We start from the raw sequence: 57671 nt of genomic DNA, 5'->3' as shown, positions 1-57671 counted from the left end.
CGGGCATTGTTTTAGAGAAGGAATATTAAATTTATGTAAACATACCGCTAAAAATGAATTCAATCATTTCCAAATTGAAAGTGGGAGTTTTGAGACCTTGATAAAATTAGCGGATGAAGGTTTAGGAACAACACTACTTCCCTATTTGCATACATTAGATCTAAAAGATTCAGATAAAATAAAACTCCGCCAATTTAAAGAACCAAAGCCGGCACGCGAAGTGAGTTTAATATATCCAAAAAGCGAATTAAAAATTCAAATAATTGATGCATTAAGAAGCACCATTGCAGGAGTAATAAAAGGGGCAATTGTTTTTCAAAATGTTGAAATTATTAGTCCAATTCAAAAGAAATAGACAATAGTAACCCCTTTTATTCGCAAACTATAGCAACGCATTTTATCAATTCTGGCTTCATATTCGTATAAAACTTAAGCCAGTTTCTTAAATGTTCCATTTCATAAGGCAATAAATTTTTTAACGCCTTTTTTAATTCTTTAGTAAACAAATCAGGGTTTAGGCTGACTTTTTCAAGAGAATCTTTAGTATAAAAGTAGATTAATCTAGACATGGTAAATTGTTTAAAGAGTGACTGATTTCATTTGATAAAAAAATCTATACTTCCTTTAATACAAAAGACAGGCCAAAGTGCACTAAGTTTGGATAAAATCATAGCTACTTCAAAACATTTACTTATTTCAAAAACTAAAAAAAGGAATCCATTAAAATGGATTCCTTTTTTTTATTCATTTACTATAAACAAACATTTTTGTAATTCTGGTTTTTCAAAAGTGAAAAAATCTAGCCATTTCTTTAAATGCTCTATTTCATAAGGCAATAAGTTTCTAACCGCTTTTTTAAGCTCTTTGATGAATAGCTCTGTATTGAAACTTACTCTTTCAAGTACCTCTTTTGTGTAATCGTAAATCATTCTAGACATAACAAATAAGATTTATAAAGTTATCAAATAAACATACTGTAAATATAAAGAATACGAAATTGAATTAAACCAAAAATAACGACAAAATACATTAAACATCGTCTAAATACATAATTGTCATTTATTTTTATTAAAAAACTTACAATGTAAAAAAAATAACAAACAAATTAAATAAAATAATAAAAACTAAAACCATAAAAAAAGGAGCCTATTAGGCTCCTTTTTACTATTTATTGGTTTACGATTAGTAAACATTGTTTTAGTTCCGGTTTTTCTATTATAAAATTAAATAACCATTCTCGCAATTGCTCCATTTCGTATGGTAACAATGTTTTAATTGCTTTTTCTAATTCTTTGCAAAAAAGCATTGGATCAAAACTTACTCTTTCTAATATTGATTTTGTGTAATCAAACATGATTTTCGACATAATTAATTAAGAATTTTAGGTTAGATTATTATTTAACTTATTGTAAAAGTACATTTTTTATAAATATAACTTTTAATATTAACGTATATTTTTGAATATTATTTCATGTTTAAAATTTATGTTAATTTATTAAAATATTCTTATTCTGACTTTCTAGCACGAAACATTTCTCTTTTTCCAGGGGGTCCTTCCAGTTTTTCAACAGTGAAACCTACTTCAATCATACTCCTTTTTACAACTCCTCGAGCCGCATAAGTAACTAAAACACCATTATTTTTAAGAGCATCATACATTTTTTTAAAAACAGCTGTACTCCATAATTCGGGCTGCACCCTATATCCAAAAGCATCAAAATAAATTAAATCATATTTGTCTTGATCCTCTATATCCGTAAAAAATTGTTGCCTTTTAACTAACGAAAAATGGGTATCTAAAACCGTTTTTTCTTCCCATTTACTCTGATGCATTTTTTCAAAAACAGACTTATCTAAACTGGCATTAAGCTCCTCTACATAATTCATAGAAAGTAACTCCTCAGAAGATATTGGATACCCTTCTACTCCAACATAGTCAATTGTTTGATTCATTTTTTTACTTTCCAAAAAAGTAATGAAAGCATTAAGACCTGTTCCAAAACCAATTTCTAAAATTGATACATTATTATTTTGAAACAACGAAAGACCATTTTTTATAAAAACATGTTGCGCTTCTTGAATTGCTCCATGCTTTGAATGATAACATTCATCCCATTCTTTTATGTGTATGGTAGTAGAACCATCTAAAGTTTTTATAATTTCTCTATTCAAAATATTGTTTTTGATATTATTAAATAATTTATGTGATTTACTTTTGCCAAAATTAATCAAAAACTAAGAAAGTTAGTTTATAAACGCTACTGTTTGTTACATAATTAATAGAAATAGGAGCTTTTTATTTCGGTTTTTTTATAAATAAATAAATCACAATTAAAAGCGACAATTAATGTTATTTTAGCAAGTAATTAATTGATTTTTATTTAATTTTGCATCAAATAAAGTTGAAACTACGATTAATTGATTCTTTTAACTCAATTAATAATTTGCATTCAAAAATATAATAAAATAAAAACATAATTATGAGTACCACTCAAACTAACAAAATTGAAATAATTAAAGCACAAACTTCAAAAATAAACGAAGTAGATTTTGAAAATTTAAGCTTTGGATCTGTATTCACGGATCATTTACTAGAATGTGATTTTAAAAATGGAGAATGGCAAAAACCTGTAATTAAGCCTTATGCTCCTTTTTTACTAGATCCTTCTGCAAGAGTCTTCCATTATGGTCAGGCTATTTTTGAAGGTATGAAAGCGTACAAAGATGATAATGATGCCATTTGGCTTTTTAGACCTGATGAAAATTACAACCGTTTCAATCACTCTGCTTCAAGAATGGCAATGCCAGAAGTTCCAGAAGAAGTTTTCATGGATGGTCTTAACGAATTATTGAAATTAGATAAAGCTTGGATAAAATCCGGAAAAGGAAATACATTATACATCAGACCATTTATGATTGCCACAGGGGAAGGGGTAATTGCAAACCCATCTGATGATTATAAGTTTATGATTATTTTATCTCCTGCTAAATCATATTATTCAGGAGAAGTAAAAGTACTTATTGCTGAACATTTCAGTAGAGCTGCTAATGGTGGTATTGGTGCTGCTAAAGCTGCTGGTAATTATGCTGCCCAATTTTACCCAACAAGTTTAGCTAATAAAGAGGGTTTCCAACAGGTAATCTGGACAGATGATGCAACACATACTAAACTGGAAGAAGCAGGAACAATGAATGTGTTTTTTAGAATAAATGACACTTTACTTACTGCTCCTATAAGCGAAAGAATTCTTGATGGTATCACTAGAAAAAGTCTTATCGATTTAGCACAAAAAGAAGGTATTACAGTTGATGTACGTCCTGTTCTTGTTTCGGAACTTGTTGAAGCTTCAAAAAATGGTACTTTAAAAGAAATATTTGGCGCTGGAACTGCAGCAGTTGTAAACCCAATCATCGGGTTTTCATATCGTGATGAATATTATGAATTGCCTAAAATAGAAAATTCATATGCTTCTCAACTCAAGGATAAATTAACTAACATTCAGCACAAATTAGCTGAAGACACATTTGGTTGGACCGTTAAAGTATAAAACCAAAACCATAGCACTAAAAAAGCGCTTTTCATTAATTGAAAAGCGCTTTTTTTCTATTTTAAATTCTAATAAGTAGAATTGAACTTCTAAACTGGAATAACTTTACTATTACTTACCCAGAATTTTTGAAAAATCTGGTTTAAAATAATTTGGTCCCTTCATCACTTTTCCGTCCTCACGATAAATAGGGTTTCCATCTTCTCCTAATTTACTCATATTAGAACGTTGAATTTCATCAAAAACGGCTTCAATCTTGTGTTGTAATCCATGCTCAATAATAGTTCCGCAAAGGATATACATCATATCTCCCAAAGCATCAGCAATTTCTACTAAATCATTATTTTGAACTGCTTCTAAGTATTCTTCATTCTCTTCTTTCATTAAATGATAGCGAAGTGTATTTTTCACTTCACCCAAATCGGCAATTGGTAATTCACTATGTCCAATTTTAAATGCTGTATGAAATTCCTTAACTGAATCAATTTGTTTCTGCATGATTTTTATTTTACAAATGAAAAGGCAAATTAGTAACAATTCTTAAACAATTAACTATTTTTGTCCAAAATAATTTAAACTATGTTTAGTCAAGGACAATTAGTATTTGCAGGCCTATTTTTTGTTGCTTTTGTTATTGCAATGATCTATGCTTATAGAAAAGATTTAAAGTTGCATAAAGTATATTACAAAGGAAATTATAAAATCTTAATTGGTTTTCTAATTTTTATTGGAATTTTATTTGCTATAAAAGTATTTTTCAAACGATAATATCTTTTTTAAGAAATATAAAAAATGCTTGCTAATTTGCAGGCATTTTTTGTTTTCAAATTGAAAACAAAATTTCCAAGTATTTTTATAGCAATATAAATACTTGTAAGATTTAAGTAACAAATTACAATTATTCGTAATTTTGCCTCCTATTTAAATAAATAAAATAGGACATAGTATAATATATTCATAATTAGTATAGCATATTAATAAAATATCTAACTTTACATCAGAAAACAATCAATTTATTATGAGGATTTTAAAATATATATTTCTTTTACTATTACTAAGTTTTGTAGCATTGTCGATTTTTATTGCCACCCAAAAAGGTGATTTTTCTGTTGAAAGGAGTAAAATTATTAATGCTCCAAAAGCGGCTGTGTTTACTTATGTAAATGATTATAGAAACTGGGCTGATTTTGGTTCATGGATTGCCGAAGATCCAGAAATGAAACTACAGTATCCTCAAAATACAATTGGTAATGGTGCTTCGTATACATGGGAAGGAAAAGATGGAAATGGGTCCATGCAAACGCTTTATTCAAAAGAAAATGACAGTATTTCTCAAAAAATGGACTTTAGCGGAACCAAATCTTCTATTTATTGGAATTTTAAAGATACTATAGGTGGAACTAAAGTAACTTGGAAAAGTGAAGGAAAAATGAGTTTCCTTTTCAAAATATACACCGCCTTAAACGGAGGAATTGATAAAGTTATAGGCACCATGTATGAAAAAAGTCTAGTAAACTTAGACAAAGCACTTGACTATGAAATAAATACTTTTTCGATAAAAGTCGATGGATTAACAAAAAAACCAGAACTATTTTATTTGAGTCAAAGTTTCACAAGTGAAATCGCTAAAGTGAATAAAAATTTTAAAATTGTAATCCCTAAAATAATTGCTTTTTGTGAGCAAAATGATATCCCCGTGAATGGCAAGCCTTTTATAATTTACCATACTTATGATTTAGTAAGCCAGTTGACAAAAATATCAATTTGTGTTCCTATTAAAAAAGAAATATTTATAAGTCAAGGAAGCGATATTGTATCCGGAAAACTGGACCCTTTTGATGCAGTAAAAACGACATTAACTGGTGATATATCGCATGTTAAAAAAGGATATGATAAAGCAGTTGAATTTCTAAATAAAAACCAACTTACCCCAAATCCAGCAATTTCGCATATCGAAATTTATACTATCAATAAAACGGAGATTAAAAATCCTTCAAAATGGATTACAGAAATTTACATTCCATTTATCCCTAAAGAAGAACCTAAAAAAACGTATTACCAAGCACCAGTAAATTCTACTCCAGATGAAACTATACCAGCTGTATCTAATAATAATACAGTAGAACCGGTAAAAATCAATAAACCTGCAGTTAAAAATACAGAACCAAAAAAGGTACCTGTTCTAAAAACTAAAGAAGAAGAAAAATCTGAATTTTAATTTTTTTAAAGAAATGGATTAAACCTTTTGGCTAAATCCTATTCTAATACTATAAATAGTTATTTTGCCCGAAGAACAGGAATTTATACAACAGTTATTAAACCCAAAAATGCAAAATGAAGCATTTCAAAAACTCTTGTTAACATACCAAAAACCACTTTATAACCATATCAGAAATATCGTTTTAAACCATGATGATACGGATGATGTTTTGCAAAATACATTTATAAAAGTTTTCAAAAATTTAAAAAACTTTAAAGGAGATAGCAAACTATTTTCATGGATCTACCGAATTGCAACTAATGAGGCTCTCACTTTTCTAAATCAAAAGGCTAAAAAAAACGGAATCACATCCGAAGCGTTACAAAATAAAGTCATTGACAATTTACAAGCAGATGTCTATTTTGATGGCGATGAAATTCAGATAAAATTACAAAAAGCGATAGCTACCCTTCCCGAAAAGCAACAATTAGTATTTAAAATGAAATATTTTGAAGAACTAAAATACGAAGAAATATCAGAAATAATAGGCACCTCAGTGGGAGCATTAAAAGCATCATATCATCATGCAGTTAAGAAAATTGAATCCTTTGTAAAAAGCAATTAAACCTTTTGAATTAAATTAAGTCTAACGTATATCATGAAAGAATTTAAATTAGAAAATAGTACTAAGATTGAAACGGGTTTTAAAACTCCAGACCATTACTTTGAAAAATTTTCAGCTGAATTATTACTGAAATTACCACATAATGAACCAAAAGTAATTCCTTTTTTCAAAAGACGAAATACTATTTTTATGTTGGTTGCGGCTTTATTTGTAATTGCTTTAATGATTCCGATACTAAATACAACACAAGTAAATACGATGACAGAGCTAGATGAAACAACGTTAGAAAATTACTTAAGCTACCAAACAAATGTTAATCAATATGATCTAATAAATATATTGGATGCAAAAGATATTGATAAAATAGATGCTCCAGTCACATTAGAAGAAAAAACCATCGAAGACATCCTTGTTGATAATGCTAACTTAGAACATTTTATAATTGAGTAGCTTGAAGTGCTACAATAAAATGCAAATTATAATATAAAATTAAAAAAAATGAACTTTAAAAAAATCCTCCCAATACTCCTACTCTTTACTTCATTTCACTTTTATGCTCAAAGTGCAGATATGAAAGAAAAGAAAGAGCAAATAAAAGCCTTAAAAGTAGCTTTTCTAACTACTGAACTAGATTTAACGACCAAAGAAGCTCAAAAATTCTGGCCTGTTTACAACACCTATGATGACGCCCAATTTGAAATAAGACATCAAAAAATGAAATCCTATATGCATCAAATTAATGATGCAGCTTTAGATAAGATCAGCGAAAAAGAAGCCTTAAATTTATTAAACAAAATGGAGGGCACTGATGAAGAATTATATCTATTACGCAAAAAATTTGTTAGAGATTTAAAAGAGATTCTTCCAGCAGTTAAGATTCTAAAACTTCGAAAATCAGAAGAGAATTTTAATAGAAAACTGCTACACCAATATAGAGATAGAGGTAATAGAAATTAATAATTTACTACTTTATTTAAAACCCTAAACATTACTGTTTAGGGTTTTTTTTTATAAATTTAATTCGGATCATCTTATCTTTTCCAGCTGCAATTGCCGTGTGGTTATCGATAAATCGAATAGTAAATAACGATGGATCAGATGCTAGTTGTTTCCATGAATTTCCACTATCATAGGAGTAATAAATTCCTGATGCACCAACGCTCACCAATGATTTCCCTTTGCTATGTGGTACATACTGAATGCAAGAAGCATAACCAAAACCTTGGTTTTCAGCTACTAAATTCCATGTTTTACCTCCGTCAGATGTTCTTGATTTATTTCCATAATTTTGATTCAGAGACTCATAATCCCCTCCTGAAATAAAACCATTCTTACTATCGTAAAAATCTGCTGTAAAAATTCCAGCCATTGCCTTCCCTTGTACAATAGGTGTTTCATAAATTTTCCAACTTAACCCTTTGTCATTAGAGAATAAAACTCTTGCCTTTTTACCACCAGTCACTATCCAAGTAGCATTTCCCTTAATAACAATATTAGTATTACTAGCAGCAAAAGCAGCCTCTCCTTCCGCCACATTAGGGAGTTGATTACAGTTTAACTTACTCCAAGTATTACCACCATCTCTAGTTATAATTATGGAAAGACAGTCATCAATAGGATCTCCTATAGCAATTCCTTCTTGGTTATTCCAAAACTGCATACTATCGTAAAATACTTTTTCGTGGTTCTCCTGATAAACTAATGTTGTTTTTAATTCCGTTTTTGATACTTTATAAAGCAAAGCGGGATTAGAAACCGTCAATAAAAATATGTTTTTTTGAGTTTGGGCTCCACTCCTAAATTCTAACATTAAAGAATCGTTGGTAATCTTCTTTTCAAACTTTGCTTTTTTCTTCAAATCATAGAAACCAAATCTGGAATTATTAGCGGAATACCAAATTTTATTTGCATCAATAATTACGGATCGAATACTGATATTGTCTTGAAATAAAGTATCAATCTTTATGGAAGTATAAATAGTCTTATCCTTACTTTCTATATCATAACCTACTGTTTTACAAGAATTTAATAATAAAAACATTGTAAAAATAAAAAACACATTTCTCATTATAATCGAATTATATAAAAGCTAAAATACAATTAATTATAGGAATAGCAATTGCTCTAAAATTTTATTGGCACAGTAATTGGATAATTAAAAAATATAATACTTAAATAAACTTGTTATGAAAACTAAAATACTAATAGTAACCCTATTAACTTCCCTATTTGCAATGCAAATGCAAGCTCAAAATAGAGCGCGAGTTAATGCCATGAATAATGAAATTAGCGATAATTTAGATTTGAGAGCTGTTGCCGATATTTTTGGTGACTCAAGAGATCTTCAAGATTTTGAGAGACAGTTAAATGATCCTGAGCTTCAAATTTCAAATTTAGATTTAAATAATGATAACGAAGTTGATTACTTGCGTGTCATTGAAACCGTAGAAGGTAGAACTCACGTTGTAATCATTCAATCAGTACTTGATCGTGATGTTTATCAAGATGTAGCTACAATTGAAGTAGAAAAAGACAGATACAACAATGTGCATTTACAAGTTGTAGGAAATGAATACATGTATGGTCCAAATTACATTTACGAACCAGTATATTATAGCACTCCAACAATATATGCTTCTTTTTGGTCCTACAACTACCGTCCTTATGTATCAAATTGGTATTGGAATTTTTATCCTTCATATTATTATGCATGGAATCCATATCCAGTATACAGATATAGAAACAATATTCAAATTTCATTAAACTTCAATAATAACTATAACTACGTAAACTATAGAAGAAGTAATCAAGCTGCTGTATTATATAGCTCAAGACGTTCAAACGGATATGAAAGACAACATCCTGACTATGCTTTTAATAGAAGAAATTCAAATGTGACGAATCGTTATGAACTAGATCAAAGAAGAGGAACTAGAAATACCAGTTCTAGAAATAGTACTACTTCATCTAGAGAAAACTCCGGTAGAAGAACAAATACAGATAGAGACTATTCTCAAAACAGAGGAAACACTTCAAGAGATGCTAGTCCACAAAGAAGAACAGAAACTCAAAGAGATAATTCATCAAGAGGAAATAGCACTAGAGAAACTACTCCACAAAGAGATTATTCACAAAACAGAGGAAACACTTCAAGGGAAGCTACTCCACAAAGAACAGCGCCACAAAGAGATAATTCATCAAGAGGAAATAGTTCTAGTGAAGCAACTCCACAAAGAACCGCACCCCAAAGAGACAACTCTTCAAGAGAATCTGCTCCGCAAAGAACAGTGCCACAAAGGGACAATTCTTCAAGAGAATCTGCTCCGCAAAGAACAGCACCGCAAAGAGACAATTCTTCGAGAGGTAATAGTTCAAGAGAAGCCACACCCCAAAGGGATTTTTCTCAAAACAGAGGAAATTCTTCAAGACAATCAGCTCCACAAAGAACAGAATCACAAAGAGACAATTCTTCAAGAGGAAACAATAGAAGGTCTTAAAAAGAACACTTCTTCAAAATTATAAACACGGTGCTTTAACACCGTGTTTTTTTATGTCTTTTTCGAAAAAAAAAGCCCTAATTTATTTAAAAAGAGTAAATTTGTCGTGTTTTTTAAAAATAATACATGAGCACTTCGCATAAAAATTTACATTCAAAATTAACTTTAGGAGGTTTATTAATTACATTAGGTATTATATATGGCGATATTGGGACCTCCCCGTTATATGTAATGAAAGCCATTCTTGGAGATCATATTATTAATGCAGATGTAGTTTTAGGAGGCATATCATGTGTTTTTTGGACCCTGACATTACAAACGACGATAAAATATGTAATTATTACATTAAGCGCAGACAATCATGGTGAGGGAGGAATTTTTGCTTTATATGCTTTAGTCAAAAAAACCAAAATACAATGGCTCATAGTCCCCGCTATTATCGGTGGAAGCGCACTACTGGCTGATGGAATAATTACCCCGCCCATTTCTGTTTCTTCTGCTGTAGAAGGTATTAGAACGTACTATCCAGAAATAAACACCATACCAATTGTAATCGGAATTTTATTTGTCCTTTTCACTATTCAGCAATTCGGTACCAAATTAGTAGGAAAGTTTTTTGCCCCTATGATGCTTATTTGGTTCAGCATGCTTGGAATTCTTGGATTAATCCAAATTACGAAACACCCTGAAGTATTCAAAGCTTTTAATCCCTACTATGCATATCATTTACTATCCATTCATCCAGACGGATTTTTTGTTTTGGGGTTTGTATTCCTATGTACCACAGGAGCTGAAGCACTTTATTCAGATATGGGCCACTGTGGACGAAAAAATATCCGAATAAGTTGGATTTTTGTGAAAACAACTTTAGTACTTAACTATTTTGGACAAGCAGCTTATCTCATTCACCATGAAGGACAAACATTACAAAGTCTAGGAGGATCTAATGGAAATCCATTTTATCTTATCATGGCCGATTGGTTTCAACCTATTGGAATTGTAATTGCAACATTAGCAGCTGTTATTGCTTCTCAGGCCCTTATTAGCGGTTCATTTACTTTAATAAATGAAGCGATGAGATTGAATTTTTGGCCAAAAGTAAAAATAAAGTATCCTACTGAATTAAAAGGTCAACTGTATATCCCTTCTATAAACTGGTTGTTGTTTTTTGGTTGTGTTGGAATAGTTTTGCATTTTGAAGAGTCCAGCAATATGGAGCATGCTTATGGATTAGCGATAATTTTATGTATGATTATGACTACTATTTTACTTAATTTCTATTTAATTATGAAAAGAGTAAAATTATATTTTATAGTACCATTGATAACCATCTATCTATTAATTGAATTAAGCTTTTTAGCAGCAAACATAACAAAGTTTTCTGAAGGTGGCTATGTAACTTTAATCATTGCTATGGTACTGATTTCAATTATGACCATTTGGTACTTGGCTAAAAAAATTAATAAAAACTACACTAAAATTGTAAAAATAGATGATTACAAAAAAGTGTTGAAGGAATTAAGCGCTGATTTATCCATTCCAAAATATGCAACACACTTAGTGTATATGACTAATGCAAATCGTGTGGATGAGATTGAAGAAAAAGTGATGTATTCTATTTTGCAAAAAAGACCAAAAAGAGCTGATATCTATTGGTTTGTCCATGTAAACATCTTGACAGAGCCTTATAAAACAGAATACAAAGTAAGCGAAATTATTAAAGATGATTTATACCGTGTAGATTTTAATTTAGGATTTAGAGAACCTACTAAAATCAGCCTTATGTTCAAGGAAGTAATTAAGGATATGGTTAAAAAAGGAGAAGTAGATATCACTAGTAGATATGAATCTTTAAATAAGAATAACATTATCGGGGATTTCAAATTTGTATTATCTGAAAAATTCCTTTCAAATGACAGTGATTTATTATGGCATGAAAAATTGATTATGAATTCTTATTTCTTAATTAAAAAACTAAGTCTATCTGAAGAAAGTGCTTTTGGACTAGACAGTAGCTCCGTTAAAATAGAAAAATTCCCAATGGTGCTTCATGCTCCAGAAAACATCGGGTTAACTCGAGTTAAATAAGATCAATTTATATTGAATTTTAAAAAACACTGTCTTTAAACAGTGTTTTTTTTGCTGTTTAAAATATAAAATCAACATTCATTATTTAAAATTTAACTTTCGATCAATTAATACTACCTTTGCACCTCAATTAATAAAAATGAGATTACACAGAAATTTAGTTTACACTACTATAGATTCCTTAAATGCAATATTTAACGAAGGAGAATATGCGGATAAAGTAGTTGCCAGAGCCTTAAAAAAAGACAAACGTTGGGGAAGCTCAGATAGAAAATTTGTTGCTGAAACGATCTACGAAGTAGTTCGATGGAAACGATTATATGCAGAAATTGCAGAAGTAAAAGAGCCATTTGACAGAGATAATATTTGGAGAATGTTTTCAGTATGGGCAGTATTAAGAGGATACCCAATTCCTGATTGGCGTCAACTGGAAGGAACTCCTGAGAGAAAAATAAAAGGTCGTTTTGATGAATTATCAAAAGTAAGAGCCCTTAAAGAATCTATTCCTGACTGGATGGATGAAATGGGAGTAAAAGAATTAGGTGAAAAAGTGTGGTCAAAAGAAATCACAGCTCAAAATCAACCTGCTAAAGTTATTCTAAGAGTAAACACTCTAAAAACTACTAAAACAGAATTAAGAGCGATCTTAATGGATTTAGACATTGATACCGATGTCCTTAAAGACCAACCAGATGCTTTAGTATTAAAAGAAAGAGCTAATGTTTTCATGACTGATGCATTTAAACAAGGCTTTTTTGAAGTTCAAGATGCCAATTCACAACTTGTTGCTGCTTTTCTTGATGTTAAGCCAGGAATGCGTGTTGTAGATACTTGTGCGGGTGCAGGAGGAAAAACATTGCATATTGCTGCTTTGATGGAAAACAAAGGACAATTGATTGCTATGGATTTATATGAAAGTAAATTAAAGCAATTAAAAATTAGAGCAAAACGCGATGGTGCTTTCAATATTGAATACCGTATCATTGATACTACTAAAGTGATCAAGAAATTACACCAAAGAGCAGATCGAGTATTGATCGATGCCCCTTGTAGTGGATTAGGAGTTCTTAAAAGAAATCCTGATGCGAAATGGAAATTACAACCTGAATTTATTGACAATATCCGCAAGGTACAAGCAGAAGTTTTAGAAAGTTATTCTAAAATTGTAAAACCAGGTGGAAAACTGGTATATGCAACATGCTCTGTTTTACCCTCAGAAAATCAAGAGCAAGTAGCTAAATTTTTAACAACGGATATAGGAAAAGAATTTAACTTTATAAAAGACCAAAAAATTCTAGCACATGAATCTGGTTTTGATGGTTTTTACATGGCACTTTTAGAAAGAAAAGAAGAAGTAACACCAAAAGAAGTTAAAGTAAAAGAAATAAAAGAAGCAAAAGCCTAATATTATTTCCTTCTAAATAACAAAAAATGCCTTCATAATGAAGGCATTTTTTATTGTAAAAAGAAGCAAAAACAAAAAAGTCCTCGAAAATTTCGAGGACTTTTTTTATATCTTTTTTATTCTATTCTCTTTAATCTGAATTTAATCATTCATCGAAATTAAAAACTCTTCATTGTTTTTCGTTTGTCTAAAACGATCGTTTATAAAACTCATTGCTTCAACAGGATTCATATCAGAAAGGTATTTTCTCATGATCCACATTCTTTGCAACGTTTTCTCATCTAACAACATATCATCACGTCTTGTACTTGAAGAAGTTAAATCAATGGCTGGGAAGATACGTTTATTAGCAATTTTTCTATCCAACTGCAATTCCATATTACCAGTACCTTTAAATTCTTCGAAGATAACTTCATCCATTTTTGAACCAGTTTCAGTCAAAGCAGTTGCAATGATACTTAATGAACCTCCATTTTCTACATTACGGGCGGCTCCAAAGAAACGTTTTGGTTTCTGTAAAGCATTAGCATCTACTCCTCCACTCAATACTTTACCTGAAGCAGGTTGTACTGTGTTATATGCTCTTGCTAAACGGGTAATGGAATCTAATAGAATCACGACATCATGTCCACATTCTACTAATCGTTTTGCTTTTTCAAGTACAATATTAGCAATTTTAACGTGTTCTTGTGGCTCTCTATCAAATGTAGAAGCAATTACTTCACCACGTACACTACGTTGCATATCCGTAACCTCTTCTGGACGTTCGTCTATTAGTAAAACAATTAAATATACTTCGGGATGATTGGCAGCAATTGCATTTGCAATTTCTTTCAACAACATGGTTTTACCCGTTTTTGGCTGTGCGACAATCATACCACGTTGTCCTTTTCCTATAGGAGAAAATAAATCGATAATACGAGTAGAAATGGTGCTTTGTCTTTCGGCTAAATTGAATTTTTCTGACGGAAAAACAGGCGTTAAATGTTCGAATGAAACTCGATCACGAACCACTTGTGGATCATGCCCATTAATTTTTAACACACGAACTAAAGGAAAAAACTTTTCTCCTTCTTTTGGAGGACGTACCACCCCTTTAACCGTATCTCCAGTTTTTAGACCAAACAATCTAATTTGTGAAGTTGATAAATAAATATCATCCGGTGAAGCTAGGTAATTATAATCGGAAGAACGTAAGAAACCATAGCCATCAGGCATCATTTCTAATACTCCCTCACTTTCAATTATTCCGTCAAATTCAAAATCTGAATCTCTAAAATTATTTTTTTTATTTTTAAAATTAGGGTTTTGATTTTGTTTATTTAATTGATTTGGATTTATTTTTTTAGCAGGAGGAGCAACTTCAGTAGCATCTGTTTTTGAAACATTTTCTTCAGCTACTTCTTTATTTTCGTCTTTAACAACTACTTCTTTTGTTTCTTCTTTATCCTTTTTTAAAGCTATTTTCTTTTCGTAAGCTGATTTATTAAACTTAATAACCTTACCTACTTTCTTTTCTGGAATTACATTATCTTTTTCATCTTCGGTTTGCGAATTAACTGCATCAACTTGTGCAATTACCTCCGCAGGCATTTCTACTTTAATCTGAAGATCAGCTTCAACAGGAGCTACTTCTTTAAAAATAGTTTTATTTGTAGTTTTTTGAATAGCTACCTTCTTAACTGGCAGAATACGGGCTCTTTTAGGTTTATTATCCTCAACTGGAGCATCCGAATTTTTATCTAATGTTGAATCAACAGTATTGTTTTGATGTTCTAAAATTGACCCAATCAAGGTCTCTTTTTTAACACCATTAAACTTTATGGTTTTAGCTGACTTAGCGATTTCTTGAAGCTCAGAAAGCTTCATTTCTTTTAATGCAGAAATATCAAACATGAATGTTCTATGAGTTTAATTAATTTGGTAATACTATAAAAGATAGGTAGTAAATATTTTATTTTGAATTGACCGCAGTATGAAGTGCTTACGGTATTGTTATGCAATAATACGAATAAAATTTAATGATACAATAGTATTTTAAAAAAAGAAAATATATTTTTGTAAAACAAATTGAAACAATGATACAGAGAATTCAGACGATTTATTTAATTCTAGCTTTTGTAGTTACTGGGATTTTACCTTTTTTATTTCCTTTATGGACAATGAATGACGGAAAGGAATATTTCTTTATGCAAAACCAGATTTATGTAATTTTATTGGGATTAAGTACAACACTTACTGTATTAAGTATTGTTTCGTATAAAAAAAGACAGAATCAATTTGTCGTTGGCAGATTGAATATGATATTAAATTTAATTTTATTAGGATTATTTGTATATCGTTCATTAAATGTATCTGGAGAAACAGTTCTTGTTTCTGAGAAAGGTATTGGGATGTTTCTACCTATTATTGCTATCGTATTATTAGTCTTGGCTAATAAGGCCATCAAAAAGGATGAAGATCTTGTAAAATCTGTGGACAGATTGAGGTAAACCTATAAACTTAGTTTATTAGTGCGAAGGAAACCCGAATGTAACAGTTCGGGTTTTTTTGTGCTTCAAAAAGAAGCATTTAATAAATAAAATCTTATAAATGATAAGTAGTTTTTTTTTCCTAAATTTGAATACAGTTTAACTATAATATGACAAAAAAAATAAGGATACACCTTGCTGACGACCATCAAGTTCTCATTGATGGGATGAGAACTTTATTAAATACAATCTCAAATTTTGAGGTTGTAGGTTTTTCTTTGGATGGAAGCACACTATATGACGACGTCACTAACAACAATACAACTATTCTAATCTTAGACATCAGTATGCCTAAAAAAGACGGAATAGAGGTTGTCAAGGAATTTGCTGAAAAAGGGTTTCCTTGTAAAGTAATTATTCTATCTAGTTATGATGATTTAAAAATTATACAAGAAGTGATGAAGCTTGGTGTTAGTGGGTATCTAACAAAGCAATGTGCTGGCGAAAATATAGTCGAAGCCATTCAGGCAGTTTCAAACGGTGAGGATTATTTTTGTACTACCGTTAGAGAAAAAATATTCAATTCAGCTACCAAAAATATCTCAAAACTTAATAAATACAAACCTACTATCGACTTGCTATTAACTGGTAGAGAAATTGAAATTATAACCTTAATTGCATTAGAATATAGTGGAAAAGAGATAAGCGAACAATTATTTATTAGTTCAAATACGGTTGAAACACATCGTAAAAATATAATGAAAAAACTAAAAGCAAAAAACACCATTAGCCTAGTTAAATTTGCCATTAAAAACAAATTAATTAAATCGTGAAATTTAATTAGAACAGCTTCTCTATCTTTATTTAAACACTATGCTATATTAATCGACACAACTTATTTATGTTTCAAAACAGATTTATTTTATTGTTTTTACTATTGCAAACTTCTTTCAGTACAATTGTATTTTCTCAAGAGACATTTCCTTCCAAAAATGAAATTACAAAAATGACCAAAGAAGCAACTTCTTTGATGAAAAATGAAAAATATGAAAAATCATTAATCAAATCAAGGATTGCTTTAAAATATGCAATTGCCATCAAAGATGACAATCTAATTGCTACTTGCTACAATACTATTGCAGCAAATTTTGATGAACTAGCTGAATTTGAAAAAGCCTTTTTTTATTATCAAAAAGGAATTTTATATGCTAATAGAACCAATAACAATCAGCTCAAGAATTGGTTGAATAATAATCTTGGTAACATTTATTGTTTTGATAAAAAAGAGTATCAAAAAGGAATTTCTTATTATAAGAAATCTCTTGAGTATAGTACCAGAATAAAAGATTCAGCTGAAATTGTTTTTACAAAACTAAACATAACATGGGCTTATTTTGATATTGGGAATTTTTCCGAAGGCCTACCCTATTTAAATTTCATTAATAAATACCATCCTAAATATGGTGATAAATCTTTATCAGGAGTTCTAAACATGCTTAATGGTATGTATTACAATTCTATAAATGATCCTCAAAAAGCAGATTATTTTTTTAAAAAAGCAATCCAATTTGAAACATTAGAAAATGAAAAATCAGATTTATCTTTCGCTTATCAAGAATATTCCAGGTTTTTATTGAAAAATGGGGATTATAAAAAAGCTTATGAAAATTTAGATCTTTATAATACAATTACGGTTGAAATCAACAATCAAGAAAAGTTAAAAAAAGTAAATGTAGCTGGAATAAATCTCCAAATAGATGAATACAAAAGAGAAATTGACAATATTGAAACTAAATATAAGACTAAGCAACAAATCCTATTAGAGAAACAATCTAAAAATAAACGAATTAGTATTATAATCATTTCAATACTACTTTTAATTCTTATTCTTTTTTACTTTTTCTTCCAAAATAATAGATTAAAAGAAAAAAATAAGCTGAAAGACATCCAAAGTAAAATTCAGCAAAACATTATCAATGCCTCCATTAGCGGTCAAGAAATAGAGCGAAAAAAAATAGCTGCATTTTTACATGACAATATTAGTGCCCTGCTTTCTTCAGCAGGATTACACTTGAGTGTTTTTAGTAGCATAAATAAAATTGAGTCGGAAGAAATTATTAAAACAAAAAAAATATTGAATGAGGCTCATGATAAAGTACGTGACCTTTCGCATCAACTGCTGCCCTCTTTATTGGCTCGTTTTGGATTGTTTTATGCACTTAATGATTTATGTGAAAAGAATTCAAATTCAAGTATTAGTTTTGAATACGCTAGTACAATGGAGACTACAACACGTTACAATGGAGATTTTGAAATGAAAATGTATTTTATAATTATGGAGTTATTGAATAATATTATAAAACATAGTAAAGCTAAAAATGCTTTTGTAAGCATTGATGAAAGAGATAATTCATTGTTCATTCATGTAAGAGATAATGGAAAAGGTTTTAACACTGCTGGTGAGTATAAAGAAATTGAAGGGTTTGGGCTTAACCAAATTAAAGCTAGAGTAAATAATATTGATGGAGAAGTAACAATCCATTCAAAAATAAAATCGGGAACATCAATCTATATCAATGTTCCTATTACTTACAAGGTATAGTTACACCCTTTTTTCTATTTCTATAATTTCTAAGTCTTTTATTTTATCTCCATCAATTACAAATCGCAGCATAGTTCGCACTTGATGAAAACCGCTTTTTCCACATGCTCCTGGATTCATATGTAAAAGATTATTCTTCTTGTCGAAGATTACTTTTAAAATATGAGAATGCCCGCAAATAAATAATTTTGGAGGGTTTGCTACTATTTCCGCTTTAATATTGGGATTGTATTTACCTGGATAACCACCAATATGCGTAATCCACACGTCAACTCCTTCACATATAAAACGATTATGAAGTTGAAATTCTAAACGAGCTTTGTCATCATCAATATTACCGTAAACAGCTCGCAATGGTTTGAGTTTTTTTAAAGTATCTGTTACCATCAAATCACCAATATCTCCTGCATGCCAAACTTCATCGGCTTGAGCAACATATTTTAAGATTGTATCGTCTATATGGCTGTGTGTATCAGATAGGAGGAGTATTTTTTTCATTCAGAATGAACTATTTCGATAAATTAGTAGCTACAAAGGTAGTTTGTTTCTTTAAAAAGAAGAAAATAAATCCTTACAATCAGAACTTACACATTTAACCTTTTCTCAACATAAAAACTTTGTATCTTTGCTTCTTTGAAACTTTGCGACCACATTAAATTGAGATATTTTATAAAATTAGCGTATAACGGAACTCTTTATCATGGCTGGCAATACCAACCAAATGCCTCCTCTGTTCAGGAAACGTTAAACAAAGCATTTTCGGTATTACTTAATTCAGACATCAATCTAATGGGCGCCGGTCGAACAGATACAGGCGTTCATGCTAAAGTGATGTATGCCCATTTTGATTTTGAGACTTCGTTTGATATCGCTAAATTGATTCACAAACTCAACTCTTACTTGCCCAAAGACATTGTTGTTTATGATATTATTTCAGTTCACCAAGAAGCGCATGTTCGATTTGATGCGACAAAAAGAACCTATGAATATCATATCAACACGTTTAAAGACGCCTTTTTGCAAGAACAAAGTTGGTACTTTCATCAAAAATTAGATCTTAATTTAATGAATGAAGCCGCAAAATTGCTATTCAACCATACTGATTTTCAATGTTTCTCTAAGGTCAATACAGATGTAAATACGTTTGATTGTACGATTTACAAAGCAGATTGGAAAGTGGAAAACAACAAACTAATTTTTACAATATCGGCCAATAGGTTTTTAAGAAATATGGTGCGTTCTATTGTAGGAACGCTTGTTAATATCGGGTTACATAAAATAACGCTGGATGATTTTAATACTATCATTGAAAGCAAGAACAGAGACAAAGCTGGGTTTTCGGTACCGGCCCACGGATTGTATTTAACCGAAATAGATTACGATTACATAACTAAATAGCCCTGATTGAAGTGGAAATCATTTTTATTTTTTTCTTTAAAAAATAAAAATATTGAAGCGAAAAGCAGGAATTAGCTCCAAATAACTGAACTAAATTCAGGTAAAAAAAATGAAAGCAAAAGCATTCGACACTCGATTATTTAAAAGAATATTACAATATACTAAACCGTATCAATGGCGCTTTAATGGTGTTATTGCCTTTGCGGTTTCTTTATCTATTTTTGCGGCTTTGCGTCCTTATTTATTGAAGCAAACAGTGGATGATTACATTCAAACTGAAGATGCTAAGGGGCTTTTGTTTTACATCACTTTGATGGGAATCGTTCTTTTATGTGAGGTTTTTTCACAGTTTTATTTTGTTTTTTGGGCCAACTGGCTAGGGCAAGACATTGTGAAAGACATTCGTACTAAACTCTTTAAACACATCTTGAGTTTTAGAATGAAATATTTTGATTTGGTGCCCGTAGGACAACTAGTTACACGTTCCGTTTCGGATATCGAATCTATTGCACGTATTTTTAGTCAGGGACTATTTATGATTATCAGTGACTTGATGAAAATGTTTGTGGTCCTTATTTTCATGTTCTATATGAACTGGAAATTAACATGGATTGTAATTGTTGCCATGCCGATTTTGGTTTTTATAACCCGAATCTTTCAACGTAAAATGCAGGTCGCTTTCGAAGAAGTGCGCGCTCAAATTGCCAATATGAACTCATTTGTTCAGGAACGGGTAACAGGAATGAAAATTGTTCAATTGTTTAATCGAGAAGAAATTGAAGCAGAAAAATTCAAAGAAATCAATGATAAACATAAAAAAGCTTGGATAAAAACCATTTTATACAACTCCATCTTCTTCCCTATTGCTGACATCATTTCATCTCTAACATTAGGATTTATAGTACTTTACGGTGGTATTAAAATATTGAATGGGGATCATTTCACGACTTTTGGAGATTTGTTTTCCTACACCATGTTTATAGGAATGTTATTTAATCCATTGCGTCAGATTGCTGATAAATTCAACGAGATGCAATTGGGAATGATTGCTGCGAATCGTGTTTTTGAAATTATTGATACCCAAGATCAAATTCAGGATACTGGACTAATTGAAGCTCCAGTATTTTTAGGAAACATTGAATTCAAAGCGGTGCACTTTAGTTACATCGCCGATGAAGAAGTCATAAAAGGAATCGATTTAGAAGTAAAAGCAGGGGAAACTATAGCGATTGTAGGATCGACCGGCGCGGGAAAATCGACAATCATTAATTTATTGAATCGCTTTTATGAAATTAATTGTGGAACCATTTTTATTGATGATACTAATATTGAGAATTATACACTTGGTTCTTTAAGAAAACAAATTGCAGTCGTTTTACAAGATGTTTTTCTTTTTGCTGATACTATTTATAATAATATTACCTTAAATAACCCTGACATCACTAGAGAAGATGTTTTGGCTGCAGCCCAAGAAATTGGCGTTCATGAATTCATTATGAGTTTACCTGATAATTATGATTTTGATGTGAAAGAACGCGGGGTAATGCTATCTTCTGGTCAACGTCAATTGATAGCTTTTTTGAGAGCTTATGTAAGTAATCCAAGTATACTTATTCTAGACGAAGCCACATCATCTATTGATACGTATTCCGAAGAATTGATTCAACGTGCTACAGAAACAATTACCTTAGGTAGAACTTCGATTGTAATTGCGCACAGACTGGCTACTATTGTCAATGCCGATAAAATTGTGGTGATGGACAAAGGCTTAATTGTAGAACAAGGAACCCATCAAGAATTAATCAATCGTGAAAGTGGGTATTATAAGAATTTATATGATTCTCAATTTTCTGTAGCTAACTAGTAAAAACTAAATTGTAATTAGACAATCTTAATACTTACCTACAAATTTTATTTACTAACTACTTAAATAATTTAAGAGGATCTTTTGATGCCAATTAAGTATTCACTTATTATTTTCATGATTCCTAACAAATCTTTAAATAATTGAATCTTTAAATTTTTCCAAAACAGAATAAATCCTTAAATTCGCCAAATCAATTAATTTAGAAAACTTATAAAAATGAAATACGATATCATAGTTTTAGGAAGTGGTCCGGGTGGATATGTTACTGCCATTAGAGCATCTCAATTAGGGTTTAAAGTTGCCGTAATTGAAAAAGAAAGCTTAGGTGGTGTATGTTTGAATTGGGGATGTATCCCAACGAAAGCATTACTAAAATCAGCTCAGGTTTTTGATTATCTAAAACATGCTTCCGATTATGGATTGACTGTTTCTTCATTCGATAAGGATTTTCCTGCTGTTATTCAACGTAGCCGTGGGGTTGCACAAGGAATGAGCAAAGGGGTTACTTTCTTAATGAAAAAAAATAAAATTGACGTTATTAATGGTTTTGGAAAAATAAAACCAGGTAAAAAAGTCGATGTGACCGATAAAGATGGTAAAACAACTGAATATAGTGCAGACCATATTATTGTTGCAACGGGTGCACGTTCACGTGAGTTACCTAACTTACCTCAAGATGGAGAAAAAGTAATTGGTTACCGCCAAGCAATGAGTTTACCAAGCCAACCTAAAAAAATGATTATCGTTGGTTCAGGTGCAATTGGAGTAGAATTTGCTCATTTCTATAACTCAATGGGAACGGAAGTGACTATTGTAGAATTTATGCCAAACGTAGTTCCTGTAGAAGACGAAGATATTTCTAAACAAATGGAAAAATCTTTGAAAAAATCTGGAATTACAGTTATGACAAACTCATCTGTAGAGCGCATTGACACTACTGGAGCTGGAGTGAAAGCATTTGTAAAAACAGCAAAAGGAGAAGTAGTTCTTGAAGCTGATATTTTACTTTCGGCTGTTGGAATCAAAACAAATATTGAAAACATTGGTCTAGAAGAAGTAGGAATTGCTACTGATAGAGACAAAATAATAGTGGATGCTTACAACCAAACGAATATCCCAGGATATTACGCTATCGGTGATGTAACTCCAGGACAAGCTTTGGCACATGTTGCTTCTGCAGAAGGAATCAACTGTGTTGAAAAAATAGCTGGATTACATGTAGATCCAATCGACTACGGAAACGTTCCAGGTTGTACGTATGCTACTCCAGAAATCGCTTCTGTTGGTTTGACAGAAAAACAAGCTAAAGAAAAAGGATACGAATTGAAAATTGGTAAATTTCCATTTTCAGCTTCTGGAAAAGCACAGGCTTCTGGAAATTCTGATGGATTTGTAAAAGTAATCTTTGATGCTAAATACGGTGAATGGTTAGGTTGTCACATGATTGGTGCTGGTGTTACGGATATGATTGCTGAAGCAGTTGTAGCGCGTAAACTAGAAACTACAGGGCACGAAATCCTAAAATCGATCCATCCTCACCCAACAATGAGTGAAGCAGTTATGGAAGCAGTTGCTGATGCTTACGGTGAAGTAATTCACTTGTAAATTGTAAGTTGAGACTATATTAAAATACGATTATAAGAAATACACAATCCGATTTGCGAAAGCAAGTCGGATTTTTTATGTTTTATACTCAGATAAAAATAGTAAGAACTAGCCCTTTTTCATAAAATTCGTTTTAAAATTGTTAAAATCCAAAATACCAAACATAGTTGACAAACCGAAAAATCGTGTCGTAGAATGCCAATTTCCGACCTTAGAAAAGCGATTTTTTTACTGCAAAAGTGCAAAATTTAGCAAATGTTAATTTTTTACGATTTTTATTTTAACAGGAAAAATTAACAGTAATTTAGTAGTCTAAATAATCAAATATGACAACTTTAATGGCCTCTTTTTGGTGGATACTCCCGGTAGTTTTTTCCATCATTTTTTACAAATTCGTTTTGCGTGTTTTCTTTGGGATGGTTATTGTTCCCGAGAATAAAATTGGTTTAGTGACCAAAAAATTTGTACTCTTCGGCGCTGATAAGTCGTTACCCGATGGTAGAATTATAGCTACTAAAGGCGAAGCCGGGTATCAAGCACGAACACTGGCTCCAGGATTATATTGGATGATGTGGATATGGCAATACTCTGTTGATATGACTGGATTTACAATCATTCCAGAAGGTCAAATTGGTTTGATTCTAAGTAGAGATGGACAAGAAATCCCAACAGGTCGAATTCTTGCCCGCAAGGTAACATCAGATAATTTTCAGGATGCAACTGCATTCTTAAACAATGGTGGTCAAAAAGGGCGTCAAACGGCCTTTATCACCACTGGATCCTATCGTATTAATACCTTTCTATTCGAAATTGTGATTGTAGAACAAATCAAGATTTATGAAAACATGATTGGTATTGTAACGGCGCTTGACGGAGAGCCTATACCTCAAGGACAAATTGCGGGTAAAAACATTGACGGACACAATAACTTTCAGGATTTTGACGCCTTTCTTGATAATGGCGGAAATCGGGGTTTACAACCTCAAGTGATGCTTGCAGGATCTTATTATATCAATACATGGGGAATTCAAATTGAACAAAACCCAATGACTGATGTACCTATTGGTTATGTAGGAGTAGTGATCTCCTATATTGGAGAAGACGGAAAAGATGTAACAGGCGATACTTTTAAACACGGAAATATTGTTTCAAAAGGACAGCGTGGCGTTTGGATGGAACCCCTAGGACCAGGGAAATATGCTTTAAACAAATACACGACAAAGCTAGAACCTGTTCCTACAACAAACTTAGTTTTGAACTGGGCCAATGCTAGAAGCGAATCCCATGATTTAGACAAAAACCTATCAACAATCACGGTACGATCTAAAGATGGTTTCCCGTTCAATCTAGATGTTGCACAAATTATTCACGTTCCAGCCAATGAAGCACCTAAGGTAATTGCACGTTTTGGTAGTATGACTAACTTGGTTTCACAAGTATTAGAACCTACCATTGGTAACTATTTTAGAAACTCGGCTCAAGACAGTGACGTAATTTCATTTTTAAGCACTCGAAAAGAGCGTCAAGAATCGGCTAAGACGCATATCAAAACCGTTTTGGACGAGTACAATGTAAATGCGGTAGATACATTGATTGGTGACATCGTACCACCTGATTCATTGATGAAAACATTAACTGACAGGAAAATTGCCGAAGAAGAGCAAAAAACCTATCAAACACAAAGAATGGCGCAAGAACAACGTCAAGGTGTAGAGAAAGAAACCGCTATTGCTGATATGCAAAAAGAAATTGTAAAAGCATCACAAAGTGTCGAGATTGCGCAACGTACTGCTGATGCAACGGTAAAAAAAGCCGAAGGAGATGCTACGAGTTTGAAACTTAACGTAAATGCAGAAGCCGAAGCTACAAAAATGCGTGCCAATGCAGAAGCCGAAGCAACAAAAGCGAGAGCGGGTGCACAAGCTGAAGCAACCAAATTAAATGCAAGTGCCGAAGCCGAGAAGATCTCGAAAACAGGTCTTGCCGAAGCCGAAAAAATTATGGCTATTGGTAAATCGACTGCTGAGGCCTACCAACTTCAAGTCTCTGCTATGGGTGGTGATAACTTTACTAAGTATAAAATCACCGAAGAGATTGGAAAAGGAAATATAAAAGTAATTCCTGATGTTTTAATCACAGGAACTAATGGTTCCGAAGGAGGAATTAGTGGATTATTAGGACTGAAACTCATGGAAATGATGGACAGTTCCACTGATAACACCAAGAAAAATAAATAACTCTAACACCAGAATCCGATTTGCGTAAGCAAGTCGGATTTTTTTTTATGGCGTACCCCTACTTCCACTCCGTTACAGTAGCGTCAGGCTATTCGCTACAATCTCCCAAAAAGGGAGGATTTCCGCTGCTATCCTTTACGCAGCCTAGTTTATAAAAGAGCGGTAAATTAAAACTAGGACAACCCCGATACAAGCCATAAATATTATTTTTACGCACTAAAAACCAACAAATTACGCTCGATTATTCCAAATAAAACAGTACTTTAGTTCACTAACAACCTCTTTTTTAGAAATCGTTTTTATTTCGGTATTCTCAATTTCAATTAAGTGACCCAACATCAAACCAAAGCTGTACTATGAAAATAAAATTAGTATTACTTAGTATTCTAATAACGAGTCAAACCTTCGCTCAATCCTACAAAAAAATACATCAGGAAGCCATTGTGGTCGATACTCATAATGACATCCTCATGAAAGCTGCCGATATAGGAATTGTTTTTGACCAAGATCTAAAAGGAAAAACACACAGCGACCTAGACCGATGGAAAAAAGGAGGGCTAGATGTTCAATTTTTTTCTGTGTTTTGTGAGGGCGATTTAAAAAATCCCTTTGCTTATGCCAATAGAGAAATGGACAGTCTAGATGCTGTAATAGCCCGTAATCCAAACAAAATTGTAAAAGTGAGTAATTATGCAAAACTCCTAAAAACCGTACATCAAAATAAAATTGCGGCACTATTTGGTGTCGAGGGGGGACATATGATAGAAAACGACCTCAATAAATTAGACAGTCTTTACAATCGTGGGGCACGCTACCTTACCTTAACACATAACGTAGCTCCCACATGGGCTACAAGCGCTATGGAGGAAGTTACCAATCCTAACTTGACTCACAAAGGACTCACTGATTTTGGAATACAAGTAGTGCAACACATGAACCAAATAGGAATGATTGTAGATGTAAGCCACTCCGGCGACCAAACTTTTTGGGATGTAATGAAAACCACAACTAAACCTATCATTGCTTCTCATAGTTCCGTATATAGTCTTGTCCCACACCGTCGCAATTTAAAAGACGACCAAATAAAAGCCATCGCAAAAAATGGTGGTGTCATCCAAATAAATTTTAATCCCGGATTTATTGATCCCACTTTTGATGCTAAAGAACTTGCTTTCCTTCAAAAACATTCCGTTGAAAATGACTCCCTCATGAAAACAGGAATGATAGATTTTTATGCACAAGATTACCTTTATAACAAATATCATGAGGAAGCTCAGGCAATGCGACCACCACTATCTAATGTAATTCAACATATCGAGTACATCATTAATTTAGTGGGTGTTGATTATGTAGGATTGGGCTCCGACTTTGATGGAATTAATTTAACACCACAACAGCTGGACGATGTAACAACTTATCCATTAATTACAAAAGCACTGGTTGAAAAAGGATATAGTAAAAAAGATATAATTAAAATTCTTGGTGGTAATATATTAAGGGTATTAAAAGCAAACGAATCCAAATAATGACTTGAACGAAAACACCATAAATATTAATTAAAACGATCAAAATATAAAATGAAATCAATGCTCAAAAAACACATTTTACTGTTTCTTTTTTACCCATTAATTACCATAGGCCAAGTAATTCCCTCAACAGATACTACTATTTATAAAAGTCGGAAAGGAATTTTTGAAATAAAATACAATAATAATCATTGGCTAAAAAGTGATTTAACTTCAAAATGGGATGCAGAATTTCACGACACTTATAACTTACTTAACGCCTATTTTATTGAATATGATTATTTTGTACCTGAAAAAAACATCAAAAAAACACTAAAATCACAATATGCAGAATTTGGCAAAATAAAGAACCTTAAAATATATGATAAGATGATTCATGATATGAAAGTTAAATATTTTACATGTACTTTAGATTTTAATAATTACACCTACATTTTTCAAGGTTTTTTATATAATGGAAAAGCAGGAACAATGCAAATCCAGTTTGGAGCACAACAAGAAGCCATTAAACAATATCAAGTTTATATTGATGAGTTTTGCAGTGGAATAACTCAAATAAAAGGCATGAAAATAAATAATAATAATAATAATAATAACCTGTAACCCAATTCTTTCAAATATCACTAAAAGTGGGTATTGTGATTGTAGTTAAAAAGTCAGAATTTTACATATAATTTAATTGACTCATAAGGTTTATAATTCAACTACGCTTTTAGTAGTTGCCCTTTACGAAAATAACAAAACAGACAATAATGAAAAGTGAATGGATTGCCAATTATGAAAATGAAGAAATAAAAATCACTAATAACTGGTTTACAGGTGAAAAACTTTTCATTAATAATGAACTACAGGATGAACAATTAAATTTTATTACTCCTAGTACAATGACCGGAATTTTAACTACTAAAAAAGGAGAAAAATTTTCTGTGAAAACAAATCTTTCTGGCTTTTTTAAAGTTCGTTGCCGCTTATTTGTAGACAACAAGAAAATAGCATTAAAACAAATTAAATAGTTTTAGATATAAAAAAGTAGTGGAACAATCCAAAAACCATTTTTAACCAAAAATCCCTTTTGACTTTTTCAAAAGGGATTTTTATTATTTATCTAGATTTTCAAATCCTCAAAGCTAAGCAACTTTAAACCTCCGAAACTTTGAAACTCTGTAACTTTGAAACTCTACTCCTCTTCCTCTGTTAAATGTGATTTAGAATACCCTCTCCATTTTTCAATACAATCTTGAAAATCTTGTGGTAATTCAGTATCAAAACGCATCAATTCTTTAGTGGTAGGATGCACAAAACCAAGTGTTTTAGCATGCAATGCTTGCCTTGGCAATGCTTTAAAGCAATTGTCTATAAACTGCTTATATTTTGTAAACGTAGTTCCTTTTAAAATCAAATGACCACCATAACGTTCGTCATTAAATAAAGGATGTCCTATATGTTTTAAATGGGCACGAATCTGGTGTGTACGCCCCGTTTCTAATTGGCATGAAATCAAAGTCACATAACCAAAACGTTCCAAAACTTTATAATGAGTAATCGCTGGTTTCCCAATCTCTGGATCTGCAAAAACAGCCATTTGCATGCGGTCTTTCAAGTGACGAGCTAAGTTTCCTTCAATTGTTCCACTTTCTTCAGCTACATTCCCCCAAACTAACGCTATATACTCTCTTTCAGAAGTTTTAGCCTCAAATTGTTTGGCTAAATGGGTCATCGCCGCTTCCGTTTTGGCAATTACAAGTAAGCCTGAAGTATCTTTATCAATACGATGTACTAATCCTGGTCGCTCACTGCTATTCATTGGCAAATTATCAAAATGATAGGCCAAGGCATGCACTAATGTTCCTGTATAGTTTCCATGTCCAGGGTGAACCACCATTCCTGGTTTTTTATTGATTAACAACAAAGCATCATCCTCATAAACAATGTTTAACGGAATATTCTCCGCGATAATATGGTTTTCGTAGGGTGGATGCGTCAACATCACACGAACTACATCAAAAGCTTTTACTTTATAATTTGACTTCACAGTCGCATCATTCACAAAAATATTCCCTTCAGTAGCTGCTATTTGTAATTTATTTCGGGTTGCATTTTGAATCAATCCCATTAAATATTTATCAATTCGTATAGGCGTAATTCCTTTTGGAACTTCAAATTTAAAATGTTCGTATAATTCTTCTTCTAAGTCAATCGACTCTACATTATTGTTCATTAGGCATTTCTTGTGTTGGATTAGCAATGCTATCCGTTCTTATATCTTCTTCATAACTCGCTTTTCCATCTCCTAAAACTAGATCAATTTTAGACGATTTCAATACTTTATCTCCCGCTTTGATATTTCTACCTTTATAACGCATTTCTAATACCATGTCTTTTCCAAGATTTGGTATATAAGTAATTGTCCCTTCTTCAAGACCTAACGCTTTTAGCGTAGGTACTGCTTCACGGTATGTTTTTTCAATTAAATCAGGCACTTTCACTGATGAAAATCCCGATGAATTAATTTTAATATACACCTTTCTACCCTCTTTCACTTTGGCTCCAGGCAAGGGATCTTGTTGTACCACACTGTATTTAGGATAATCATTTCTATAATCCACACTATCAAGTAAAACGTAATCTAAGTCTAAATCATCTAGTTTTTCCTCCACTTGCTCTTCTGTTAGTTTACTTAAATTAGGAACAGCAATCTCATTTCCATGATTAGTAGTAAAAGTCAACCAATGCATAAAAAGATATCCCAAAACGGCAATTATCAAAACCGCGATAAATACTTGTAGAAAAAACACACGGCTGGTAAGGTATTTACGTAAACTCATAAATTTTTTTTTATATGGGCAAAGATATAGCTATTTCGTTTCAAAAAAAATGATAATTTTGTTTAAGCAAAAAATACCCTTGTATATTTGGAGCTATTTCCCGCTATACGCTTGTATCTTTTCTTTTTTAAAGAAAAAAAGAAAAGGATACCGCTACTATCGGGGCTAGAAAATAAAACGATTCGAACTACAAAACACAATTTGTGTTCCAACATTAAACAATATAAAATGAAAAATATTGCCATTATCATGGGCGGCTATTCCAGCGAATACAAAATTTCACTAATAAGCGGAAACGTAGTATACCAATTTTTGGACAAAACAAAATACAATGGATTTCGAATTCACATTTTTAAAGAAAAATGGGTCTATGTTGATGATAATGACACCGAATTCCCAATTGATAAAAATGATTTTTCTATAACTCTTAACGGAAATAAAATCACATTTGACTGTGTCTTCAACGCCATTCATGGTACTCCAGGTGAAGACGGACTCATGCAAGCTTATTTTGAATTGCTAGATATACCACATACTTCATGCGATTATTACCAAGCCGCTTTAACCTTCAATAAAAGAGATCTTTTATCGGTGTTAAAACCATACGGAATAAAAAGTGCTATATCATATTACTTAAACAAAGGAGAACATATTGACACTGCAGCAATTGTAAGTAAAGTAGGTTTACCTTGTTTTGTAAAACCAAACAAAGCAGGTTCTAGCTTTGGCATTTCTAAAGTAAAAACGGAAGCCGAATTGCCAATTGCCATCGAAGTCGCTTACAAAGAAGACAACGAAATCATCATCGAAAGTTTCCTAGACGGAACCGAAGTTTCTGTAGGGGTAATCAATTACCAAGGAAAAACAACCGTTTTACCCATCACAGAAATCGTATCCGAAAATGACTTCTTCGACTATGAAGCCAAATATTTAGGAAAATCACAAGAAATCACTCCTGCTAGAATCTCTGATGAAATGACTCAAAAAGTAGGAAACATTGCTAAACGTGCTTATGAAATACTACGTATGAAAGGATTTTCTCGCTCTGAGTTCATTATCGTAAACAATGAGCCTTATATGCTAGAAATGAATACCATTCCTGGTTTAACTACTGAAAGTTTGATTCCTCAACAAGCCAAAGCTGCAGGAATTTCACTAACTGAGTTATTTACTAATGCAATCGAGTTATCTTTATAAAGTTATTACAGATTTAAACTTGAAACCTCAAACTTGAAACTCTAACATAAATGAGAAAAGCTATATTTCCAGGATCTTTTGATCCCATTACACTAGGACATGAAGATATTATTAAAAGGGCAATTCCTTTATTTGATGAAATTGTCATAGCAATTGGTGTTAATGCCGAAAAAAAATACATGTTTACCCTAGAAGAAAGGAAACGCTTTATTGAAGAAACGTTTAAGGATGAACCAAAAGTTAGCGTTATTAATTATGAAGGACTTACAATTGACTTATGTAAAAAAGTAAATGCGGACTTCATTTTACGTGGATTGCGAAATCCAGCCGATTTTGAGTTTGAAAAAGCAATTGCACACACTAACAGACATTTATCCAAAATAGAAACGGTTTTCTTGCTGACTGCTGCAAGAACTTCTTACATTAGTTCTAGTATTGTAAGAGATGTCATCCGCAATGGAGGAGAGTACGAAATGCTAGTGCCGGAGGCAGTTAGAGTAAGTTCTAAATGATTTTATATTTTAATTAATCTAAAAAAATATTATTTAATTTAATATTCTTTTAATTATTTAAAAGGTTCACTTTACATGATACTTAAAAAAGTATCTGCAATAAAAGTTTAGTATTATACCATAGTAAAACTTTTATTGCACATACTTGATCAAATTTAAAAACTCCAAATTATTTCATTAATACGTAATTTTTCCAATTGCATTATGGGTTGACGTACCTAAGCCTGTAGACTCATTAATGATATAAACACCATTGGCAATAGAGAAAGACCCTGTTGCTCCAAGGAATCTACCATTCCCTCCTGTTACAATAAATCCTCCAACATACGTTGCAGCTGTTGCTGAACTAAAAGTCAAAACAATTTTTGTTTCCGTATATAATTCATCTCCATTTGCGGCATAAAGGATATCACTCGATCCATAATTAAAAGTGCCATCACCATTATCTTGGAAAAGAGTGGTGGACGTAGCTCCATGTACCTCTCCTAAATGTGTCATTGTACCTACGAAATTAGATCCAGTTCCAGTAGAATTGTCTATACCCACTAGTGAAATGGACACATCCTTTTCAACTGGTTTCGCGTTAACACTTTTTGCACTTGCACTTAAAGATGCGGCAATTTGTTCTGATCCATCAATAGAAGTCGAATCACAGGATACGAATAAAATAAAAATAAAACCTGCAAATAGTAATGATTTAGTTTTCATAGCTTTATAATTTAATTGTTACTTACTTAAATTTAAATAATTTAATTCAGCAAGCAATTTAATCCCTACTTAAAACACTAATTAATAGCTATTTAAAACTATTTATAAGATTTTATCTAAAAAATATGTTTGTTGTAAAAAACATTATTTAACCCTATTTTTGCATAAAATAAAATAAAAGCCAACAATGAGTATCGAAAGAGAATTAAGCAAACGCAGTGGATCACAATGCGAATTATGTGCCGCAACAGAAAACCTAAAGGTATACGAGGTTTTACCCACTAAAAAAGGGGGAATAGACGAAGCTATAATGGCGTGTAGTACCTGTATCGACCAGATTGAAAACCCAGGTCATGAAGACCTTAATCACTGGAGATGCCTGAATGATAGCATGTGGAGCGAGCATACCGCTGTACAGGTAGTTTCATGGAGAATGTTGAGCCGTTTGCGTGCTGCAGGATGGCCACAAGAATTAATCGACCAAATGTATTTTGACGAGGACACCCTTGCTTGGGCTCAAGCAACGGGGGAAGGTGAAGATGATGAAAATAAAATAATACACCGCGATAGCAACGGCGTAATCCTAGAACATGGAGACTCGGTTGTCTTGATAAAAGACCTTAAAGTGAAAGGTTCGAGTATGGTCGCTAAGCAAGGAACTGCGGTTCGAAACATTCGTTTAGACCACGAAAACGCTGAATACATTGAAGGAAAAGTAGATGGTCAAACTATTGTGATTATTACACAATATGTAAAGAAAACATAATTTACCAAAATTGGTTTATATTAAAAACATCTTGACTATTCAAGACGTTTTTTTTGTTTTATACTCAAATCAATTATTATATCTCTATTCAAAAGTTAAAAAATAAAATATTTATCAATTAGAAGAAAATACCACAACAATAATCCCTTAAAATAAATTTATTTGAAATAATATTTATAGTTTTAACTTTTTAACTACAAATAATTCAAATTCTAAATTTATGAGTGCACATCTAAAAAAAACACTTTCTCCTCTTTTGCTTTGGGGACTTGGAGTAGGTTATGTGATTTCAGGAATGTATTTTGGGTGGAATTTAGGATTAGAAAAAGGAGGCACGCTTGGCATGGCCATTGCCACTTTTATCATCATTATCATGTATGTTTGTTTTAGTTTTTCGTATTGTGAATTATCCTGTGCGATTCCTAAAGCAGGTGGCGGTTTTGATTATGCGAACAGAGCCTTTGGTAAAGACATTGGTTTTATTACAGGACTGGCACAAATTATAGAATTTGTATTTGCTCCGCCAGCCATCGCAATCGCAATAGGCGCGTACTTGAATCTCTCCTTTCCTCAAATCCCTATTTTACCAGCGGCAATTGGAGCTTATTTATTATTTACAGCCCTCAATATTTTTGGGGTAAAAATAGCCGCAACATTCGAATTGTTTATTACCATCTTAGCTGTTGCCGAGTTGCTATTGTTTTTTGGGGTAACTATTCCGCATTTTTCTTCAGAAAAACTAACGCTTAATGCAAGTACAAATGGTTGGGAAGGAATTTTTGCGGCCATCCCATTTGCAATTTGGTTTTTCCTTGGTATCGAAGGCGTCGCCAATGTTGCCGAAGAAACCATAAATCCACAAAAAGACATTACAAAAGGTTTTGGAAGCGCCATACTTACACTCGTTATATTGTGTATCATGGTTTTCGTAGCAACCATTGGTGTAGGTGGTTGGGAAAAAGTGGTGTATAAAGCAGACGGTAGTTTATCCGATTCTCCTTTGCCAATGGCAATGGGAATGGCAGTTTCTACTGATAGCATGATGTATCATTTATTGATAGGCGTGGGCCTTTTTGGTTTAATTGCCTCTTTCCACGGACTCATTCTTGCGGGAGGAAGAGCAACAATGGAATTTGGAAAAATAGATTTTGCACCAAAATTCCTAGGCAAAGTACATCCTAAATTTTTAACTCCCGCCAATGCACTTATTGTAAATACAGGTTTAGGAATTGCCACCTTATTTACCAATAAAACAGGCGAAATAATAACTATAGCGGTTTTTGGAGCGCTTACATTATATATTCTTTCCATGATGTCGCTACTGCAATTAAGAAAATCAGAACCCAATTTAGAACGCCCATTTGTTGTACCTTTATATCCAGCTCTCCCTATTACAGCACTATTAATTGGATTGTTTTCGTTGATAGCCATGAGTTATTACAATCCCATTTTGGCGTTATGGTATTTTGGAGCGATCGTTTTGGGCTTTGCATTGTTCAAAATTTTCTATAAAGGAGAAAAATAATTTGCACTGATTCCAACATCAATAAGTACAAGCACGAATAAAAAATGTATAAACATACTGTCAACAATACTGTTTTTGTTTTCGATTCTTTAGCTGAATTAATGGCCAAAGCAACTCCGCTGCGCTCTGGTGATCAACTGGCTGGAATCGCAGCACAATCCTACCAAGAACGAGTGGCAGCCCAAATGGCATTGGCTGAGTTACCCATAAGTGAGTTCTTGAACAAGCCATTAATTCCGTACGAAATTGATGAAGTGACCCGCTTGATTATTGACACGCACGATCAAGAAGCTTTTAAAAACATATCACATCTTACAGTAGGTGATTTTCGCAATTATTTACTCGATAATAAAATACAAAAACAAGAATTAACTGCTTTACAAAAAGCCATAACTCCTGAAATAGCTGCTGCCGTTTCAAAGATTATGAGCCTCCAAGATTTGATATTGGTGAGTTCAAAATGTGAGGTAATTACAAAATTCAGAAGTACAGTAGGACTCAAAGGACATCTATCTACTCGCCTTCAACCCAATCACCCAACAGATGATGTCAAAGGAATCTTAGCCTCAGTTATTGATGGCTTATTTTATGGAAATGGCGATGCACTTATAGGAATTAATCCTGCATTTGATAATATCACCACACAAATTAATTTGTTAAAAATGCTCGACGATATGCGAATGCAATATCAAATTCCGACGCAAATGTGTATTTTAAGTCATATTACCAATACCATAATGGCAATAGAACAAGGTGCTCCCGTAGATTTAGTTTTTCAATCTATAGGTGGAACCGAAAAAACAAATGCCAGTTTCGGAATCAATTTAGGGTTATTAAAAGAAGGATATGAAGCCGCACAATCATTATCCCGTGGAACTATTGGTAAAAATGTAATGTATTTTGAAACAGGACAAGGCAGTTCCCTTTCTTCGAATTCCAATTATGGTATTGACCAACAAACACTCGAAGCGCGCTCTTATGCTGTGGCGCGTGCCTTTGATCCTTTTTTAGTAAATTCAGTGGTAGGTTTTATTGGACCCGAATATTTATATGATGGTAAACAAATTATTAGAGCAGGTCTAGAAGATCATTTTTGTGCTAAAATAATGGGATTACCTATGGGTTGCGATATTTGCTATACCAATCATGCCGAAGCAGATCAAGACGATATGGATGTTCTACTAACACTATTGGGAACCGCAGGTTGCAATTTTATTATGGGAATCCCAGGCTCAGATGATATCATGCTCAATTATCAAAGTACGTCGTTTCATGATGCTTTGTATATACGAAAATTACTGGGCTTAAAACCTGCACCCGAATTTGAAGAATGGCTCATCAAAATGGGAATTATGAACAGCAAAAAAGAACTCTTAAAAGCTCAAAATCAAAATAAATTATTAGAATTAATCAAAAGGTAATCCTAATTTAAAAATATGGAATTAGACAACTGGCACCAATTAAGAGAATTCACCAATGCAAGAATTGCACTTGGTAGAGCTGGAAATGCGCTACCTACCAATGAAGTGTTACAGTTAAGAATGGCACATGCCCTTGCAAAAGATGCGATAAGTACTGAACTAGATGTGCTAAATATAAAAGCTGACGCAAAAAACATAGGATTAACAACGATTTTTGCACAAAGTCAAATAGCAAATACCAGCGAATACCTTAGAAATCCAAATAAAGGACGATTACTCCATGATCAAAGCAGTACGCAACTAGACGATTATCCCAAAAAGAAAGCTGATTTATGCATCATTATCGCAGATGGCCTTTCGGCAGAAGCCGTTAATCTTCATGCGATGAAGCTAATTGAATTGTTAATTCCGAAATTAAAAATAAAAAACCTTGCCCCCATAGTTATTGTAAAATATGGCCGAGTGGCTATTTCGGATGAAATAGGTGAATTATTAGATGCTAAAATTGCTTTGATATTAATTGGCGAAAGACCTGGTTTAAGTTCGCCTACAAGTATGGGTGCTTATATCACTTGGAATCCCAAAAAAGGAAATACTGATGAAAAAAGAAATTGTGTATCCAACATTCAGCCTGATGGACTATCTTATGAGTTTGCGGCTCAAAAATTAGCCTATTTATTAGAACAAATGATTAGCAGACAAATTTCAGGAGTCGCCTTGAAAGATGATTTTACTGATTATTACCTAGAGGAATAATTACAAAAAAAGAAAACTACAACTTTAAACGCCTTTAAACGCTTCAAGTTGTAGTTTTAAAATATAGTTGGATTTAAAAAAAATCTATTCCTCTTCTTTCTTAATTACTTTTCTAGCGACTTCAATTTTGAACTTTTTACCTTTCATTTTTTCATCCTTAATGTTGTGCAATAAATCTTTTACTTTATTAAATTTCACTGCTGCAAAAGAAATGAAATCTTTTACTTCAATTAGTCCTAAATCTCCTTTTTCCAGTTTTCCTTTTTGAGAAAAGAAACCAACAATATCAATTTTGTTTAGTTTGTTCTTCTTTCCTCCACTGATATAAATAGTTTGAAATTGTGGCGGTTTAGGCAAAGTAGTAGCATTATCAATTGGAAAAACGTTCATTCCATAATCGATATAATCCATTTTTTTCTCACTTTCATGCGCCACAACATACGCAGTTCCTGAAGCTGTCATACGAGCTGTACGACCGTTTCTATGCGTAAATTCATCTTCCTTAGATGGCAGGTGATAATGAATAACATGATTCATTTCAGGAATATCTAATCCACGTGCTGCTAGATCCGTTGTGATTAAATAACTAACACTTCCATTACGAAATTGAATTAAGGCACGCTCCCGTTCGTCCTGATCCATTCCTCCGTGATAATACGTAGCGTAAATTCCTTTTTCGTTTAAAGTATCACTAATGCGCTCTGCTGCATCACGATGATTACAAAAAACAATAGCCGACTCTGATTTCAAAGAACAAATCAGGTTGAATAAACTTCCTATTTTGTCTTTCTCTTTAGAAACTACCAATTTCATTGAAAGATTGGTCTCTACTTCATGTTCCGGAATAAAATCAAGAATTGTAGGATTAACTACTCTAGTGTATTTAGGAATTTCAATATCCGAAGTCGCCGAAACCAAAACTCTTTTATTTAGTTTGGTCAATTTCCCAATGATAAATGACATTTGCTCATGGAATCCCAACTGCAATGATTTATCAAATTCATCTAGAATCAACGTTTGGATTTTATCTACTCGAAAAGTTCCTCTATCAATATGATCCGCAATACGTCCTGGCGTTCCTATTAAAACTGCAGGTGGATTACTTAAGTTCTTGATTTCAGTATCGATTGAATGTCCGCCGTAACAAACATTCACTTTATAATCAGTTCCCATTTTTTTCCAAACTTGTTCAATTTGCAATCCTAATTCACGTGATGGAACTAAAATTAAACATTGAACCGATAGAATCTCAGGTTGTAACATTTCTAAAATAGGCAATAAAAAAGCTAATGTTTTTCCAGAACCTGTTGGTGATAATAGTAAGACATTATTATCGTTTAAAATAGCGTCTTGAGCTACTTCCTGCATTTCATTTAGGCTCTCGATGCCTAAATTCAATAGTATATTGTTAGAATGGTGTTTCTTGTTCATTTTTATAATTTGCGCAAAGGTAGTTAAAATTGATTGAACAAGAATAACGAACTGACTTAGCTCTTTTTTTGCATAAAGGATAGAAGCTGGCTACCGAAGTAGCGCGAATAGCCTGACAGCATTAAAAAAAGAGGCCAATCACCGTAATGCTGATTGGCCTCTTTTTTTTAATGGTGATATGCCCAAATCACAATGAATTAGGGTGAATACTTTTTTCTTGTTCAAACAATAATTTAATGTTCTCATAAGAATTTTTTAATGCGTCAGGTATCTCATCTGGGCTAAACCAAGCCACTTTTTCGATTCCTTCCTCCAATTGGCCCTGCGGAATACCTTCAAAATCGGACTGCATTTCGAACCAATGAGTGATTTTTAGCTTATAAACACCATTGCGTTTAAAGACGTGATAGGTCTTTTGAAGTTTGTGTGTAACCCTCAATAAATTCACACCAGTCTCTTCTTCGACTTCACGCATGGCAGTTTGTTCCATATCCTCTCCTTTTTCAGTTCCGCCTTTGGGTAAATCCCATTTTCCGTTCCTAAAAATGAAGAGCACCTCCCCTTTTTTATTGTAAACTAATCCTCCACCTGCTTTATTTACAGGGATTTTTGTTTTCAAAGTCTTCATAATCTCCTTTTCATCAGGATGATATAGATAGGCTTTTTGAATTTTATTTTGAAAAATTTTGACTATAAGTTGTTTTATATCAATGCTTTCAAGAAGAAATAATTGAAAATCTGTCTCTTTTGAGATTTTATTTGTCAAAAAAAGTGGTTTGTCGTTAACAAAAACTTTATACATTTGTATTATGATTTTTAATAAAGATACTGCCGAAAAAACAGCCGAATTGCTTTTACAAATAAATGCAATTAAATTGAATCCAGGAAATCCTTTTACATGGGCTTCTGGATGGAAATCACCTATTTATTGTGATAACAGGCTAATACTCTCATTTCCAACTATAAGAAATTATGTTAGAGATGAATTTTCTAAACATATTGAAAAACAATTTGGCAAGCCAGATGTTATTGCCGGTGTGGCCACTGGAGCGATAGGAATTGGTATGCTGGTTGCTGAAAGCATGGGACTCCCGTTCGTATATGTGCGTCCAGAAGCCAAGAAACATGGTCGCCAGAACCAAGTGGAAGGTTTTTTACAAAAAGGGCAAAATGTAGTTGTGGTCGAGGATTTGATCAGTACAGGTAACAGCAGTTTGAATGCTGTTGAAGCTTTGCGTGCTGCTGGTGCGAATATTAAAGGGATGGCTGCCATTTTTACCTATGGTTTTGATGTTGCTGAACAAAACTTTAAAGACGCCAAACTGGATTTATACACCTTGAGTAATTACCAAAACTTACTTAATTTAGCTGTTGCAAAAAGTTATATCACTGAAAAAGAAGAAAAAACATTGAGAGAATGGAGCACTATTCCATCTACTTGGGATGTGGAAAAAAAATAAAAAATAAAAAAAATGAACTTAGAAAGTCCAAAAGTTACTGTAGGGAAATCGGCACAAGAATTATTTGATTTATTGACTGATGTGAAAAGTTTCGAAAAGTTAATGCCTGAAAACATTGCTAAATTTGAAGTTATTGGAGAAGATGCTTTTATTTTTGGATTAAAAGGGATGCCTGAAATCAAACTTAAAATGAAAGAAAAAGTAGCACCAAACAAAGTAGTTTTAGGTGCTGCAAGTGACAAACTTCCTTTTACACTTACAGCTAATATTGATACTGTTTCTGACAGTTCAAGTGCTGTAAAATTGGATTTCGAAGGTGATTTTAACCCGATGATGGCTATGATGATAAAAGGACCTATTGGTAAATTTATTGAAACTCTTGCTTCGAATATGGGCAAGTTATAAATTCAGATTTTATATAAAAAAGACACCCTTTTAGTGAAAACAAAAAGGGTGTCTTTTTACATCAATTACACACTATCATAAAAATGGAACCATTTACCATAACAAACACCACAGAACATGATATTCCATTTATCTGCTGGATGTTTGACGAAGCCATACTGTACCAACAAAAAAATAAATTTCCTGTTTGGAATGGTTATGATGTTGATGTGATCAAAAATGATATCAAAGAAAAAATTCAATATAAAATTATAATTCACAACGAAATTGCCTGCATCTTTTCGACATGTAGTAATGACCCAATTATTTGGGAAGAAAAAGATAAGGATTCAGCCATCTACTTGCATCGTATTGTGGTGAACCCGAAACACAAGGGAAAACAACAATTTGCAAAAATATTTGAATGGGCAAAAAAATATTGTTTACAAAAAAATATAGATTATTTACGTATGGATACTTGGGCAGACAATCCTATTATCATCAAGTATTACTGCAGTTTTGGCTTTAATTTTTTAAATAATTTCACCACGCCAAACACCAATAATCTACCCGTTCAACATAGAAATATAAAATTAGCCTTGCTAGAATTCCCTATAGCTCAATAAAGCATTTGTATCTCCTTAAGGCTATACTCGGCAATACTATCATCCTCTAAAAGAACTTGAAGATTACCAGAGGTAGAAACCCCTTGGATAATACCCATAAAATTTTTACCTAAACCGTCTTTGAAAGGCATTGGAACACCTTTTTTGAAAAGTAAATTGACATATTCCTCCCACATAGAATCAGAATCATTTTTTAGCTTGTCGGTATTTTGCTTTATTTTGTCAATTATAGAATAAAGAACTTTTTCTTTATCAAATGAAGCCTCGCAAATTTTAGCAATTGAAGACGCTTTAGGCAAGTTATCAAAATTTGTTTGATTAATATTGAGCCCTAAACCTACAATTGAACTCAAATTCCCGTCACTTTTAATGCTATTTTCAATTAAAAGACCGCCAATTTTGAAATTATATGACATAATGTCGTTTGGCCATTTAATGCTTAAATTAGGAATATTAAATGTTTCCAAACTTTGAATAATTGCTAATGCTATCGCTATATTAAGGTTATAAATCTGATTAACATCAGATAAAGAATCTTTAATAAAAACACTCATTATTAGATTCTTACCCGCTTCAGAGGACCAGACTGACCCCATTTGCCCTTTACCTTTAGTTTGATTTTCTGCCGTTACAACTGTAAAGTTTTCCAGTTTTTGTTTACTTGACAACCCTTTTAGAAACTCATTAGTTGAATCTATGGCATCGAGTTTGATTAGTTTCATTAGTTATTATTTGTGGGAGAGAATTTAATATTATGTTAAGGTTCAAAAATAATCACAAAAAATGGTAACTTTACAAACTTATATAAAAATTTTTCATGGCAAAAAAGACAATAAACAATGATGATTTATTAGCAAACATCATTAAAGGAATCGAAGAAGTAAAAGGAAATGATATAGATATTCTCGACTTAAGAGAAATTGATACCGCAGTTTGTGATTATTTTGTTGTTTGCAACGGAAATTCAAACACACAAGTTAACGCTATCGTTAACTCTATTCAAAAAACAGTTTCAAAAGAATTAAAAGATAAACCTTGGCATGTTGAAGGTTCAGACAATGCTGAATGGGTTCTTATGGATTATGTTAACATTGTAGTTCATGTTTTTCAAAAACAAATTAGAGAATATTACAATATTGAAAGTTTGTGGGGAGATGCAAAAATTACTACAATAGCAAACAAATACTAAAGAAAGACACTTAAAATGGCAAAAGATAATAATCCAAACCCTAATAAATTTAAAGTAAGTCCATGGTTAGTTTACACTGCCATACTTCTTATTTTCTTATTTATCAGTTTTATAACTGGTAGTTCTAATTTTCAAGAACCTGCACCATTAACTCCGCCTAATTTTGATGTTATATTAGAAAAAGGCCAAGTTCAAAAGGTAATAGTTTCAAATAAAACAGAAGCAGAAGTGTATTTAACTGCAGATGCTTTAAAATTGAAAGAACATGAAAAAGTAGCTAAAGACATGCTGGGTAATGTCAGCAAAGGTCCTCAATATACTTTTGAGATAGGTAACGATCAAATATTCCAATCCAAATTAGAAAAAGCCATTGCTGAAGGAAAATTAAAAGATTTTAAATTTGCTCAAAAAAGCAACTGGACCGATATCCTTATCAGCTTGCTTCCAATTATTATCATTATTGGAGTTTGGATTTTCATTATGAGAAAAATGTCTGGTGGAGCCGGTGGTGGAGGTGGACAAATTTTCAACATTGGAAAATCAAAAGCAAAACTTTTTGATGAAAAAACAGATGTAAAAACAACATTCAAAGATGTTGCAGGACTTGAAGGAGCCAAAGAAGAAATACAAGAAATTGTAGAATTCTTAAAGAACCCCGAAAAATACACCAATCTAGGTGGTAAAATTCCCAAAGGTGCTTTGCTTGTAGGGCCTCCTGGAACTGGTAAAACATTATTAGCAAAAGCCGTAGCTGGTGAAGCACAAGTTCCCTTTTTCTCTTTATCAGGATCTGATTTTGTTGAAATGTTTGTTGGTGTTGGAGCTTCACGTGTACGTGATTTGTTTAAACAAGCCAAAGAAAAATCTCCTGCAATCATTTTCATTGATGAAATAGATGCTGTAGGTAGAGCAAGAGGAAAAAGTAATATGTCAGGTGGAAATGACGAAAGAGAAAACACACTGAATCAATTGCTAACTGAAATGGACGGTTTTGGAACCAATTCAAATGTAATTGTTTTAGCGGCTACGAATAGAGCAGATGTTCTTGACAAAGCCTTAATGCGTGCTGGTCGTTTTGATAGACAAATATTTGTTGACTTACCCGATATTCGTGAACGTGCTGAAATTTTTAAAGTACACCTTGCTCCGTTGAAAAAAGTAGAGGGGCTAGATTTAGACTTTTTAGCAAAACAAACTCCAGGATTTTCTGGAGCAGATATTGCCAATGTATGTAACGAAGCTGCATTAATTGCTGCACGTTATAATAAAACGGCAGTTGACAAACAAGATTTCTTGGATGCAGTAGATAGAATTGTTGGTGGATTAGAAAAGAAAAATAAAATTGTTACACCTGAAGAAAAGAAAGCTATTGCTATTCACGAAGCAGGACATGCAACGGTAAGTTGGATGCTGGAACATGCAGCACCGCTTATAAAAGTAACAATCGTTCCTAGAGGACAAAGTTTAGGTGCTGCTTGGTATTTACCAGAAGAGCGCTTAATTGTTCGCCCAGACCAAATGCTAGACGAAATGTGTGCAACAATGGGAGGAAGAGCTGCTGAAAGAGTTACTTTTGACAGAATTTCTACTGGTGCATTAAGTGATTTAGAAAAAGTAACCAAACAAGCTCGCGCAATGGTTACTATTTATGGACTAAATGACAAAATAGGAAATGTTACCTATTATGATTCAACTGGCCAAAGTGAATATAATTTCTCTAAACCATACTCTGAAGAAACAGCTAAAATAATTGACACTGAAATTTCATTATTAATTGAAAGCCAATACCAAAGAGCAATAAAAATTCTAGAAGAGAACAAAGACAAACTAAATCAACTGGCAGATATACTTATTGAAAAAGAAGTAATCTTCAAAGATGATCTAGAAGCTATTTTCGGAAAAAGAACTTTTGACAAAAATCTTGAGGAAGTAGTTTCATAACATAAATTACCCAAAAATTTAATTATTTTTAAAATCTTAATTCAAAACCCGCTTTTGAATTAAGATTTTTTTATCTTTGGACGTTTTCAAATAACATATAAAGTACCTTAACAAAATATGAGTCTTTTTAGAAAAATTTTTGGTTCTAGTATTTCGGCTTCAGAAGAGGAAAAAGAGAAAGAAAATAACAGCTCTTTTTCTGACAGCAGTATGTCAATAGACGAACAGTTTATATTCAATTTTAAAAAAAATGGAGGTAAATTTTTATACTGTGAGAATTCTGAAGAAGTAAAAGAACAGTTCGAGAATATTTTAGAAGAGAATGACTGGTATGAAAGTGAAGTATTGTGTTACGACTCTTCCCTTTTCAACATTTTACAAGAAAACAAACTTACTTATGAAAAGGCAGCTAATCCAAAATTCCTTTTTTCTACTTGCGAAAATTTAATTGCCGAAGAAGGATCAATATTATTCTCTTCAAAGCAAATAAAACAGCATAAACCAAACGAACTACCAACAAACATTATAGTTTTTGCAACTACAAGTCAGATTCTTGGAGTGAAAAGCGATGGACTTAGCGCAATAAAGAAGAAGTACGAAAGAGATTATCCAACAAATATTACCGCAATTAAATATTTTGAAAAAGCCAAAGAAGAAGACTTTACTCAATATGGCAGTTCGGCAAAAAACCTTTATTTGTTGCTATTAGAAGATCTTTAAGATGAATGAAACCTTAAAGAGAGCAATATCTGGTGCTGTTTATATTATTTTATTAATATTCTGCATATTATATTCTACCGAAAGTTTTTTTATCCTCTTTGGGATATTTCTCCTCATCGCTACATTGGAATTCTGTAATTTAGTTCAAATTCAAAAAATATTTCCATTTTTATTTGCTACCCTTTCGTATTTGTTATTTTACAAAATAACCTTTGCTACTGATGGACTATTCTATACCTTACGATTCAGTAAAACATTTGATCTGGTCGTTTTATTTGCAACTCTTTTTGTATTTATGAAATGTATTCATTTTCTATTTGATAATAAAACACTTAAAATTGATTCCTTTTCAAAATATGTATATCTAATAGGATACATCATACTTCCTTTCGTCATTATTACAAAAATTCCTTTTGGTAAAGATGGATACAATCCTAAAATTCTTATTAGTATCTTTATATTGATATGGACAAATGATACTTTTGCTTATATCGTTGGGAAATCAATTGGTAGAACTAAATTATTTGAAAGAATATCGCCTAAGAAAACTATTGAAGGTTTTTTTGGAGGAGTTGTATTTGCTGTTATTGCTAGCTATCTAATTGCTAAATATTACATACAAATAGCTGAAGGTAAAATTTACATTTGGCTTATCATAGCCACGATAGTTGGCACTTTTGGAACTATTGGTGATTTAATCGAATCAAAATTTAAACGTATTGCTGGAGTAAAAGACAGCGGAAAAATAATGCCTGGCCACGGAGGTGTACTAGATCGTCTAGATAGTGTTATATTTGTAGCACCAATTATATTTTTATTTTATCAAATTTTAAATTATGTTTCATAAAGAAGGAACCAAAACCATTTTATTAGGAATTATTTTCACAGCAACTGTGCTATTACTATCTGATAAATTCATCGACATCAACTGGATTAAAATGGTAATTCAGTTAAGTGCATTTTTAATTTTGATTATTATATTACAGTTTTTTAGAAATCCAAAAAGAACGGTGATTATAAATGAAAATCAAATACTGGCACCTGTAGATGGGAAAGTAGTTGTTATTGAAGAAGTTTATGAAGGGGAGTATTTTAAAGATAAGCGCTTACAAATCTCTATTTTCATGTCACCAATTAATGTACATGTTACCCGTTATGGATTAAGCGGAATTGTGAAATTTAGTAAATACCATCCTGGTAAGTTTTTAGTTGCTTGGCATCCTAAAGCAAGTGAAGAAAATGAAAGAACAACTATAGTGGTAGAAAACGAAACTTTTGGCGCTATTTTATACCGTCAAATTGCAGGAGCTTTAGCAAGACGAATTGTAAACTATGCTGAAGAAGGAATGCAAGTCGTTCAAGGAACAGACGCAGGATTCATTAAATTTGGATCAAGAGTAGACATTTTTTTACCTTTAGGCACACCTATCAACGTAGAGCTTAATCAAAAAGCTATTGGAGGAAAAACCGTTATTGCAACAAAAGGATAATGATTGAAAAAGATTTAGATACTAGGTTCCAGGAAGCAGTTCAATCCGCTTCCGAAATGACTCAAGCATCTTTACCACAAGATGTGCAGCTACGCCTTTATGCCTTTTACAAACAAGCTACTTTTGGCACATTAGAACCAAGACAAACGTCTACCTATCATTTAAGGGATGCATTTAAGACTAATGCTTGGATGCAAATAAGTCATCTTTCTTCAACTGAGGCAAAAGAACAGTATATCGAAATCATCAATTCCCTATTGAAAAAATAATGCACTAATGAAAAAATATTATTTTATAATAACAAACCTGCTGCTAATTTCACTTTTAATTTCATGTAAAAATAAAAAGCTTACTGAAGTTGTCGAAGTGCCATTACCCACAGCACAAGAAAAGGTTACTATTGGATTTCCTGAGGATGTAAAAGCTGCACCTGGTTCATTCCAACTAGAAAAATTACCTTATCCATATGATGCATTAGCACCAACTGTTTCCCCATTAACATTAGAAACGCACTATTCTAAACATTATTTGACGTATACCAATAATCTAAACAAACTGATTGCTGGAACTGAATATGAGAATCAATCCATTGAGAATATTTTATCTAAATTAGACATAAACAATGCCGATTTAAGAAATAATGCTGGAGGGTATTACAATCATAGTCTATATTGGAAATCTATGGCTCCTGATACTGGCGGAAAACCAACAGACACAATAGCTTCATTAATTAATAGAGATTTTGGTTCGTATGAAAACTTTGTTGCTAGTTTTAAAGCTGAAGCAACAAATCAATTTGGATCAGCTTGGACTTGGTTAATTGTAGACAAGTATGGAAAATTAAAAGTGACTAGTACGCAAAATCAAGATAATCCATTAATGAGAAATGCAGTAATTCCAGGAACTCCTATATTAGCATTAGATTTATGGGAACATGCCTATTATCTAGGCTATCAATACCGAAGAAGAAACTATATTGATTCGTTTTTTAATGTCATTAATTGGAAAAAAATCAACGAAAACTACGAAGCTTCTCAAAGGAAAAGATACTAAAATAGCTACCTAAAAATAAAAAAGCTGACGTCTACTAAAAGTATACATCAGCTTTTTTATTTATCTACAGCAATTGAACAGAACCCTATAATTGATAAATAAAAGATTCCGAAGGCCCAATCTTGACATGTATTTTTCCTTCTCCATTTTCAACTCGCATTTCCAATTTACTCTTTTTATACAATTGATCTTCTATAGTATAATTGCCCTCTTTTAAGTTCCATTTTTGAATAATATCTGAAGGTATTTTTAATTCAAATTCATACCCTTCTTCAGACCAAAAATTAACGACAACAATCAATTTTTCATTTTCAGACCACCTAACAAACGAGTAAATTCCAGTTGCATAACCCGAAGTTGAATCACGATTAACTGATTGAATCTCTTGAAATTTACCCATTAAAGCAGAACTGTTAAGAGAAAAGTTAAGCAATCGCCTATAAAAGTCGCGAAGTGATGCTTCCTTTTCTGTGAGTTGCCCACCGTCAAATTTTCCACCATTCATCCAACGCTGATGACTAGGAACACCAATATAATCGAAAATGGAAGTTCTTGAATGGGTTCCAAAGCCAGCATTTTCATTCGCAGCCTCTCCTACTTCTTGTCCAAAATAAATCATAGTTGGCGCCGTACTTATAGTGGTTGAAACAACCATTAAAGGTTTTCCTTTTTCAGGTGTACCAGCAAATTCAGGACTTGCTAATCGTTGTTCGTCATGATTATCTAAAAACTTAAGCATATGATGTTCGATATCGGCCATACCGTGCTGGATATCTGATAAACCATCAGGCCATGAATGACCACGAATAACATCTTTTAATTTATCATAAGTTTCTACTTTATCGTACAAATAATCCATTTTCCCTAAACGGATATAATTTCTATATTCATTTGGGTTATACACTTCAGCTAATAAAAAGGCATTCGGATTCTTCACTTTTATAGCGGAGTTCATGTAACTCCAAAACTCAAATGGTACCATTTCGGCCATATCATATCGAAAACCATCCACTCCTTTGGCCGTCCAGTACAATGCAATGTCTCTAAATTTGATCCAAGAATTAGGAACGTCTTTATCTTTCCAGAAATCAAAATGTTCTTGGTATGATTTAGTATCAAACCCATATGGAAGTTCAGGGAAATCTTTAGAACCATCTGGGCGAATACCATAATTTACCTTAACCGTTTCATACCAGTCATTGCGATCTGGTTTAGCTTTACGAGAACCGTTTCCTGTCCACTTTGCGGGAAATTCATTGAATTTCCCATCAATTAACGGGTTACTTTCTCCATTTAATGGCACATCTGCATCTGGAATTTCAAACTGCGTATTGGGCATATAGTAGAAATTATTATCTCTTTTATATTCTACGGATACATCATCATCTGCACCAAAATCCCGAACTCCTTTTGGATTGTTTTTTCCTTCGTATTTACGAGCGATATGATTGGGCACAATATCAATAATAACCTTTAAACCCGCTTTATGAGTTCTAGCAATTAAGGCTTCAAATTCTTCTAAACGATGCGCAGGATTTACAGCTAGATCTGGATTAACATTATAATAGTCTTTCACTGCATATGGAGAACCAGCTCGCCCTTTTACCACTTCAGGATCATCATTAGAAATTCCAATATCAGTATAATCTCGGATTAAAGCATGATGGGGAACTCCGGTGTACCAAATATAGGTAACACCTAAATCTTTTATTTCTTTAAGAGCAGTATCCGTAAAATCATTAAATTTCCCTACTCCATTTTCCTCAAGTGTACCCCAAGGTTTATTAGTTGTCGTTTTATTTCCAAACAATCTTGTAAATACTTGATATACTACTTCTTTTTTATTTGAGGCTATCTCTTTATTTCCGTTTTCCATTTTTAAATCTTTTGTCTTGCAAGCTGTGGCCAATAGCATTGTACTTATGCTTGCAACAATAGTTATTTTTTTTATCATACAAAATTTTTTATCCTGATTTACGCTCTTTTTATCAATTTCCTAAATTAATCTATTTTAAACTAATGAAAAAGCTATCGTTTCAAATAAAATAAATTATAATTTAAAAACAAAAACTACAACGAAACAGTAGCTTAATTAGTTGATAACTTTCAAAACAAAATAAAGCATTTTCAATGCCTTTTTTGTGAATTATAAATAATTCCTAATATGGATTAGGATTGTCTCCTTTTTCATAAATTTGTCAAAAAATAAATCCATTGAAGAAATCACAATTTTTCCTTCGTTATTGTTTGTTATTGATTTGTACTAATTTCATTTTGGCGCAAGCCCCTAAAAAAATTGTTGTAGAGCATTCTGATTATTTTGATGTCAATCAAGTTGAAATTCCTGATGCCGTTCTACTTACAGGAAATGTTCGAGTAAACCATGACGGAGCTGTTTTGACTTGCAATAAAGCTTATTTTTTTCAAAAAGAGAACTATTTAAAAGCCTTTGGAAATGTACAATTGGTTCAGGGAGATACTTTATTTTTAAACAGTAAATATGCTGAATACAATGGAAATTTAAAAAAGGCATACGCAACAGGAAATGCTGTTATGAGTTCTCCAGATGCAACATTGGCTACTGACACGATTAATTTTGATAGAAACACACAAGAAGCCTACTATAATTCACTGGGAACTATTGTTAATAAAGACAATACTTTAAAAAGTAAATCAGGAAAATACTACGTTGCCGAAAAGAAATTTCAGTTCCTAACCGCGGTAACTATTACAAACCCCACTTATGTTATCAAAACAAATCATTTGGATTATTATACTAATTCAGGTCATTCGTACCTTTTAGGTCCTTCAACAATTACCAGTAAAGCCAATTATATTTATACCGAAAAAGGATTTTATGACACTAAAAAAAATCTGGCTCATTTTCTCAATAAATCGTACATCAGGTACGATGATCGGCTTATAAAAGGAGATAGTTTGTATTATGATCGAAATAGAGAATTTGCATCGGCCACACGAAATGTAAAAATAACGGATTCCATTAACCGTGGGATTGTGAAAGGAAATTATGCTGAAATTTACAAAAAACAAGACTCTATGTTTGTGACCAAAAGAGCGGTTGCTGTGAATTTTGTCGAAAATGACTCGGTTTACATTCATGGAAAAAAATTAATGGTAACAGGAAAAGAAGGAAACCGCATCATAAGAGCTTTTAATAATGTTCGTTTTTTCAAAATGGATATGAGTGGTAAATGTGATTCGATCCATTCCAGTTCCAAAACTGCATTAACAAAACTAATGGGAAATCCAATACTCTGGAATGGTGAAAATCAAATTACAGGAGATATAATGCATCTTATTGGTAACAATACCACCAAGGAACTTGATTCACTCAAGGTTCTTAATAATACCTTCCTCGTCTCGAAAGATACGCTGGGAACAGGTTTTAATCAGGTAAAAGGGCAAAATCTCTTTGGGAAATTTGAAGAAGGAAAATTACATGATGTAGACATTATAAAAAATACAGAGGTGATTTATTACATGCGAAATGACGACAAAGAACTCATTGGAATCAATAAAAACGTAAGTAGTAAGATCAATATCATTTTTGATGAAAAAACCATTGAGACCATCACTTTTTTCCAGCAAGTGGATGGTGATATTTATCCAGAAAAAGATTTACCAGAAAATGCTCGGAAACTTCGAGGTTTAGTATGGCGTGGTGAGGAACGAATAAAGTCTAAAGACGATATTTTTCCTCCAGAGGAAAATGAGGATAATGATAAAATAAGTAATGCAACCAAAGCAGAAGAAGCAAAGAAAGACGTCCCTATGAAAATCCGAAAGGAAACATTGAACTATGACAAGAAGAAAGGAAAGAAATAAGTGGTCCGTATCAGTTATTTTATTCCACTATTCCTTAATTAATGGATGCCCAATTAAAAAATAAAACAAAATTCCGTGAATACTGATTTCATAAAATACCAAGCTCAAACCTCTCCATACCCACTAGGAATGGAAGTTTCACATGCTATTGGCTCTTACATTTTCGATACAAATAATAAAAAATATTTAGACTTTGTCGCTGGAGTTTCTGCTTGTACGTTAGGACACCAACCACCAAGAGTCAATCAAGCCATTAAAGACCAGTTAGACAAATATTCACACGTAATGGTATATGGAGAATATTCACAAAGTCCTGCAGTAGAATACTGCAAACTATTAGCCTCACTCCTTCCCGCTCCATTAGACAAAACCTATTTAGTAAATTCAGGTACAGAAGCAATAGAAGGCGCCTTGAAATTAGCTAGACGAACTACAGGAAGAAGTCAGTTGATTTCTTGTCATAATGCGTATCATGGAAATACGATGGGATCTATGAGTGTTATGGGCTTTGAAGAGCGCAAACAAGTTTTTCGTCCTTTGATTCCTGATGTTGATTTTATTACTTTCAACAATGAATCTGATTTACAAAAAATAACCACCAAAACTGCTGGTGTACTACTAGAAACAATTCAGGGAGGTGCAGGATTTATCCAACCAGAAAACGGTTTTTTGAAAAAGGTAAAAGCCAGATGTGTTGAAGTTGGAGCCTTATTAATTTTGGATGAAATCCAACCTGGTTTTGGCCGAACAGGTACTCTTTTTGGTTTTGAAAATTATGATGTAGTTCCAGATATCTTAGTTATGGGAAAAGGAATGGGAGGCGGAATGCCAGTAGGTGCTTTTACGGCATCGGCAGCAATGATGGATTTATTAAGTGATAACCCAAAGCTAGGGCATATTACTACTTTTGGCGGTCATCCTGTCATAGCGGCAGCCTGTTTGGCCACTTTGCAGGAAATTACTGAAACTGATCTAATGTCCAGTGCTTTAGAAAAAGAAAACTTATTTAAATCGCTTTTGGTACACCCTTTGATACAAGAAATCCGAGGAAAAGGGTTAATGCTTGCCGCAATGACACGTAGTGCAGCAATAACGAATGAAGTGATTTTAAAATGCCAAGACAGAGGATTAATATTATTCTGGTTACTATTTGAAGGATGTGCGATTAGAATTACGCCACCGTTAACTATTTCTGAAGAGGAAATTCGTGAAGGTTGTGCCATAATGCTAGAAGTACTAAATGAAATTCAGGTTGAAATGGACCCTAAATAAGCATAAAATACAACTCTAATTTAATAATATCTTATTGTTAATTAAATTGTTCACAACAATTCAGGTTTTTCTTCACAACAATAATATGGATGCCTAACTTTAATTAGGCCAAATTCAAAAAAATAAAGTATGCAATTAAGCAACGAAGAAGAAGACTATAACTTATCACTATCCAAATTTGAGTCTATGTTGAAAACCAACAAAGTACTCTTTTTTGACTCCGAAGAGTTTGAAGAAATTATCCTTCATTATCTTGATATGGGTAAGGCCGCTTTGGCAAAAAAAGCACTCAAACTTGCATTAGACCAACACCCTAAATCGACAGGATTGAAGTTGGTTCAAGTAGAGATGCTGGTGTATGACGACAAACTAGATATAGCCGAGAAATTACTCAATGAGCTATATGCTATTGAACCTAATAATGAAGAAATTTACATTCAAAAAGCTAACATTTGTTCCAAAAGGGATCAACATGAAAAAGCGGTTGAATTATTAAAAATTGCTTTACAATTTACCGATGATTATGCTGATGTCTATAATTTAATCGGAATGGAATATCTATTTATGGATAATCTAGAACTAGCCAAAGAAAGCTTCATCAAATGCCTCGAAGAAGATCTTGAGGATCAATCGGCATTGTATAATGTAGTGTATTGTTTTGAATTTCTAGACCAAAATTTGGAAGCTATTGCTTATTTAAACAAATATATTGACAAAAATCCATACAGTGAAATTGCCTGGCATCAAATGGGGCGTTTATATTATGGAATAAAAGAGTATGAAAATGCTATTCGTGCTTTTGATTATGCCACCCTAATCGATGATGAATTCTTAGGTGCTTTTATGGAAAAAGCAAAAGCCTTTGAACGATTGAATCGATACGAAGAAGCAATAGAAAGTTACAGTAGAACCATTGAATTAGATGACGCGACCTCCTATGCTTTACTTCGAATAGGAAAATGTCATGAAAAATTAGGCAATACCATTCTAGCACTTAAATTTTATAACGAAACCGTACATGAAGATCCTTTACTAGACAAAGGATGGATTGCCATTACTGATTTTTATGTTCGTCAAAAAAACTTTCAAAAAGCGTTGTTTTATGTAAATAAAGCATTAGCAATTGACAATCAAAACCGTTTGTACTGGAAACGATATGCTACGATAAACAAACAGATGAACTTCTTTGAAGAAGCAGAATTTGGATATCGAAAAGCAGTAGAATTTGGAGATACGGAATTGGATACTTGGTTGTTTTGGGTTGATATTTTACAATTTTTAGGTGAATTTGAAAGTGCTATTCAAACATTATTACAAGCATCAGAGTTCTACCCTGAAGAAAACGAAGTAGAATACCGCCTAGCTGGTTTGTATTTTATGATTCAAGATACAACAAAAGCAAAATTCCATTTAAGTAATGGCTTGCGTTTAAAATTTGATAATTACATCTTAATTGAAGATCTATTTCCTGTAGTTTGGACCAAAAAGACAGTTCGAAATTACATTGACAAACATAAAAAGAATAATGACTAATATTGAAAAAAAACGTTTTGGCTTACTAGGTAAAAATATTAGTTATTCTTTTTCGAAAGGATATTTTACAGAAAAATTTGAGACAGAGCACTTTGTAGGCTACACTTATGAAAATTTTGATATTCCTGAAATAGAAGGTTTTACTACCATCATAAAAGAAAATCATCAGGAAATAAATGGGATGAATGTTACCATTCCTTACAAGGAAGTTGTGATGCCTTATTTGGATAAATTATCCAAAAAAGCAGCATTGATAGGTGCTGTAAACACCATTAAATTTACCAAAAAAGGAAAATTAAAAGGGTACAATACGGATTATTATGGATTCAAAAAATCCTTAAAACCTTTATTGCAACCCCATCATAAAAAAGCTTTAATACTAGGTACAGGAGGCGCTTCAAAAGGCGTGGCTTATGCTCTTGATGAATTGGGAATTAGATATGATTTTGTATCTAGAACCTCAAATGAAAATGCAATTGGCTATGATCAAATTGATTCCAAAACATTTGATGAGTATCAAATTATAATTAACTCCAGTCCGGTAGGAACTAGCCCTAATATTGAGGCAGCGCCATTACTACCTTACGAGTTCTTTAGCCCAAAACACATTGCCTTTGATTTAATTTATAATCCTGCCGAAACTACTTTCCTTAAAAAGGCTAAAGCGCAAGGAGCACAAATTAAAAACGGATTAGATATGCTAATTTTTCAAGCAGAGAAAGCTTGGAAGATTTGGAATAAATAGAGCTAAATTTAATAAAAAATAGAATCGTCTTGATATAAAATTTGTCTACTCGCGTGGGCAATCCAATTTTATATCAAGACGTTTTTTTATTACCAAAGTAATATCACTTAATACCTCAATGAGGATTCCCGTAAAGATTCTAGTTAGATTATCCCTTAATTTACTTAATAATCAGATTGTTAAGCAAATTAAAGGTCAAAATTATGATAAAAAGAACTATTCTAGTTGAAAACAAATCTTCTATAACTACAAAAAATCTTCAATTAGTACTCAAAACAGAAACCCGAGAAACAACTATTCCAATTGAAGATATTGGCTTTTTACTGCTTGACAATCCCGAAATTTACTTGAGTATTCCTGCAATGAATTTAATTATTGAGAATAATACAGCTATAATAATTTGCGGAAAAAACCATCTTCCCAATGGTATGTTTTTAAACCTCAACAGCCATCATATACAACAAGAAATTTTTAAAAACCAAATTGAAGCTTCCGTACCCCTAAAAAAGAAATTGTGGCAGCAAACAATTATTGAAAAAATTAAAAATCAAGGTGAATTATTAGAAAAACTCACGAACGATAAAAATACGTTTGCTTTTTTGGCGAGTAAAGTACTAAGTGGAGATACTTCTAACATGGAAGGAGTTGCTGCACAATTTTATTGGAAACATTTCCCACAACCAAACCTTGAAAAAGAGGGTTTAAAAAGAGAGCGCTATGGTGATTATCCTAATAATTTCCTCAACTATGGCTATGCCATTTTAAGAGCCGCAACAGCTAGGGCATTATCTGGAAGTGGATTATTGAACACGTTAGGGATTCATCATAAAAGCAAATACAATGCATTTGCACTCGCAGATGATATTATGGAACCATTCAGACCACTTGTAGATGAAGCTGTTTATAAAATAATGAATACCCATCAGGAACAAGAACTAAATACAGCTATTAAAGCGGAACTACTACAAATACTCACCAGAACGGTTTATTTTAAATACGAGAAAAGTCCACTCATGGTGGGTTTACAAAAAACGGCTAGTTCTTTACAGCAATGTTTTACAGGTCACCGAAAAAAAATTAAATATCCAAAATTATGGAACTCAATGGATATAGAATAATGTGGTTGTTTGTGTTTTTTGATTTACCCACAGAAACCAAAAAAGACCGAAGGAATGCGTCACAATTTCGTGGAAACCTACTGAAAGATGGCTTTAGTATGATGCAATTTTCTGTTTACATACGGCATTGTGCAAGTAGTGAAAGTGCCGATGTACACGAGAAAAGAATTAACAAACTTGTTCCTCCTTTAGGAAAAGTAAGTGTTTTAAGAATAACCGATAAACAATTTGGTATGATAATCAATTATTTAGGCAAAGCCAAGCAAGAGAATATTGATGCTCCAACACAATTAGAGTTGTTTTAATGTACCTCATAAAAAGTATCTTGATGCCATTTTTGAGGATTTAAATCTATGTAGTTATTAATATTATCATAAGAATTCTCATTCTTTATTATATGGTCATGGAAAGAACGCTGCCAAGAAAACTTTTCTAATCCTTCAATATGAATAAATTTAGATGACGTAGTTTTTAAAGCACCTATCAAACTTGACAAAGATTTTATTTTCACGGCAGAATCTACAACTTTCAAACTATCAATTTCAATAATAATATGTACGTGATTGGGCATAACTACATAATTATGTATTTCTACATATTTGTATTGTTCTTGTAACCAAATTATTTTTTCTTCTACAATTTTACCATATTTATTTAAATCCATTTCAACTTCAATCGAATCATTAATCTCATTTTCGGCGCGATGATGTACGGACAGGTCGCGACCTGTCCCTACGTATCCAAAACAACATTCTCGATTTTGAACACATATCGTCACAAAATATATATTATTACTGGAATAATCGAATCCTTTCATTCGATTTCTTTTTCTATTTTTTATCAAAATATTATAATATAAAACTTAATACTGCCTCTATCCAGACAGGTCTTAACCTGTCATTTTCTATTACAAAGAAAAAAATGCTCCAATCTAGTCTATCACGTGCTAAAAAGGAGCATTTTATTTTACGATATTTCTATTTATTCTATTGATTACTAGAAGGTAACAAACCAACTAATATCGTGTTTTCTAATCTTTAATCAAACCACAACGTGCGTAAAGCATCCGTTCCAATATCTCCAAATATCGTGTTTTCTAATCTTTAATCAAACCACAACAAAATAGCATTACTGGAACTGGTAAAAAGAAATATCGTGTTTTCTAATCTTTAATCAAACCACAACCTTTTCGATGAAGTTTGTTACGAGAAAGGGAATATCGTGTTTTCTAATCTTTAATCAAACCACAACTAAACGTTTTATAACAGTTGTTTGGCACTAAATATCGTGTTTTCTAATCTTTAATCAAACCACAACATCATGAAAGCAATCAACTACGCTATAAAAAATATCGTGTTTTCTAATCTTTAATCAAACCACAACAGTTGACCACAAATGGAAAAATTTATTTAAATATCGTGTTTTCTAATCTTTAATCAAACCACAACCCTTCATCAAATTGGAATAAAGTGAGTGATAATATCGTGTTTTCTAATCTTTAATCAAACCACAACAGTTGACCACAAATGGAAAAATTTATTTAGAATATCGTGTTTTCTAATCTTTAATCAAACCACAACATAAAAATACTCCATACGTTTATTACTCAAAATATCGTGTTTTCTAATCTTTAATCAAACCACAACCTCGTGTCATGGCTTATTTATTTACGTTGAAATATCGTGTTTTCTAATCTTTAATCAAACCACAACACTCTTACGATACGGATGCAATAGCCATAAAATATCGTGTTTTCTAATCTTTAATCAAACCACAACATAACGGATGAAAGCTATTTTTCATTTGGTAATATCGTGTTTTCTAATCTTTAATCAAACCACAACTATGCGAGTGATAATCAAAATGTATTGATAAATATCGTGTTTTCTAATCTTTAATCAAACCACAACACCTCTTGGAATGTCTTGACAAATCCATTTAATATCGTGTTTTCTAATCTTTAATCAAACCACAACGTTTTTTGGTTTTGCCTATCTATAGCATTTAATATCGTGTTTTCTAATCTTTAATCAAACCACAACGTACCAACAGCTACATTGTCAACACAAGCGAATATCGTGTTT

Annotated in this window: 57 protein-coding genes and 1 CRISPR repeat array (2 of these 58 only partly in view); of the genes, 41 read left to right on the top strand and 16 right to left on the bottom strand. The window is 32.5% G+C overall.

Annotated elements, in window-relative coordinates; all coding sequences use genetic code 11:
* A protein-coding gene (locus AB3G34_RS03845) for a LysR substrate-binding domain-containing protein (protein WP_367752220.1) crosses the window boundary here: on the top strand, positions 1 to 355 show its 3' portion. Its footprint begins 587 nt before the window's first position; 355 of the gene's 942 nt are visible here — the last part of the coding sequence; its start codon lies off the left edge, out of view; it ends in the stop codon at positions 353 to 355.
* Positions 356 to 371: 16 nt separating this feature from the next.
* Here AB3G34_RS03845 and AB3G34_RS03840 read toward each other — a convergent pair whose 3' ends face one another.
* From AB3G34_RS03840 to mnmD, 4 genes are all read right to left on the bottom strand, one after another.
* Positions 372 to 569 (bottom strand): hypothetical protein, encoded by a 198-nt coding sequence (locus AB3G34_RS03840; RefSeq protein WP_367752218.1) that lies wholly within the window; start codon positions 567 to 569, stop codon positions 372 to 374.
* Between the two features lie 171 nt (positions 570 to 740).
* On the bottom strand, positions 741 to 938 hold the full coding sequence (locus AB3G34_RS03835; protein ID WP_367752216.1) for a hypothetical protein: 198 nt from the start codon (positions 936 to 938) through the stop codon (positions 741 to 743).
* A 230-nt stretch (positions 939 to 1168) separates the two neighbouring features.
* Positions 1169 to 1366 (bottom strand): hypothetical protein, encoded by a 198-nt coding sequence (locus AB3G34_RS03830; protein ID WP_367752214.1) that lies wholly within the window; start codon positions 1364 to 1366, stop codon positions 1169 to 1171.
* A gap of 140 nt (positions 1367 to 1506) precedes the next feature.
* Positions 1507 to 2172 (bottom strand): tRNA (5-methylaminomethyl-2-thiouridine)(34)-methyltransferase MnmD, encoded by a 666-nt coding sequence (gene mnmD, locus AB3G34_RS03825; protein ID WP_367768731.1) that lies wholly within the window; start codon positions 2170 to 2172, stop codon positions 1507 to 1509.
* Between the two features lie 308 nt (positions 2173 to 2480).
* Here mnmD and AB3G34_RS03820 point away from each other — a divergent pair, with 308 nt between their 5' ends.
* Positions 2481 to 3548 (top strand): branched-chain amino acid aminotransferase, encoded by a 1068-nt coding sequence (locus tag AB3G34_RS03820; RefSeq protein WP_367768729.1) that lies wholly within the window; start codon positions 2481 to 2483, stop codon positions 3546 to 3548.
* A 111-nt stretch (positions 3549 to 3659) separates the two neighbouring features.
* Here AB3G34_RS03820 and AB3G34_RS03815 read toward each other — a convergent pair whose 3' ends face one another.
* Positions 3660 to 4046, bottom strand: a complete 387-nt coding sequence (locus tag AB3G34_RS03815) for a hypothetical protein (RefSeq protein WP_367768726.1) — start codon at positions 4044 to 4046, stop codon at positions 3660 to 3662.
* Between the two features lie 520 nt (positions 4047 to 4566).
* Between AB3G34_RS03815 and AB3G34_RS03810 the strand changes: the two genes are divergently transcribed.
* From AB3G34_RS03810 to AB3G34_RS03795, 4 genes are all read left to right on the top strand, one after another.
* Entirely contained in the window at positions 4567 to 5766 is a 1200-nt protein-coding gene (locus tag AB3G34_RS03810) for an SRPBCC family protein (protein ID WP_369753499.1), read from the top strand.
* 64 nt (positions 5767 to 5830) lie between these two features.
* Complete coding sequence (locus tag AB3G34_RS03805; RefSeq protein ID WP_367752202.1) at positions 5831 to 6373, top strand: RNA polymerase sigma factor; 543 nt, start codon at positions 5831 to 5833, stop codon at positions 6371 to 6373.
* 33 nt (positions 6374 to 6406) lie between these two features.
* Positions 6407 to 6823 (top strand): hypothetical protein, encoded by a 417-nt coding sequence (locus AB3G34_RS03800; protein ID WP_369753498.1) that lies wholly within the window; start codon positions 6407 to 6409, stop codon positions 6821 to 6823.
* Between the two features lie 48 nt (positions 6824 to 6871).
* Positions 6872 to 7330: a sensor of ECF-type sigma factor gene (locus AB3G34_RS03795; protein WP_367768719.1), complete on the top strand. Its 459-nt coding sequence runs from the start codon at positions 6872 to 6874 to the stop codon at positions 7328 to 7330.
* Positions 7331 to 7361: 31 nt separating this feature from the next.
* Here the strand turns inward: AB3G34_RS03795 and AB3G34_RS03790 are convergent, their stop codons facing one another.
* A complete protein-coding gene (locus AB3G34_RS03790; RefSeq protein ID WP_369753497.1) occupies positions 7362 to 8414 on the bottom strand; it encodes an oxidoreductase in 1053 nt (350 codons plus the stop codon).
* A gap of 145 nt (positions 8415 to 8559) precedes the next feature.
* Between AB3G34_RS03790 and AB3G34_RS03785 the strand changes: the two genes are divergently transcribed.
* The 3 genes from AB3G34_RS03785 (at position 8560) to AB3G34_RS03775 (ending at position 13363) form a co-directional block, all read left to right on the top strand.
* Positions 8560 to 9870 carry a hypothetical protein gene (locus AB3G34_RS03785; protein ID WP_369753496.1) on the top strand — a complete coding sequence of 437 codons (1311 nt, stop codon included), beginning with the start codon at positions 8560 to 8562 and terminating at the stop codon, positions 9868 to 9870.
* A 126-nt stretch (positions 9871 to 9996) separates the two neighbouring features.
* Positions 9997 to 11958 (top strand): KUP/HAK/KT family potassium transporter, encoded by a 1962-nt coding sequence (locus AB3G34_RS03780; RefSeq protein ID WP_367752193.1) that lies wholly within the window; start codon positions 9997 to 9999, stop codon positions 11956 to 11958.
* 139 nt (positions 11959 to 12097) lie between these two features.
* Positions 12098 to 13363 carry an RsmB/NOP family class I SAM-dependent RNA methyltransferase gene (locus AB3G34_RS03775; protein ID WP_369753495.1) on the top strand — a complete coding sequence of 422 codons (1266 nt, stop codon included), beginning with the start codon at positions 12098 to 12100 and terminating at the stop codon, positions 13361 to 13363.
* Between the two features lie 141 nt (positions 13364 to 13504).
* On the opposite strand, the gene rho is transcribed toward AB3G34_RS03775, so the two are convergent.
* Complete coding sequence (gene rho, locus AB3G34_RS03770) at positions 13505 to 15259, bottom strand: transcription termination factor Rho (protein WP_369753494.1); 1755 nt, start codon at positions 15257 to 15259, stop codon at positions 13505 to 13507.
* Between the two features lie 182 nt (positions 15260 to 15441).
* Here rho and AB3G34_RS03765 point away from each other — a divergent pair, with 182 nt between their 5' ends.
* The 3 genes from AB3G34_RS03765 to AB3G34_RS03755 all read left to right on the top strand — a co-directional run bounded on the left by AB3G34_RS03765 (position 15442) and on the right by AB3G34_RS03755 (position 18436).
* Positions 15442 to 15855, top strand: a complete 414-nt coding sequence (locus tag AB3G34_RS03765) for a DUF4293 domain-containing protein (protein ID WP_369753493.1) — start codon at positions 15442 to 15444, stop codon at positions 15853 to 15855.
* 149 nt (positions 15856 to 16004) lie between these two features.
* Positions 16005 to 16667: a response regulator gene (locus AB3G34_RS03760; protein ID WP_369753492.1), complete on the top strand. Its 663-nt coding sequence runs from the start codon at positions 16005 to 16007 to the stop codon at positions 16665 to 16667.
* 68 nt (positions 16668 to 16735) lie between these two features.
* The gene (locus tag AB3G34_RS03755) at positions 16736 to 18436 is read left to right on the top strand and encodes an ATP-binding protein (RefSeq protein ID WP_367768698.1); all 1701 of its coding nucleotides are present in this window, start codon (positions 16736 to 16738) and stop codon (positions 18434 to 18436) included.
* Here AB3G34_RS03755 and AB3G34_RS03750 read toward each other — a convergent pair whose 3' ends face one another.
* Complete coding sequence (locus AB3G34_RS03750) at positions 18437 to 18934, bottom strand: metallophosphoesterase (RefSeq protein WP_369753490.1); 498 nt, start codon at positions 18932 to 18934, stop codon at positions 18437 to 18439. It lies immediately after the preceding gene.
* Between the two features lie 159 nt (positions 18935 to 19093).
* Between AB3G34_RS03750 and truA the strand changes: the two genes are divergently transcribed.
* The 7 genes from truA to AB3G34_RS03715 all read left to right on the top strand — a co-directional run bounded on the left by truA (position 19094) and on the right by AB3G34_RS03715 (position 28082).
* Positions 19094 to 19834 (top strand): tRNA pseudouridine(38-40) synthase TruA, encoded by a 741-nt coding sequence (gene truA / locus AB3G34_RS03745; protein ID WP_367768693.1) that lies wholly within the window; start codon positions 19094 to 19096, stop codon positions 19832 to 19834.
* A 109-nt stretch (positions 19835 to 19943) separates the two neighbouring features.
* Positions 19944 to 21698 carry an ABC transporter ATP-binding protein gene (locus AB3G34_RS03740; RefSeq protein WP_369753489.1) on the top strand — a complete coding sequence of 585 codons (1755 nt, stop codon included), beginning with the start codon at positions 19944 to 19946 and terminating at the stop codon, positions 21696 to 21698.
* A gap of 219 nt (positions 21699 to 21917) precedes the next feature.
* Positions 21918 to 23306, top strand: coding sequence for a dihydrolipoyl dehydrogenase (lpdA, locus tag AB3G34_RS03735; RefSeq protein WP_369753488.1), 1389 nt, complete (start codon positions 21918 to 21920; stop codon positions 23304 to 23306).
* A 326-nt stretch (positions 23307 to 23632) separates the two neighbouring features.
* Positions 23633 to 25543 (top strand): SPFH domain-containing protein, encoded by a 1911-nt coding sequence (locus tag AB3G34_RS03730; RefSeq protein ID WP_369753487.1) that lies wholly within the window; start codon positions 23633 to 23635, stop codon positions 25541 to 25543.
* A gap of 356 nt (positions 25544 to 25899) precedes the next feature.
* Positions 25900 to 27069 (top strand): dipeptidase, encoded by a 1170-nt coding sequence (locus tag AB3G34_RS03725; RefSeq protein WP_369753486.1) that lies wholly within the window; start codon positions 25900 to 25902, stop codon positions 27067 to 27069.
* 51 nt (positions 27070 to 27120) lie between these two features.
* Positions 27121 to 27672: a hypothetical protein gene (locus AB3G34_RS03720; protein ID WP_369753485.1), complete on the top strand. Its 552-nt coding sequence runs from the start codon at positions 27121 to 27123 to the stop codon at positions 27670 to 27672.
* A gap of 149 nt (positions 27673 to 27821) precedes the next feature.
* Entirely contained in the window at positions 27822 to 28082 is a 261-nt protein-coding gene (locus AB3G34_RS03715) for a hypothetical protein (RefSeq protein ID WP_369753484.1), read from the top strand.
* 164 nt (positions 28083 to 28246) lie between these two features.
* Here AB3G34_RS03715 and AB3G34_RS03710 read toward each other — a convergent pair whose 3' ends face one another.
* Together AB3G34_RS03710 and AB3G34_RS03705 are read right to left on the bottom strand one after the other, a co-directional pair.
* Positions 28247 to 29287 carry an RluA family pseudouridine synthase gene (locus AB3G34_RS03710; RefSeq protein WP_369753483.1) on the bottom strand — a complete coding sequence of 347 codons (1041 nt, stop codon included), beginning with the start codon at positions 29285 to 29287 and terminating at the stop codon, positions 28247 to 28249.
* Positions 29277 to 29894 (bottom strand): PASTA domain-containing protein, encoded by a 618-nt coding sequence (locus AB3G34_RS03705; RefSeq protein WP_369753482.1) that lies wholly within the window; start codon positions 29892 to 29894, stop codon positions 29277 to 29279. The genes AB3G34_RS03710 and AB3G34_RS03705 overlap by 11 nt, the downstream gene beginning before the upstream one ends.
* Before the next feature lie 228 nt (positions 29895 to 30122).
* On the opposite strand from AB3G34_RS03705, the gene AB3G34_RS03700 reads away from it, so the two are divergent.
* Positions 30123 to 31091 carry a D-alanine--D-alanine ligase gene (locus tag AB3G34_RS03700; RefSeq protein ID WP_369753481.1) on the top strand — a complete coding sequence of 323 codons (969 nt, stop codon included), beginning with the start codon at positions 30123 to 30125 and terminating at the stop codon, positions 31089 to 31091.
* A gap of 50 nt (positions 31092 to 31141) precedes the next feature.
* Positions 31142 to 31603 carry a pantetheine-phosphate adenylyltransferase gene (coaD, locus tag AB3G34_RS03695; RefSeq protein WP_367768663.1) on the top strand — a complete coding sequence of 154 codons (462 nt, stop codon included), beginning with the start codon at positions 31142 to 31144 and terminating at the stop codon, positions 31601 to 31603.
* A 177-nt stretch (positions 31604 to 31780) separates the two neighbouring features.
* Here coaD and AB3G34_RS03690 read toward each other — a convergent pair whose 3' ends face one another.
* Complete coding sequence (locus tag AB3G34_RS03690) at positions 31781 to 32311, bottom strand: hypothetical protein (RefSeq protein ID WP_367768660.1); 531 nt, start codon at positions 32309 to 32311, stop codon at positions 31781 to 31783.
* Positions 32312 to 32498: 187 nt separating this feature from the next.
* Between AB3G34_RS03690 and AB3G34_RS03685 the strand changes: the two genes are divergently transcribed.
* The 4 genes from AB3G34_RS03685 to eutC all read left to right on the top strand — a co-directional run bounded on the left by AB3G34_RS03685 (position 32499) and on the right by eutC (position 36779).
* Positions 32499 to 33077, top strand: coding sequence for a PhnA domain-containing protein (locus AB3G34_RS03685; protein ID WP_367768658.1), 579 nt, complete (start codon positions 32499 to 32501; stop codon positions 33075 to 33077).
* A 220-nt stretch (positions 33078 to 33297) separates the two neighbouring features.
* Entirely contained in the window at positions 33298 to 34602 is a 1305-nt protein-coding gene (eat, locus tag AB3G34_RS03680) for an ethanolamine permease (RefSeq protein WP_369753480.1), read from the top strand.
* A 44-nt stretch (positions 34603 to 34646) separates the two neighbouring features.
* The gene (locus AB3G34_RS03675) at positions 34647 to 36023 is read left to right on the top strand and encodes an ethanolamine ammonia-lyase subunit EutB (RefSeq protein WP_367768654.1); all 1377 of its coding nucleotides are present in this window, start codon (positions 34647 to 34649) and stop codon (positions 36021 to 36023) included.
* Between the two features lie 15 nt (positions 36024 to 36038).
* A complete protein-coding gene (eutC, locus tag AB3G34_RS03670; protein ID WP_367768651.1) occupies positions 36039 to 36779 on the top strand; it encodes an ethanolamine ammonia-lyase subunit EutC in 741 nt (246 codons plus the stop codon).
* An 84-nt stretch (positions 36780 to 36863) separates the two neighbouring features.
* Here the strand turns inward: eutC and AB3G34_RS03665 are convergent, their stop codons facing one another.
* Positions 36864 to 38210 (bottom strand): DEAD/DEAH box helicase, encoded by a 1347-nt coding sequence (locus AB3G34_RS03665; protein ID WP_367768648.1) that lies wholly within the window; start codon positions 38208 to 38210, stop codon positions 36864 to 36866.
* 187 nt (positions 38211 to 38397) lie between these two features.
* The gene (locus tag AB3G34_RS03660) at positions 38398 to 39012 is read right to left on the bottom strand and encodes an NUDIX hydrolase (RefSeq protein ID WP_367768645.1); all 615 of its coding nucleotides are present in this window, start codon (positions 39010 to 39012) and stop codon (positions 38398 to 38400) included.
* Positions 39013 to 39019: 7 nt separating this feature from the next.
* Here AB3G34_RS03660 and pyrE point away from each other — a divergent pair, with 7 nt between their 5' ends.
* The 3 genes from pyrE (at position 39020) to AB3G34_RS03645 (ending at position 40680) form a co-directional block, all read left to right on the top strand.
* Positions 39020 to 39670, top strand: coding sequence for an orotate phosphoribosyltransferase (gene pyrE / locus AB3G34_RS03655; protein ID WP_367768643.1), 651 nt, complete (start codon positions 39020 to 39022; stop codon positions 39668 to 39670).
* Positions 39671 to 39682: 12 nt separating this feature from the next.
* Positions 39683 to 40075, top strand: coding sequence for an SRPBCC family protein (locus AB3G34_RS03650; RefSeq protein ID WP_367768641.1), 393 nt, complete (start codon positions 39683 to 39685; stop codon positions 40073 to 40075).
* An 83-nt stretch (positions 40076 to 40158) separates the two neighbouring features.
* On the top strand, positions 40159 to 40680 hold the full coding sequence (locus AB3G34_RS03645) for a GNAT family N-acetyltransferase (protein ID WP_367768638.1): 522 nt from the start codon (positions 40159 to 40161) through the stop codon (positions 40678 to 40680).
* Here AB3G34_RS03645 and AB3G34_RS03640 read toward each other — a convergent pair.
* Entirely contained in the window at positions 40674 to 41402 is a 729-nt protein-coding gene (locus tag AB3G34_RS03640; RefSeq protein ID WP_367768634.1) for a biotin--[acetyl-CoA-carboxylase] ligase, read from the bottom strand. The genes AB3G34_RS03645 and AB3G34_RS03640 overlap by 7 nt on opposite strands.
* A gap of 95 nt (positions 41403 to 41497) precedes the next feature.
* On the opposite strand from AB3G34_RS03640, the gene rsfS reads away from it, so the two are divergent.
* The 7 genes from rsfS (at position 41498) to AB3G34_RS03605 (ending at position 47073) form a co-directional block, all read left to right on the top strand.
* On the top strand, positions 41498 to 41869 hold the full coding sequence (gene rsfS, locus AB3G34_RS03635) for a ribosome silencing factor (RefSeq protein WP_187016767.1): 372 nt from the start codon (positions 41498 to 41500) through the stop codon (positions 41867 to 41869).
* 15 nt (positions 41870 to 41884) lie between these two features.
* Positions 41885 to 43810, top strand: a complete 1926-nt coding sequence (ftsH, locus tag AB3G34_RS03630; protein WP_367752140.1) for an ATP-dependent zinc metalloprotease FtsH — start codon at positions 41885 to 41887, stop codon at positions 43808 to 43810.
* A gap of 117 nt (positions 43811 to 43927) precedes the next feature.
* Positions 43928 to 44530 carry a lactate utilization protein B/C gene (locus AB3G34_RS03625; protein WP_367752138.1) on the top strand — a complete coding sequence of 201 codons (603 nt, stop codon included), beginning with the start codon at positions 43928 to 43930 and terminating at the stop codon, positions 44528 to 44530.
* A gap of 1 nt (position 44531) precedes the next feature.
* Positions 44532 to 45377, top strand: coding sequence for a phosphatidate cytidylyltransferase (locus AB3G34_RS03620; RefSeq protein WP_369753479.1), 846 nt, complete (start codon positions 44532 to 44534; stop codon positions 45375 to 45377).
* On the top strand, positions 45367 to 46020 hold the full coding sequence (locus tag AB3G34_RS03615; RefSeq protein ID WP_369753478.1) for a phosphatidylserine decarboxylase family protein: 654 nt from the start codon (positions 45367 to 45369) through the stop codon (positions 46018 to 46020). Before AB3G34_RS03620 ends, AB3G34_RS03615 begins: the two co-directional genes overlap by 11 nt.
* On the top strand, positions 46020 to 46289 hold the full coding sequence (locus AB3G34_RS03610) for an acyl-CoA-binding protein (RefSeq protein WP_367752132.1): 270 nt from the start codon (positions 46020 to 46022) through the stop codon (positions 46287 to 46289). Before AB3G34_RS03615 ends, AB3G34_RS03610 begins: the two co-directional genes overlap by 1 nt.
* A gap of 7 nt (positions 46290 to 46296) precedes the next feature.
* Positions 46297 to 47073 (top strand): superoxide dismutase, encoded by a 777-nt coding sequence (locus AB3G34_RS03605; protein WP_367752130.1) that lies wholly within the window; start codon positions 46297 to 46299, stop codon positions 47071 to 47073.
* 85 nt (positions 47074 to 47158) lie between these two features.
* Here AB3G34_RS03605 and AB3G34_RS03600 read toward each other — a convergent pair whose 3' ends face one another.
* Entirely contained in the window at positions 47159 to 49027 is a 1869-nt protein-coding gene (locus AB3G34_RS03600; protein ID WP_369753477.1) for an alpha-amylase family protein, read from the bottom strand.
* A 260-nt stretch (positions 49028 to 49287) separates the two neighbouring features.
* Between AB3G34_RS03600 and AB3G34_RS03595 the strand changes: the two genes are divergently transcribed.
* The 6 genes from AB3G34_RS03595 (at position 49288) to cas2 (ending at position 55892) form a co-directional block, all read left to right on the top strand.
* Entirely contained in the window at positions 49288 to 50919 is a 1632-nt protein-coding gene (locus AB3G34_RS03595) for an OstA-like protein (protein WP_369753476.1), read from the top strand.
* A gap of 75 nt (positions 50920 to 50994) precedes the next feature.
* The gene (locus tag AB3G34_RS03590) at positions 50995 to 52191 is read left to right on the top strand and encodes an aspartate aminotransferase family protein (protein WP_369753475.1); all 1197 of its coding nucleotides are present in this window, start codon (positions 50995 to 50997) and stop codon (positions 52189 to 52191) included.
* 129 nt (positions 52192 to 52320) lie between these two features.
* Positions 52321 to 53724, top strand: coding sequence for a tetratricopeptide repeat protein (locus tag AB3G34_RS03585; protein WP_367768619.1), 1404 nt, complete (start codon positions 52321 to 52323; stop codon positions 53722 to 53724).
* Positions 53717 to 54469, top strand: coding sequence for a shikimate dehydrogenase (locus AB3G34_RS03580; RefSeq protein ID WP_369753474.1), 753 nt, complete (start codon positions 53717 to 53719; stop codon positions 54467 to 54469). Before AB3G34_RS03585 ends, AB3G34_RS03580 begins: the two co-directional genes overlap by 8 nt.
* Before the next feature lie 203 nt (positions 54470 to 54672).
* Positions 54673 to 55587 (top strand): type II CRISPR-associated endonuclease Cas1, encoded by a 915-nt coding sequence (gene cas1 / locus AB3G34_RS03575; RefSeq protein WP_369753473.1) that lies wholly within the window; start codon positions 54673 to 54675, stop codon positions 55585 to 55587.
* On the top strand, positions 55563 to 55892 hold the full coding sequence (gene cas2, locus AB3G34_RS03570; RefSeq protein WP_367752116.1) for a CRISPR-associated endonuclease Cas2: 330 nt from the start codon (positions 55563 to 55565) through the stop codon (positions 55890 to 55892). Before cas1 ends, cas2 begins: the two co-directional genes overlap by 25 nt.
* Here cas2 and AB3G34_RS03565 read toward each other — a convergent pair.
* The gene (locus tag AB3G34_RS03565; protein ID WP_367752114.1) at positions 55889 to 56404 is read right to left on the bottom strand and encodes a transposase; all 516 of its coding nucleotides are present in this window, start codon (positions 56402 to 56404) and stop codon (positions 55889 to 55891) included. The genes cas2 and AB3G34_RS03565 overlap by 4 nt on opposite strands.
* 200 nt (positions 56405 to 56604) lie before the next feature.
* Positions 56605 to 57671: a CRISPR direct-repeat array (repeat unit 36 nt; unit sequence AATATCGTGTTTTCTAATCTTTAATCAAACCACAAC) (it continues 156 nt past the right edge of the window).

Origin of the sequence: Flavobacterium sp. WC2409, assembly GCF_041200085.1 — a bacterium.
Lineage (GTDB): Bacteria > Bacteroidota > Bacteroidia > Flavobacteriales > Flavobacteriaceae > Flavobacterium.
The sequence above is the reverse complement of the archived record's forward strand: the minus strand, read 5'-3'. Positions and strand labels throughout refer to the sequence as shown.

Excerpts from the sequence above, each read along its gene's own strand:
- AB3G34_RS03610 (WP_367752132.1), top strand. The coding sequence starts at position 46,020 with ATGATTGAAAAAGATTTAGATACTAGGTTCCAGGAAGCAGTTCAATCC.
- rsfS (WP_187016767.1), top strand. The coding sequence starts at position 41,498 with ATGGCAAAAAAGACAATAAACAATGATGATTTATTAGCAAACATCATT.
- AB3G34_RS03780 (WP_367752193.1), top strand. The coding sequence starts at position 9,997 with ATGAGCACTTCGCATAAAAATTTACATTCAAAATTAACTTTAGGAGGT.
- AB3G34_RS03815 (WP_367768726.1), bottom strand. The coding sequence starts at position 4,046 with ATGCAGAAACAAATTGATTCAGTTAAGGAATTTCATACAGCATTTAAA.
- AB3G34_RS03645 (WP_367768638.1), top strand. The coding sequence starts at position 40,159 with ATGGAACCATTTACCATAACAAACACCACAGAACATGATATTCCATTT.
- AB3G34_RS03715 (WP_369753484.1), top strand. The coding sequence starts at position 27,822 with ATGAAAAGTGAATGGATTGCCAATTATGAAAATGAAGAAATAAAAATC.
- AB3G34_RS03835 (WP_367752216.1), bottom strand. The coding sequence starts at position 938 with ATGTCTAGAATGATTTACGATTACACAAAAGAGGTACTTGAAAGAGTA.
- eat (WP_369753480.1), top strand. The coding sequence starts at position 33,298 with ATGAGTGCACATCTAAAAAAAACACTTTCTCCTCTTTTGCTTTGGGGA.
- AB3G34_RS03585 (WP_367768619.1), top strand. The coding sequence starts at position 52,321 with ATGCAATTAAGCAACGAAGAAGAAGACTATAACTTATCACTATCCAAA.
- AB3G34_RS03690 (WP_367768660.1), bottom strand. The coding sequence starts at position 32,311 with ATGAAAACTAAATCATTACTATTTGCAGGTTTTATTTTTATTTTATTC.
- AB3G34_RS03720 (WP_369753485.1), top strand. The coding sequence starts at position 27,121 with ATGAAATCAATGCTCAAAAAACACATTTTACTGTTTCTTTTTTACCCA.
- AB3G34_RS03580 (WP_369753474.1), top strand. The coding sequence starts at position 53,717 with ATGACTAATATTGAAAAAAAACGTTTTGGCTTACTAGGTAAAAATATT.
- AB3G34_RS03810 (WP_369753499.1), top strand. The coding sequence starts at position 4,567 with ATGAGGATTTTAAAATATATATTTCTTTTACTATTACTAAGTTTTGTA.
- AB3G34_RS03840 (WP_367752218.1), bottom strand. The coding sequence starts at position 569 with ATGTCTAGATTAATCTACTTTTATACTAAAGATTCTCTTGAAAAAGTC.
- AB3G34_RS03650 (WP_367768641.1), top strand. The coding sequence starts at position 39,683 with ATGAACTTAGAAAGTCCAAAAGTTACTGTAGGGAAATCGGCACAAGAA.
- AB3G34_RS03750 (WP_369753490.1), bottom strand. The coding sequence starts at position 18,934 with ATGAAAAAAATACTCCTCCTATCTGATACACACAGCCATATAGACGAT.
- AB3G34_RS03800 (WP_369753498.1), top strand. The coding sequence starts at position 6,407 with ATGAAAGAATTTAAATTAGAAAATAGTACTAAGATTGAAACGGGTTTT.
- AB3G34_RS03790 (WP_369753497.1), bottom strand. The coding sequence starts at position 8,414 with ATGTTTTTATTATTAAATTCTTGTAAAACAGTAGGTTATGATATAGAA.
- AB3G34_RS03615 (WP_369753478.1), top strand. The coding sequence starts at position 45,367 with ATGTTTCATAAAGAAGGAACCAAAACCATTTTATTAGGAATTATTTTC.
- AB3G34_RS03785 (WP_369753496.1), top strand. The coding sequence starts at position 8,560 with ATGAAAACTAAAATACTAATAGTAACCCTATTAACTTCCCTATTTGCA.
- AB3G34_RS03820 (WP_367768729.1), top strand. The coding sequence starts at position 2,481 with ATGAGTACCACTCAAACTAACAAAATTGAAATAATTAAAGCACAAACT.
- eutC (WP_367768651.1), top strand. The coding sequence starts at position 36,039 with ATGGAATTAGACAACTGGCACCAATTAAGAGAATTCACCAATGCAAGA.
- cas1 (WP_369753473.1), top strand. The coding sequence starts at position 54,673 with ATGATAAAAAGAACTATTCTAGTTGAAAACAAATCTTCTATAACTACA.
- AB3G34_RS03685 (WP_367768658.1), top strand. The coding sequence starts at position 32,499 with ATGAGTATCGAAAGAGAATTAAGCAAACGCAGTGGATCACAATGCGAA.
- AB3G34_RS03700 (WP_369753481.1), top strand. The coding sequence starts at position 30,123 with ATGAAAAATATTGCCATTATCATGGGCGGCTATTCCAGCGAATACAAA.
- AB3G34_RS03665 (WP_367768648.1), bottom strand. The coding sequence starts at position 38,210 with ATGAACAAGAAACACCATTCTAACAATATACTATTGAATTTAGGCATC.
- coaD (WP_367768663.1), top strand. The coding sequence starts at position 31,142 with ATGAGAAAAGCTATATTTCCAGGATCTTTTGATCCCATTACACTAGGA.
- AB3G34_RS03660 (WP_367768645.1), bottom strand. The coding sequence starts at position 39,012 with ATGTATAAAGTTTTTGTTAACGACAAACCACTTTTTTTGACAAATAAA.
- pyrE (WP_367768643.1), top strand. The coding sequence starts at position 39,020 with ATGATTTTTAATAAAGATACTGCCGAAAAAACAGCCGAATTGCTTTTA.
- AB3G34_RS03740 (WP_369753489.1), top strand. The coding sequence starts at position 19,944 with ATGAAAGCAAAAGCATTCGACACTCGATTATTTAAAAGAATATTACAA.
- AB3G34_RS03710 (WP_369753483.1), bottom strand. The coding sequence starts at position 29,287 with ATGAACAATAATGTAGAGTCGATTGACTTAGAAGAAGAATTATACGAA.
- AB3G34_RS03760 (WP_369753492.1), top strand. The coding sequence starts at position 16,005 with ATGACAAAAAAAATAAGGATACACCTTGCTGACGACCATCAAGTTCTC.
- AB3G34_RS03725 (WP_369753486.1), top strand. The coding sequence starts at position 25,900 with ATGAAAATAAAATTAGTATTACTTAGTATTCTAATAACGAGTCAAACC.
- ftsH (WP_367752140.1), top strand. The coding sequence starts at position 41,885 with ATGGCAAAAGATAATAATCCAAACCCTAATAAATTTAAAGTAAGTCCA.
- AB3G34_RS03775 (WP_369753495.1), top strand. The coding sequence starts at position 12,098 with ATGAGATTACACAGAAATTTAGTTTACACTACTATAGATTCCTTAAAT.
- AB3G34_RS03640 (WP_367768634.1), bottom strand. The coding sequence starts at position 41,402 with ATGAAACTAATCAAACTCGATGCCATAGATTCAACTAATGAGTTTCTA.
- AB3G34_RS03625 (WP_367752138.1), top strand. The coding sequence starts at position 43,928 with ATGAGTCTTTTTAGAAAAATTTTTGGTTCTAGTATTTCGGCTTCAGAA.
- AB3G34_RS03795 (WP_367768719.1), top strand. The coding sequence starts at position 6,872 with ATGAACTTTAAAAAAATCCTCCCAATACTCCTACTCTTTACTTCATTT.
- AB3G34_RS03730 (WP_369753487.1), top strand. The coding sequence starts at position 23,633 with ATGACAACTTTAATGGCCTCTTTTTGGTGGATACTCCCGGTAGTTTTT.
- cas2 (WP_367752116.1), top strand. The coding sequence starts at position 55,563 with ATGGAACTCAATGGATATAGAATAATGTGGTTGTTTGTGTTTTTTGAT.
- AB3G34_RS03565 (WP_367752114.1), bottom strand. The coding sequence starts at position 56,404 with ATGAAAGGATTCGATTATTCCAGTAATAATATATATTTTGTGACGATA.
- lpdA (WP_369753488.1), top strand. The coding sequence starts at position 21,918 with ATGAAATACGATATCATAGTTTTAGGAAGTGGTCCGGGTGGATATGTT.
- rho (WP_369753494.1), bottom strand. The coding sequence starts at position 15,259 with ATGTTTGATATTTCTGCATTAAAAGAAATGAAGCTTTCTGAGCTTCAA.
- AB3G34_RS03675 (WP_367768654.1), top strand. The coding sequence starts at position 34,647 with ATGTATAAACATACTGTCAACAATACTGTTTTTGTTTTCGATTCTTTA.
- AB3G34_RS03830 (WP_367752214.1), bottom strand. The coding sequence starts at position 1,366 with ATGTCGAAAATCATGTTTGATTACACAAAATCAATATTAGAAAGAGTA.
- AB3G34_RS03705 (WP_369753482.1), bottom strand. The coding sequence starts at position 29,894 with ATGAGTTTACGTAAATACCTTACCAGCCGTGTGTTTTTTCTACAAGTA.
- AB3G34_RS03620 (WP_369753479.1), top strand. The coding sequence starts at position 44,532 with ATGAATGAAACCTTAAAGAGAGCAATATCTGGTGCTGTTTATATTATT.
- AB3G34_RS03765 (WP_369753493.1), top strand. The coding sequence starts at position 15,442 with ATGATACAGAGAATTCAGACGATTTATTTAATTCTAGCTTTTGTAGTT.
- AB3G34_RS03605 (WP_367752130.1), top strand. The coding sequence starts at position 46,297 with ATGAAAAAATATTATTTTATAATAACAAACCTGCTGCTAATTTCACTT.
- AB3G34_RS03755 (WP_367768698.1), top strand. The coding sequence starts at position 16,736 with ATGTTTCAAAACAGATTTATTTTATTGTTTTTACTATTGCAAACTTCT.
- AB3G34_RS03600 (WP_369753477.1), bottom strand. The coding sequence starts at position 49,027 with ATGATAAAAAAAATAACTATTGTTGCAAGCATAAGTACAATGCTATTG.